The sequence below is a fragment of the Brevundimonas sp. AVps31 genome (assembly GCF_058681355.1).
In genome coordinates this window covers 661626-717581 of sequence record NZ_CM178736.1, presented here as the reverse complement: position 1 = coordinate 717581, position 55956 = coordinate 661626, and the positions used below count along the sequence as shown (strand labels likewise).

The window sequence follows — 55956 nt, the reverse complement described above, 5'->3', positions numbered from 1 at the left end:
TGCTGCACATTCCAGAGGTGTTCACCAAGGCCGAGGTCGCCGCCCTGCGCGCGACGCTGGACGCCGGGCCGTGGACGGACGGCAACGTCACCTCGGGCCACCAGTCGGCGACCGCCAAGGTGAACCAGCAACTGCCGGAGGACTCCGGCGAGGCGCGGGAGGTCGGCGGACTGATCCATCAGGTGCTGAACGCCAATCCGATGTTCGTATCGGCCGCCCTGCCGCACACGATCTTTCCGCCCCTGTTCAACCGCTACCAGGGCGGGGAGCATTTCGGCGTCCACGTCGACAACGCCATCCGCCAGCGCGGCAACATCCGCATCCGCAGCGACCTGTCCTGCACCGTCTTCCTGTCCGAGCCGGAGGACTATGACGGCGGCGAACTGATCATCGAGGAGATGTACGGTCCGCAGTCGGTGAAGCTGCCGGCGGGGGATCTGGTGCTGTATCCGTCCAAGAGCCTGCACCGGGTGACGCCGGTGACGCGCGGGGCGCGGGTGTCGAGCTTCTTCTGGCTGCAGAGCCTGATCCGCGACGACGCGGACCGCGAGACCCTGTTCCGGATGGATGTCGCCATCCAGCGGGTCAGCCTCGACAAGGGGCCGAAGGACGCCGCCGTGCTGGAGCTGACGGCGGTCTATCACAACCTGATGCGGCGCTGGGCGGAGGTCTGAGGCGGGCTGGGCCCTCCGGCAGGGCGCTCAGTCGGTGGGGCCGGAGCGTGGGAAGTGGCTAGTGGCTAGTGATTAGTGGCTGGCTGGCAGCGTGCGACGGTGCGGACTGCGCCGCCTTTCCGCGACCAGCGAAGTGAGCGACCCTAGCCACTAGCCACTAGCCACTAGCCACTAGCCACTAGCCACTAGCCACTAGCCACTCAGTACACGTCCCGCCGGTACCGGCCGGTTTCGGTGAGGTCGCGCAGGGCTTCGGCGCCGAGGACGGCTTCGAGGGCGTCGTGCACGCCCTTCGACATGCCTTCCAGACTGCCGCAGACCATGATCGTGGCGCCGCGGGACAGCCAGTCTTTCAGCGTCTCCGCCTGTTCGGTCACGACCGCCTGGACGTAGCGGCCGTCGCCGGCGTCGCGGGAGAAGACGCGGTCCAGCCGGGTCAGCAGGCCGGACGCCAGCATGGCCTCCAGCTCGTCATTCAGAAGGGCGTCGTGGGCGCGGGTGCGCTCGCCGAACATCAGCCACGCCCCGCCGTGCGGCTGGCCCTCGCGGGCCTTCAGGTGGGCGCGCAGGCCGGCGAGGCCGGTGCCGTTGCCGATCAGGATCAGCGGTGCGGACGCCTCCGGCCCGTGGAAACTGCGGTTGGTGCGAATGCGCAGGCCGATCTCGGCGCCCGGGGTCAGGTCGCGGGTCAGCCAGCCGGACGCAAGGCCCGGCGTTCCGTCCGGGCGGGTCACGCGCCGGATGATGAACTCCGCCCGGCCGGACGCGGGCAGGGAGGCGACGGAGTATTCGCGGCTGCCCTGCGTCGGGTCGGGCAGGCCGATCTCGGCGATGTCGCCGGCGGCCCAGTGCGGGGCGTGGTCGACGGGCTCGAAGGCCAGCAGATGCGCCTCGCCGCCGGGACTGCCGGGGTTGAGCCGGCGCCGCTCGACCAGTCGCCAGCGCTCATAGGCGGGCGGGGTCCAGTCGGCCTCGACGGTCGAGCCGGTGATCAGGCCCAGCTGATGCTGCCAGTGACGGATCGCGCCGGTGTCGCCGTTGTCGACCTCGACATGGTCGAACAGGGGCCGGGCGCCCGAGCGCTGCAGCCAGCTGTCCAGCGCGCGGCCGAAGCCGCAGTAGTCGGCATAGGTGCGGTCGCCCAGGGCCAGCAGGCCGTAGGACAGGCCGGCCAGATCGGCGGGGGTCGTCATCGCCTGACGCACGAACCACGACATGCTGTCGGGCGGGTCGCCCTCGCCGGTGGTGGCGGCGATGACCAGCAAGCGGCCGGCGGCCTTGAGCTCGGCCGGTTCCAGATCGCCCAGCAGGACGACCCGCGCGGGCGTGCCGGCGTCGGACAGGCTTCTGGCCGTCATCCACGCCAGTTCCTCGGCCAGACCGGTCTGGCTGGCGAAGGCGACCAGGACGGCGTCCACGCCAGCGGGCGGGGCGAGGGCGGCGGCCTTGCGCGCGGCGGCGCGGTTCGCCCGCAGGCGCAGCAGAACCACGGCCAGAACGCTGAGCAGCCACAGACCGACCGCGACGGCGGCCCAGATCAGACGTCCGGGATCGGTGGTCACGCGCCCTCGTCCAGCATGGCCGAGAAGGCCGGGGTCACGATTTCGGTGACGCCGCCGTTCTCGCCGCGCACGACGAAGGCGGCCGCGATCTTCACGGCGGTGGCGAAGGCGGGGCCCTCCTGCGGGCCCATGACGGTCAGGGCGGTGGCCATGGCGTCGGCGTGCAGGGCCGTGTCGGCCAGCACGGTGACGGAGGCGACGCCGTTCTCCACGGGTCTGCCGGTGCGTCCGTCGAGGGTGTGGCTGTAGCGTTTGCCGAAGGTCTCGAAACCCTTGATCCAGTCGCCGGAGGTGGCGACGGCGAGATCGAACAGGGCGACCACGGTGCGGGGCGCGGGCGCGCCCGGCGCCTGCTGAAGCTCGACCCACCAGGGATGGCCGTCCGGCTTGACGCCGCGACCCCGCAGTTCGCCGCCGATCTCGACCAGATGGTGGGCGGCGCCCAGCTCGGCCAGGCGATCGGAGACGCGATCGACGGCGTGCCCCTTGGCGATGCCGGACAGGTCGAGCCTCAGCCCTCCGATCTGCTGCACCGCGCGGCGGTCGCGGTTGAGGCGAAGGCGACCCCAGCCGGACACGGCGCGGGCGGCCTCGATTTCATCCTCGAACGGAAGGGTGGGCGCGTCGCCGAAGCTGTTCAGCGGACGTGGTCCCGGCGGGCCGAAGCCCCACAGGTCGACGAGGGCGCCCAGCGTCGGATCGACGGCGCCGTCGGTGTCGTCGGCGATGTTCATCGCCTCGTTGAGCAACAGCCAGAAGGGCTCGGACACGGCCCAGAACCCTTCGGGCGCGGCGTTGAACCGGGCCAGTTCCGAGCGGCTGTCCCAGTGGCTGAATAGGGCGTTGATGCGCGCCAGTTCGTCCTCGATGGCGGTCTGGAACCTCGCCCGGTCGGCGTCGTCGGGCGGAACCAGCCGGACAGCCCAGTCAGTGCCCATGGTCTGACCGGCGAAGTCCCAGATCCGGGGGGTGGGCGGACGCGTCGGCGTCTGGCCGTGCGTCGGGATCAGGACGCGATTGTTCGCGCGCGGCACAGCATCGCCGCCCACGGAGACCGTGGGCGGCGCGCCGTGGCTGGAGGCAGGGCCGGTGTTCGAGGTCAGGGCAGGACTTCCAGGGCGCCGTTGTACTGGGCATTGACGGCCATCTGGTCGCCCTGGGCCGCGGTGCGGACCGAGGTGTTGATCCAGTACATGCCCGCTTCCGGCCAGGTGACGGTGAAGGCGCCGTCGGCGCCCGTGCGGACCGTCATTTCGTCGGGGTTGTCGCGGTAGCGCGTGCCGCCGCGGGCGATGGTGACGTCCTGATCGGCGACGGGCTGGCCGTCGCGAATGAATTTGAAGGTCGCGGCCTCACCGGCGGCCAAGGCGTTCGGGTGGGTCACCGGCACCAGTTCGATGCCGACGCCGGTCGGGGCCAGGGCGCCGGTCGAACCGGCCCCGAGGGTGACGAAGGTCTCGATCCGGCTGTTGGTGCGGGTGGCCGAGACCTCGGTCGCGTCGGCCGGAATGTTGGCGGCCATGTCGGCCTCGGTCCCGCGCCAGCGCTTCTGCTCGCCGCCCTGTTTGTAGCTGACCATGACGCCGCCCATGACGTTGGCGACGCGGTAGGTGCCCTGCTGGGTCATGTGCAGGTCGAAGGTCGAGCGGTAACGCGCGCGCGCGACGTTCTCGGGCGCGACGGTCGAGCCGTCCGGGGCGGTGATGACCAGACCGGCCATGTTCATGGCGGCGTGGTCGGGGATGAAGACGCCGTTGGACATGCCGGCGTCAAAGCCGACCCAGGCGTCGGCGCCGGAAAGCGAGGTCGAGGTCGGGGCCAGCCAGGCGCGGTGGGCCTGGGCGGACATCGGCAGGGCGAGGGCCGCGAGGGCGGCCAGCAGGGCGATGGACTTCTTCATGGCGGACTTCCTTTAGCGGGTGACGGCGACGGCGACGGCGCCCAGTTCACGGCTCCCGGTCGCCCGGGCGGTGTTGGCGCGGCCCCAGGCGAAGGGGACGCGAACGGACTCACGACCGCCCAGTTCGCGGGCGGCCTCGACGACCAGCACATAGTCGCCGGCGGGCAGGCCGCGCAGGCGGGCGGCGGGGACGCGGACGGCGTGCGTGCCCGGGGCCTTGGTCGCGCTGGAGACGCCGTCGGCCGGCAGGGTCAGCGACTGGCCGCCCCGACGCCACCAGGTGCGCATGTCCTTGAGCCAGTCCTTGCCCTCGCCTTCCGCATTCGCGGTCTGCTGGTACCAGACGGCCAGGGTCCGCACGGCGGTGTTGTCCGGACGCTCGATCCAGACGGCGACATAGGGGCGGTGATAGGCGGCGCCGGTCTGCTGGGGCAGGGTCACCGACACGGACAGGTCGGCGGCCAGGGCGGGGCCGGCGAAGGCGCCGAGCGCGACGGCGGAGGCGGCGAGAGTCAGGGGACGCATGGCGAACTCGTCAGTGAATGAACAGGAGGGCGATGATGACGGGGATCAGCAGGCCCAGACCCAGCAGGGGCCAGGTCGAGGGGCGCTGTCTGGCGTGCATCCAGGTCAGGGCGAAGCCGGTGACGGCGAAGATGATGCAGGCGGCGGCGAAGACGTCGATGAACCAGAACCAGACCTTGCCCGCGTTGCGCCCCTTGTGGAGGTCGTTGAGGTAGGCGATCGGGCCGCGGGTGGTGCGCTCGCGCGAGGCGTCGCCCGTCGCGCGGTCGATGGTCAGCCAGCCGTCGCCGCCGGGCTCGGGCAGGGCGACGTAGACTTCCTCGGGCGTGGTCTCGGTGGGACGTCCGGCGATCGAGACCTTGAAGGTCTCCGAAGCCCAGCGGGCGACCGCGTCGGGAACGGGGTCCGTGGTTTCCTGCGGGAAGGCGGACAGGCGTTCCAGCAGCGGGGCCGGCAAGACGCCCGCGCTCTCCACGGTGGAGACCTGCCCCGGGATGGAGGCGGCGTGGTTCAGGGTAATGCCGGTGATGGCGAACAGCAGCAGGCCGATCAGGCTGACGGCGGCCGAGATCCAGTGCCACTGATGCAGCTGCTTCAGCCAGAACGACCGGGTGGCGTTCAGGGCCTTCTTCGGCTTGGGGGCTGTCGCGGCGGCTTCGGTCACCCGCGGTTCATGCCGAAGTTGAGAACCATTTGCAAGTGGCGCCACGCCTCAGGTCTTCGGAAACCGCACCTGGAAAAAACGGGTGCGAAGAGTGCGGATCGCAGGCCGATCCGGTCCGGGAGGCCCGGCCCGTCGCAGTCTCCCATGGCGATGCGTCAGAATCGGTCGGGCATCCCCGGCGGCCCGGACCCTAGCGCGACAGTCTGACCCCGATGCCGAGGGTGCGGGGCGGGGCGAAGCCGGCGACGCCGGTTCCGGTTTCCGACACCTCGATCTCCGCATCGAACAGGTTGGAGGCGTTGATCCAGATCGCCGTCGTCTCATTGACGGCCCAGTCGGCGCGCAGATCCAGGGTTCCGCCGGAGCCCAGCACGCGGCTGTTCAGATCATCCTCGAACCGGTCGCTCTCCCAGCGCAGGTCGGCGCTCAGGGTCAGGCGGTCGGTGGCGCGCCAGTCGGCGCCGGCGACGGCGCTGACGCGCGGGGCCTGGGCCGGGCGCAGGCCGGTCAGCTGGGGCGCGGCGGTCCCGCCGTCCACCTCGGCGTCGGTCAGGGACAGGGCGGCGCGCAGGGTCAAGGCGTCGGTCAGGTCAAACCGGCTGTCCAGCTCCAGCCCGACCGCCTCGATGGTCCCGGCGTTCTGGCGCTGGCGCAGGACGCCGCCCGCCGGGACGAAGCCCGCGCGGGGGAAGGTGGCCGGGCCTTCGCCGATGGTGACGTTGACGATGGCGTCGTCCAGCCGGGTCCAGAAGGCGGTGGCGGTCACGGAGGCGCGGTCGCCGGTCCAGCTCCAGCCGCCTTCCGCGCCGGTGACGGTTTCGGGTTCAAGCGCGGCGTTGGCCTCGGTCAGATCATTGCCGACACGGAACGGGCGGTGCAGCTCGTTCAGGGTGGCGGGGCGGAAACCGGTGTATGCGGCGAGGCGCAGGGCCTGTCCGGCGCCGATGTCGCGCCGGACGCCGAGGCGGGCGCTGACGACATCGCCCGAGCGGTCGGGATCGGTCTCGTCGAGAGTGACGGCCAGGGTCTGGCGGTCCCGCTCGAAGCGGCTGCCGCCGGTGTTTTCCCAGTGATCGGCGCGCAGCCCGCCGGCGACCAGCCAAGGGCCGGTGGTCCAGGAGCCTTCGGCATAGGCGCCGACGACGGAGGTTTCGCCGCCCGCGATGCGGTCGCGGGTGAACTGGCCGCCCATGTAGCGGAACATCTCGCGGGTCTCGCCGTCGGCGAAGCGGGCGTCGGCGCCCAGCTCCCACTCGACCCGGCCGATGCCGCTGACGAGGACGCGGCGCAGGGCGGCGTTCAGGCCCCAGCCGACGGCGGGGGTCTCGTACTGATTGTTGGCGGGGGTGGTGGTGGCGCGATCGGCGGCGATGGCGACCGAGGTGTTGGCCAGATCGCTTTCGCGCCGCCAGACCTGAAGCCGCCAGCCCGGGCGGTCGGTGGTGGGCTGCAGCGCGGCGGTGGCGGTCAGGGCGTTGCCGCTGGCGGTCGAGCGGGCGCCGGCGAGACCCGAACCGCGATCTTCCTCGAAGGCCGAGGCGCGCAGGGCGACGGTGGCGGCGCCGACGGGCAGGTCGGCGCGGATCGAGGCGCTGCGGACCTCCAGATCCAGCGGGGTGTCCGCGGCGCCCGCGGCCGCGCCGCGCACGGGGGTGTAGCCGTCGCTGGTCTCGTACAGGCCGGAAGCGACGATGCGGGCGGGGCCGAGGGTGGTCACACCCGATGTGGACAGGCGCGCGCCGCCGCGTTCGGCGACGGAGCCGTCCACGGTCCAGCCGCTGTCCCGCTCGCGCAACTGGATCACTCCGGTCAGGGCGCCCGCGCCATAGGGACCGGCCCCGGCGCCGCGCACGATGTCGAGCCCGGAGAGGCTTTCGGTCGGAACCTGGGACCAGATCACCCAGCCGCCGAAGGGATCGTTCAGCGGCGCGCCGTCCAGGGTGACCAGCGTCCGGCCCGCGCCGGAGGGGGCGATGGCGCGCAGGCTGATGCCCTGGGTGGTCGGGTTGGCCGCCAGGCTGGAGGTGCGGCGGAACAGGGAGACGGCGGGCACGGAGGCGAGCGCCTCGTCCAGCCGCTGTTCCCGTTTCAGATCGGTGTCATCGAGGCGGATGACGGCGAAGGCCGCCTCGCCGGCCGCCGGGGGCAGACGGGCGCCGGTGACGACGACCTCGGAGAGTTCGGACGGGGGCGGCGGAGGAATCTGGAACATGAAGCGCTACAATACCCGGACGGCATCCGGGTTGCGCGCCTTATGCGGCCTCGGCTCGATCTGTCGCAGGTGTGGCGGACAGGACGCGGCGGATGGCGTCGAGCAGGACGTCGGGCTGGATCGGCTTTTGCGCCACCCCGTCCATGCCCGCCGCCAGATAGTCGGCCTCGTCGCGCGGATCGGCGTTGGCGGTCAGGGCGAGGATGGGCAGGGCCGCGACGGAGCCGGGCAGGGCGCGGATGGCGCGGGTGGCCTGAACCCCGTCCATGACCGGCATTTTCACATCCATCAGCACCAGATCGAAGCGGACGGTCTGGACCCGTTCGACCGCCTCCTGACCGTTTTCGGCGGTTTCGGAGGTGCAGCCGAACAGTTCCAGCACCTTGCTCGCGACGAAGCGGTTGGTGGCGTTGTCGTCCACCACCAGCACATGCAGGGTTTCATGCGGCGTGGGCCCGGCGGGGGCGATCTCGGGGGCGACCTCCGCGACGGCCAGCGGCAGGCGCAGGTCGAAGATGAAGCGGGCGCCGCCCCGGGGCGAACGCTGGACGGCGATCCGGCCGTCCATCCGCTCGACGATCTGGCGACAGATGGCGAGGCCCAGGCCGGCGCCGGCGCCCTCGCGGCCCGCGCGACCGGTGTTGAACGGGTCGAAAATGGTCACGGCGGCATCCTCGGCCACGCCGGGGCCGCTGTCATCGACGGTGACGGTGATGCGGGCCTCGTCGCCCTCGGCTCGGGCGGCGATGCGGACGGCGACCTGACCGGCGGGGGTGAATTTCAGGGCGTTGCCGATCAGGTTGTTCAGAAGCTGTTTCAGCCGCATCTCGTCGGCGATGACGTGAGCGGCGTCGGGGGCGTCGCAGACGACGGTGAGGGTCAGCGCCTTCTCTTCGGCGCGCGGGCTCCACAGGGCGGTCAGGTCGCGCGCGACCGCCTCCAGCGACACCACGCCGGTTTCGAAGGTCATCATCCCGGCCTCGGCGCGGGACATGTCGAGGGCGTCGGTCAGCAGACGCAGCAGGCTCTGGCCCGAGTCGAGGATGGTGCGGACATAGGGGCGCAGGCCGTCCTGGGTCAGCTCCCGCTCCATCAGGGCGGCGACGCCCAGCACGCCGTTCAAGGGCGTGCGGATCTCGTGGCTCATGACGGCGAGGAATTCGGACTTGGCGCGGCTGGAGGTGCGGGCCTCCTGCTCGGCGCGGGCGAGATCGCGGGCCAGCACGCCCATGGCCTCGGCGCGTTGCCGATGAATGGCGCTGCCCGCCTGCAACAGGTGAACGCCGGCGCCGACGCCGACATAGCGACCCTGCGACGCGACGACGAAACCGTTCAGCAGGGCGCCCAGATTGCTGGCGTCGAGGCTCTCGAACAGGGTTTCGGCGCTGGCGTCGGCATCGAGGATGCGGGGCGACGGGTCCATAAAGCTGGAGGCCGGGCGGCGGGCGTAGAGGGCGCGGCCGAACTCGGCGGCCATGCGCAGGGTGAAGGCGTTGCGCTCCACCAGACCGACGGGTCGGCCGTCCGCGTCGACGACGGCGATGGCGAGGGTGTCGGGCTCGCGTTCAAAGCGATCAAGGACATGCGCGCCCGGGGTCTCCGGGCCGATCGGCTCGCCACCGCTCGCAAAGTCTCCGATCCTGGCCATTCACGCGCACTCCCTGACGGGAGCCGGAGTAGGGGCTTCCACTTAATGCGAGCTTTGCCGTACGTGAATGTTTCGAGATATTCTGTTGAATATCAGTCCGTAAGCGGAGCTAAAGTCGCTTGAGCAGCTCGGCGGCGAAGACCGACAGGGTGTCGTCGCGGGCGCCCATGACGATGACCCGGTCGCCGGGTTTCGCCAGTTCCACGATGCGGTCGCCGCAGGCGTCGCGGGTGGGCAGGGCCTCGGCCTTGCGGCCCTCGGCGCGGACGCCCGACGCGATGTCCTCGCTGCCGACGGACCTGTCGGTCGTGCCGCCATAATAGACGGGCTCGGGCATCAGCAGGACGTCGTCGGGGCGCATCAGGCCGGCGAAGCCGTCGATGAACTCATGCCGCATCAGCTTCAGAGGACCGAAGCCATGGGGCTGGAACAGGATCAGCAGGCGGCCGTCGAAGGCGTGAAGCGTCTTCAGGGTGGCGGCGATCTTGTCCGGGTTGTGGGCGAAGTCGTCGATGACGGTGACGCCGTTTGCGGTCCCCACCACCTCCATGCGGCGGCGGATGCCGGAGAAGGTCTCCAGCGCGGCAGTCGCCTCGGCCAGCGGAACGCCCAGCGCGCGGACCGCGCCGAGGGCGGCGAGGGCGTTGGCGACATTGTGGGCGCCGGGGACGTTGAGGGTGACGGCGTGTTTCGCTCCGCCCAGTTCGGTCAGGGTGAAGCGCATCCCGGTCGGCTGAGGCTCCAGGTCGTGGGCGTTCAGGGTCGCGGCCTCTTCGCCGAGCGCGAAGGTGACGACCTTTTCCGGCGGCAGGGTCTGGGCCAGGGCGGCGGTCTCGGGGTTGTCGAGGTTGAGCACGGCGGTGGTTGCGCGGGCGGTGAAGCCGCCGAACAGGTCGCGCAGCTCCTCCATCGACTTGTGATCGAGCGAGATGTTGGAGACCACGGCGACGGTCGGGTCGTAGCGGGCGATGGAGCCGTCCGACTCGTCCACCTCGGACACGAACAGATCGGCGCCGCCGACGAGGGCGCTGGCGAAGGGGTGGTCGGCGTCAGCGAAATTCTTCATCACCGCGCCGTTCATGACGGTGGGTTCGCGACCCGCCTGATGCAGGATCCAGGCGATCATGCCGGTGATGGTCGACTTGCCGCTGGTGCCCGCCACGCCGATGGAGGTCGGGGCGGCGTTGAACAGCTGGCTGAGCAGTTCGGGGCGGGTTTGGATGGTCGCGCCGACGGCTTTCGCGGCGCCGATGTCGGGGACGGTGTCCTCGACCGCGCCGGTGGCGACGACGATCTGGTCGGCGCGGGTGACGCCCGAACCGTCCTGGGGGTGCAGGGCGACGCCGTGGGCTTCCAGCCAGGCGAATTTGTCGGGCGTGCGGCCCTGATCCCGGGACCGGTCCGAGCCCTCGATCCGGGCGCCGCGCGCCTGCACGATCATCGCCAGCGGCAGCATGCCCGAGCCGCCGATCCCGCAGAAGAAATAGTCGTTCGCCATGACGTGTGACTAAGCGGGTTCCGGGCGGCGGGGAAGAGGGGGCGCGTAACCGTCTTCCAGAACGTGGCCGGGAGCCCTAGGCTGGGCCCATTGCAAGGACACGAGACGGATGCCGACACCCCGACAGCGGACCATTGTTGATCGGCTGATCGACGGCGCGCTGGGCAGAGAACCCCGGGGTTATGAACGCGCACTGCTTGAAGCCGCGCAGCCGCCGCTTTGGGTGCGATTATCCTTCATCACGATTTCGGTCGGTTCGCTGGCTGGCCTTCTACTGTCGGCCTTTGACAAGCTCCGCTGGCTGGGCTTGCCTTGGGACGATGCCGGGTTTCCGATGTGGCTCGTGTTCTTCGGGCTCATCGCCGTGACACAGTTCACTTATCGGGAAGTCCACCGGCAGTATGGCAAGCGCGCCTTGGGCGAGGATACGACCTCTCAATGAAGATCGGCATCGTCAACGCCAGTTCGCGCTTCTCGAAGGACCGCGGCGAGGCCATTCAGGCGTGGTTCGCGGCGAACGTGCCGGACGGGTCGATCCAGATCGTCTTCCATCCGGCGGTGTTCCAGAAGCACGGCCATTTCGGCGGGGATGACGCGACGCGGGCCAACGCCTTCGTGGAATTCGCCAATGATCCGCGGCTGGACGCGGTCTGGTTCGCGCGGGGCGGCTACGGCTCGTGCCGGATCGCGGAGGCGGTGCTGCCGCGGCTGACCGATGTGGCGCGCAAGAAGCGGTATCTGGGCTATTCCGACGCGGGCAGCCTGCTGGCCGGGTTGTACAAGGCGGGCTTTCCGCAGGTGGCGCACGGGCCGATGGCCTCGGATTCGGTGCGCCACGACGACACCGCCTGGCGGGCGCTGAACTGGCTGAAGTCGGGGGCGTCGTCGTCGTGGGAGCCGTCGCTGCACACCGACGCGCGCCCGGCCGTGGCCTTCAACCTGAGCATCCTCGACGCCCTGGTCGGCACCTATCTGGAGCCCGACCTGACGGACCACGTGCTGATGCTGGAGGACGTGTCGGAGCCGCTGTACCGGATCGACCGCATGATGTTCCACCTGACCGCCCAGCCGTCGATCCGCAAGGTGGCGGGCATCCGGCTGGGGCGGGTGTCGGAGATCGTCCAGAACGACCCGGACTTCGGCCTGACCGCCGAGGAGATCGTCCGCTACTGGTGCCAGCGGTCCGGAATCGCGTGGCTCGGAGCGGCCGATATCGGCCATGATAGCGCGAACAAGGTGGTGCCGTTCGGACACCGTTAGGTCACAATCCGCTCGCTTGCGCGGCGAAGTGGATGGACAGCCGCCCCATCCGCGGGTCATTAACTCGCCGGTAACCCTGAGGTCACGGATCCGGGGTGGGCGGGGGCTCGGGACACCGGCCTCGCGGGCGGACCGGTCGACGTCGGGGGGCGTCGGCCGGTCTGTCGTCCGTCTCGCTGAAACATCCGACGCGACCTCACGCCGCTGGCGCAGCGCTCTCGCACGCGCCATCTTGGCAAGGATGAACCGTCGTCATCTCCTGATCCGCACCGCCGGTCTGCTCGCCCTCGCCGGCGGCGCCTGGTGGGCGCGGGACCACCTGCTGTGGCCGAAGCCGGAGCTGGCGTTCGGACCGGAGGGTGCGACGCCCTGGATGCCCTATGCCCGACGCGCGGCGACGCCCACGGTGAGGGTCACGGTCGAGGGGCGCGAGGTGCTGGCCCTGATCGACAGCGGCGCCCAGTATTCCGTCATTGATCGCGCCTTCTTCGCCACCCTGCCGCCCGAGCGGCGGGCGCTGTTCGACATGCCGCTGGTCGCCTACGGCGTGGGCGGCGGAGCGCAGGTCGGGCGCGGGATATCGGTGGACGTGGCCTTGCCGGGGCTGACGGTCACAGGCCTGCGAGCGGCGATTCTCGATCTCGGCCCGCTGGCGTCCGAGCAGGGCCTGCGCACCCCTTTGATCCTCGGGCAGGACCTGCTGGGGGAGGCGGTGCTGGCGCTGGATCCCCGGCGCGGGTACGCGCGGCTGGTGCGGCGGGAGTCCTTTGTGCGTCCGCCCGACCTGATAGAGGCGCAGGTGCATCGCCAGGGAACAGCGCTGGCCGCCGACCTGACCGTGGAAGGCGCCACGGTGCGCGCCATTGTCGACACCGGCGCCTCGGGCCTGCTGGGCCTGAGCCGTGACGCGGCGACGACGGCGGGCCTCCTGGACGGACGGCCTGAACGGGCGGGCGTCAGTCTGGTGCTGGGCGGCGCGATGCGCTCGACCCTGATCCGGGCGCGGACCGTGACCTTCGCCGACCATCTGTATGAGGGCGTCGAGGTCGGGGTCTTCGATCAGCCGCCCCTGCCCAACTTCCCGGGCGGCCTTGTGGGGATGGAGGCGTTCGCGGATCGACGCGTGGCGCTGGACCTCGGCAAGGGGACGCTGCACGTCTCGCGACCGCTGGACCTGACGGTCGGCTAGGCAGGCCGGGTCTGGCCCGTGCCGCGCACCACATATTTGTAGCTGGTCAGCTGCTCGGCCCCGACGGGGCCGCGCGCGTGCAGGCGTGAGGTGGCGATGCCGATTTCGCCGCCGAAGCCGAACTCGCCGCCGTCCGCGAACTGGGTCGAGGCGTTCCACATCACGATGGCGCTGTCGACGGCGTTGAGGAAGGCGGCGGCGGCGTCCGCGTCCTCCGTCACGATGGCCTCGGTGTGGCCCGAGCCGTAGCGGCGGATGTGATCCACGGCCTGATCCAGATCGTCCACCACGCGGACGGCGAGGACGGGGGCCAGGTATTCGGTGGTCCAGTCCCGCTCGTCGGCGACAGTGATGGACGGGACCAGCGCGCGGCTGTCGGCGTCGCCGCGCAGGCTGCAGCCGGCGGCCTGAAGCGCTCCGGCGAGACGGGGCAGGAGGGCGGGGGCGCAGGCGCGGTCGATCAGCAGGGTCTCGGTGGCGCCGCAGACTGAGACGCGGCGCATCTTGGCGTTCAGCACGATCTGTTCGGCCATCTCCGGATCGGCGGCCGCATGGACATAGGTGTGGTTCAGGCCCTCGAGGTGGCCCAGCACGGGGACGCGCGCCTCGGCCTGGACCCGGGCGACGAGGCTCTTGCCGCCGCGCGGGATCAGCAGGTCGATCGTCCCCTCCAATCCGGTCAGCAGGGCGCCGACGGCGGCGCGGTCGGGAGTGTCGATCAGCTGGATGGCGTCAGCGGGCAGGCCGGCGGACACAAGCCCCTCGACCATGGCCGCATGGATGGCCAGCGATGACGACAGGCAGTCCGAGCCGCAGCGCAGCAGGGCGACATTGCCCGAGCGCAGGCACAGGGCGGCGGCGTCCGCCGTCACATTGGGGCGGCTCTCATAGATGATGGCCAATACGCCGATGGGGGTGGCGACGCGGGCGATGTCGAGGCCGTTGGGCCGGGTCCAGCGGGCGGTCTCGCGGCCCAGGGGATCAGGCAGGGCGGCGATCTCGGCCACGGCGTCGGCGACGGCCGCGAGGCGGGCGGGCGTGAGGGCCAACCGGTCGATCAGGGCCTCGGACAGGCCGTTGTCGCGGGCCCGGGCGATGTCCCCGGCGTTGGCGGCCAGGATGGTGTCGGCCCGGGCGCGCAGGGCGGCGGCGGCGGCTTCAAGCGCACGGGTCCGGACCTCGGGCGAGGCGAGGCGCAGGGCGTCGGCGGCGGCGCGGGCCCGGCGACCGCGCTGAAGCATCTGTTCGGCGAGTCCGGTCATGCGCCGCCCTCCAGCACCAGATCGTCGCGGTGGATGGCGACCTGAGGGCCCCTGTAGCCGACGAGACCCTCGATCTCGCCGGTCTGGCGACCCGTGATCAGGGTCATCTCCTCGGCGGGGAAGGCGGCGAGGCCCACCCCCGCCTGGACGCCGTCGGGGGTGATGATCCGCACGCTGTCGCCCCGGTCGAAGCGGCCCTCGACCCTCTGGATGCCGGAGGGCAGCAGGCTCTTGCCCGCGCGCAGGGCGGCGAGGGCGCCGTCGTCGATGACCAGTCGCCCGGCCGGATCGACACTGCCCGCGATCCACGACTTCCACGCCGCCATCGGGCCGTCGGGGGCGGGGATCAGGGTGGCGCGGGCGCCGTCCAGCACAGCGGCCAGAGGGCGGTCGGTCAGGCCCGAGGCGATGACGGTGGCGCAGCCCGCCGAGCGGGCGATGCGGGCGGCCTCCAGCTTGGTGCGCATCCCGCCGGTGCCGACGGAGGCCGAGGCGTTGGCCGCGCCCGCCATGGCCATGACCTCGGGCGTCAGGGCCTCGACCAGCGGCAGGTGGGTGGCGTCGGGGTTGGAGCGGGGATCGGCGTCGTACAGGCCGTCGATGTCGCTGAGCAGGACCAGCAGGTCGGCGCGCGCCAACTGGGCCGTGCGGGCGGCGAGGCGGTCGTTGTCGCCGTAGCGGATTTCCTCGGTGGCGACGGTGTCGTTCTCGTTGACCACGGGAATGGCCTTGAGCCGCAGCAGGGCGTCCAGTGTTGAGCGGGCGTTCAGCCAGCGACGGCGGCGCTCGGTGTCGTCGCGGGTCAGCAGGATCTGGGCGGGGGTCAGGCCGTGGGGCGACAGCGCCGTCTCCCACGCCTGCATCAGCAGGGACTGGCCGGCGGCGGCGGCGGCCTGTTTCTCGTCCAGCCGGGCGGATCGGGAAATCCCGAGACGGCCCCGGCCCAGCGCCACCGCGCCGGAGGAGACGACGATGACCTCGACGCCCCGGGCCCGCAGGTCGGCGATCTCCTGCCCCAGGGCGGCCAGACGCGCGTCATTCGGCCGCCCGCCGTCAATCAGCAGGGCGGAGCCGACCTTGAGGACAAGGCGGCGGGAGGCGGCGAGGGCGGAGGCGGCGGAGGAGGACACCGCCGGACCTTGCCGCGCCGGGTGCGCCGCAACAAGCGGGATCAGGCGCCCTGGAAGGTATCGCAGACGCGCGGGTCGCCGCTTTCGTAGCCGCGACGCAGCCAGCTGACCCGGTCGGCGGAGGAGCCGTGGGTGAAGCTGTCGGGCGAGACGCGACCGCCGGAGCGGCGCTGCAGGGTGTCGTCGCCGATGGCCGAGGCGGTCTTGAGCCCCTCTTCCAGATCGCCGGCGGTCAGGGCGACCTGACCGTTGGAGACGGCGGAGGCGTTGGCGGCCCAGACGCCCGCATAGCAGTCGGCCTGAAGCTCCAGCGCGACGGAATAGCGGTTGGCCTCGGCCTGTCCCCCGGCGCGCTGCTGCGCCTGACGGACCTGATCGGACGTGCCGGTCAGGGTCTGGATGTGGTGGCCGTATTCGTGGGCGATGACATAGGCGCGCGCGAAGTCGGCGCCGGAGGCCCCGAGCTGGGTCTCCATGTCCTGCCAGAAGCCGAGGTCCAGATACACCTTGCGATCGGTCGGGCAGTAGAAGGGGCCCATGGCGCTCTGGCCCATCCCGCAGCCGGTCGATGTGCCCTGTTCGTACAGGACAACGGTCGGCGGCTCATAGCCCTGGATCTTGGAGCGCCAGACGTCGTCGACATTGGCGCCGATGACATCGACGAACAGGCCCGCCTGATCCGCCGGCGTGCCGGCCTTGCCTTCCTGGGCGGCGCCGACGCCGCCGAGCTGGCTGGTGATCTGCTGGGTGGTCGAGGGATCGATCCCGAAGACGAAATAGCCGATCGCCGCGAGGACCAGCGCGCCGATGCCGCCGCCCGCCAGACCCGCGCCGCCCATGCCGCGCCGATCCTCGATATTGCCGCCACGGCGGCCGCCTTCCCAACGCATGATCCGTCCTCCCTCGCCTTCACATCCGAGCGAAGCCGTAACGCGGTCCGGGCGCAAGGGATGCGGTGGGGACGACGGGATTAATTCGGGCGTCGATCCAGCCAGGCGTCGATCTCGCCGACGCGGCTGGTGGTGGTCTCGCGCCGTTCGGTGGCGGAGACGCGGGCGGCACGCTCCTGCTCGGGCGAGCGCAGCGCGGGCGGGCTGTAGGGGATGTAGGGGTCCATGGTGCGCCGCGCGTTCAGGTCGTTGAGGGTCTGGCGGCTCTCAAGCTGAAGCTGGCGGGCCGTGGCGTTTCGCTGGTCATTCTGGAAACGCAGGCGGTCCATCTCATAGCGATGCTGGTCGGCCTGCCAGCGGTTCTGGTCCAAGGCCGAGGGGCCGGGCGGCAGGGGGCGAACCGACTGGGCGTGGACCGCGCCGGACAGCAGCAGCGGGGCGACGGCGGCGGCGAGGAACAGGGCGCGGGTCATGACGGAAACATGGGCGTGAACCGGCCTGTCGCCAAGCGTGACCGGAACCGAACCCTCGACTTTCCGGTTCTGTGGAGGGAGCGTCGCCTTGAGGAGCCTGCCGTGACCACATCTGTCAAAGACCCCGGATTCAGCCGTGACCCCGAGCTGGAACTGGCGCGTGGCACGGGCCGCCCGGCGGCCTCCGAGATGTCGGGAGAGGATCATTCCGACGATCCCGCCCCCGACCGCCACATCCATTTCTCGCCCGAGCCGGAAACGGATCAGACCATCGCCCAGACCGACGAGCGCTTGATCTCCTGATCCTCGAGCTCGCGGGTGGTGGGCACCCGGTATTCGGCCAGGAAGTCGAGACCGGTCTTCGGGAAATAGGTGCGGCCCGGATCGCCGATCAGGACGCGGGTCCCGTTGGCGCGCGCCTGACCCAGCCAGTCCAGCACCCGCTCGGTCATCGGCTTTTCGTAGCAGACGTCGCCCGCGCAAATGACATCCACCGCGGGCGGCGGGCCGTCCAGCAGATTGCGGTCGGTGAAGGTCATGGCCACGCCGTTGGCTTCGGCGTTCAAGGCCACCGCGGCGCCGCAGAAGGGGTCGATGTCCGCGCCCAGCACGGAGGCGGCGCCCGCCTTCATCGCCGCGATCCCCACCAGCCCCGACCCCGTGGCGAAGTCGAGCACCGTCTTGTCCGCGACCTCCGCCGGGTTGTCGAGCAGCCAGCGGGCGACCGCCTGTCCCCCGGCCCAGGCGAAGGCCCAGAAGGGCGGCGGCAGGCCCAGTTCGCCCAGCTCTTCCTCGGTCAGCCGCCAGATCGGCGTGATCTCATCGGCCAGCCACAGCGAAATCTCCGGCGCGTGCGGGACGGCCTGAAAGCGGGTGTTGGCGAGGATGAAGGCGGCGGGATCGGTGATGGCCATGGGCGGCTGTAGCACCCTTTGACCGCGTCAGTGTGCGGGGCGGTCCCTGTGGAAGCGGACAGGCGTCGCCGAGGCGCGGCGTGCATTACGGAAATCTAATCCGCACCGCTGCATCCATCGACGGGCGCGACAGTCTCATCCATCCTCAACGGGCGCACACCGCGCCTGTGGGGGACTCCATCGTGTCAAAACCTGTTCTGGCCGCTCGCCTGATCATCGCCGCGGCTGTCGCCGCCCTTATCTCCGCTTCCCCCGCGGGCGCGCAGGATGTGGGGCGAATGGATCAGGTGATCCGGGACGCCGTGGCGCGCGAGGAGTTCACCGGCTCCGTCCTGGTGGCGCGCGGCGATGAGGTGCTGCTGGACCAGGGCTATGGTTTGGCCAATCGCGAGTGGAACATCCCCAATGCCGGGGACACCAAATTCCGCCTCGGCTCGTTGACCAAACAATTCACCGCCGTGGCGATCATGCTGCTGCGGGAAGACGGCAAGGTGGATCTGGATGCGCCGGTGAAGACCTGGTTGCCGGATGCGCCCGCGACCTGGGACGGCGTCACCGTGCGCCACCTGCTGGCCCATACCTCCGGCGTGCCGGAGTTCACGCGGGACGCCGATTTCGCGGCGCTGAACACCCGGCCCGCGACGCTGGAACAGCTGATCGCCCGCTTCCGGGACCGGCCGCTGGACTTCCAGCCGGGCGCGCGCTGGTCCTATTCCAACTCGGGCTACATCCTGCTGACCGCCATCATCGAGAAGGCCAGCGGTCAGTCCTACGCAGACTTCGTCGCCACACGCCTGCTGCAGCCGCTGGGCATGACCGACAGCGGCTATGACACCCATGCCGCCATCCTGCCGCGGCGGGCCTCAGGCTATGCGCCCGGCGAGGGCGGGGTCGTCAATGCCGACTATGCCGACATGACCATCCCACGCGGCGCCGGCGGCCTGTATTCGACGACCCGCGACCTTTTGAAGTGGGAGCAGGGCCTGTTCGGCGGGCGGGTGCTGCGCGCCGAGAGCCTGACCCTGCTGACCACGCCCGTCCGCAACGACTATGCCTTCGGCGTGGACGTCCGGGAGCAGGACGGGCATCGGATCGTCAGCCACAACGGCGCAATCCAGGGCTTCAACACCTTGCTGTCGCGGGATGTGGATGCCGGGCTGACCGTGGTGGTGCTGGGCAATCTGAACGGACCGGGACCGGACAAGCTGGGCGTCGATCTGATGACCCTGGCGCGGGGCGGGACGGTCACCCTGGCGAGCGAGCGGCGGGCGGTGACGCTGCCGGCGGAGGCGCTGCAGGCCTATGCGGGCGTCTATGCGATCGCCCCGACCTTCGCCCTGACCGTGTCTGTCGTCGACGGCAAGCTGACGGTGCAGGCCACCGGGCAGGGCGCGCTGGAGATGCTGGCCGAAGGGCCGGACGCCTTCTTCCTGCAGGCGGTCGATGCGCGGATCACCTTCAACCGCGACGCGGCGGGGGCGATCACCGGACTGGTGTTGCATCAGAACGGGCGGGAGATGCCCGGCGCGCGGCAGTAGGACCGATCAGGCGGCGGGTCGCGAGGGCGCGGCCTGCCGCAGGACGGTGAGGTAGCCGTCCGCCACCTCAATGCCCGCCCCCTGCGGCGTCTTCCGCACCGCCTGATGCAGGGCCGGCAGCTTCCAGCAGGGGACGTGCATGAACAGGTGGTGTTCGGCATGGAAATTGACCCAGTAGGGGGCGATGAAGGCGCGCTCCCACCCGCGGGCGCGGGTGGTGCGGGCGGCGCGGAACGGATCCTGTTCCGAGCCCTCGACACAGGCGTGTTCGGCGATGTTGCGCAAACGGGTGACCATGGGGAACCAGGTCGCCATGGGCAGCAGCCACAGGGCGAAATACGCCCACCAGACTCCGGCTATCGTCGCCGCTGTCAGCAGGCCCAGATTGACCAGCAGGAACGGCAGGATGGAGCGGCCGGTGACGATCGCCTCATAGTCGTGGTTGTCTGTCGTCGGGCTACCGCGCGTCGCGCTGCTTGAGCCCTGCGTCGCCCGACCGGCCATCGCCCCGCGCACCGGCGCCAGCGGCAGCAGGACACGCTGCTTGAGGAAGGTCTGGCCGGTCAGGTCGCGGAGGATCTTGCGCCGCAGGGAGGCGGGCGAGACCGGGAAGGGGACGGACAGGACCAGGTCCGGATCCTCGGGCTGCCGGGCGAAGCGGTGGTGAGACAGATGGTAGGGGCGGTAGGAGGCCAATGAGGCGCCGACCGGCACGGCGCACAGCCAGTGACCCAGACCGTCATTCAGACGCCTGTGGGTCGACAGGCCGCCGTGCGCCGCCTCGTGCATCAGGATGGCGAGGCCCAACTGGCGCGTACCGACGATCGCCACGCAGGCCGGGATCAGGATCGGCCACACGACGCCCGCGACGACCGCCAGGGCGATAACGCCCCAGCAGTGGGCCACCAGCAGGGGACCGATCCAGCCCCTGCGCGACTGGAAGGGCGCCCACTCCTCGGGCGTGAACAGGTCGATTGGGCGGGCGCGAGGCGCGGCGGGCATGGGGCGAGGATACGCCGCGGCGGTAGGTCCGCAAGGAGCCAAGAACAAGTCGTGCGATCCTGACAAAAAGTCAGGTTGACATGACATTTTTCTGATGTCAGGTTGGCATTACATTTTGTCGGGAGGAGCTGACATGTTGTCTGCATGGAAACAGGGTACGCCCGCCGGGCGTCGCTATATCATCCGCACCTGGGCCTTCATGGTCCCCTATATGCTGGTCTGTATCTCCATGATGCTGACCGACGCCTTTGACGAGATCATCGGCAAGCCCGCCGGCTGGGGTCTGGCCGCGGCGATCTCCGCCCCGGTGATCGGCCAGCTGTGGGCCACATTGAGCCTGATGCGCGAGAGCGACGAGTTCGTTCGCGCCGTGGCGGCCAAGCAGTTCATCCTCGCGGCCGGTCTGGCCATGGCGCTGGCGACCTTCTGGGGCTTCGCCGAAACCTTCGCCAATGCGCCGCATCTGCCGGGCTGGCTGATCTACGCCTCCTTCTGGGGCCTGTATGGTCTGGTGTCGCCGTTCATCCGGACCTCGAACTGATGAAGAACCGTCTCAAGCTGCTGCGCGTCGAGCGCGGCTGGACGCAGGAACAGCTCGGTCAGGCGCTGGGCGTGTCCCGGCAGGCCGTGAACGCGCTGGAGACCGAGAAGCACGATCCCTCTCTGGACCTGGCCTACCGCATCGCGGTGCTGTTCACCCGGCCGGTCGAGGACATTTTCGAGAACCCTCACGCCTGACCCCGTCAGGCCCAAACCAAGGACATCCTCATGCTGCACCACCGTCCCCTCGCCGGGCGCTCGACCCTGCGCGCCCTGCTGTTTGCCTCCGCCGCCGCCATGGCCATCGGGGCAGGCGTCCTGTCCGCGACCGAGGTCCTGTCCGCGCCGGTCTTCGCCACGGCGCCCGCGCCCTTCGTCTCTGACCGGCTGTCGGCCGAGGTCGTGGGGCAGGGGCCGGATGTGATCCTGATCCCCGGCTTCGGCTGTTCGCGGGAGGTCTGGCGCGTTGAGGCGGAGCGGCTGAAGGCGACGCACCGGGTGCATCTGGTGCAGCTGGCGGGCTTCGCAGGCGAGCCGTGGACGCATGGCGACGGTCCGTTCGTCCAGCCGGTGATCGACGAGCTGGCCCGCTATATCCGCGAGCAGGGCCTGACGGCGCCGGCGGTGGTCGGGCATTCTATGGGCGGGATGAGCGCCCTGATGCTGGCCCAGCAGCAGCCGTCGCTGGTCGGCAAGGTGATGACGGTCGACAGCCTGCCCTTCTTCAGCGCCCTGTTCGGGCCGCAGGTCACGGTCGACAGCGCCCGTCCGTTCGCGGCGCAGGCCGCCGCGGGGATGCTGGCTGCGGACGACGCGGCCTTCCGGGCGGGACAGGTGCAGGGCGCGGTCGGCTATTCGCGCGATCCGCTGACCCGCGAGCGGATGGTCGAATGGAGCATGGCGGGCGACCGGCGCGCCATGGCGGCGGCGATCCGTGACGTCATGCTGACCGACCTGCGGCCGGGCCTGGCGACGATGACCGTTCCCGTCTGGGCGCCCTATGCCGCCGACGCCGACGGGGGCCCGCCCCCGGCGATGGCCGATAGCGTGTGGGCCCGCGAGTATGCGAGCCTCGCCGGGGTGCGTCTGATCCGTGTCGACGGCAGCCGTCACTTCATCATGAGCGATCAGCCGGCGAAGTTCGCCGAACTGATGGATCAGTTCCTGACGTTCTGAGCCTCGGCGTCCCGGGTCGCGGCCACCGAAGACACGTTGCCCGGCAGGCGGCAGGCGTCGATCAGAAGACTGTTCCGGCCGCTGAGGGCGTCTTCGGGCGACAGGTCGAGGCAGTCCGAGGCGACGATCGGGTTGCTGTCTGCGATGACCAGGCCGCCACCGTTCGAGCAGTCGACCTCGACCAGAGGCGCGCCGTCCCGGGTCTGTCCGATGACGACGGACTCGGCGACTTCGCAACGATAGCCGGCCCGGTGCAACGCCTGTTCGGCGTAGGTCTTGGCCATGGTCGGGGTCATGTTGGCGTGGAAGGTCGTCCGGCGACCGCGGTTCATTTCCCGGCTTGAGGCGGCGATCCGGCTGGGCGTCGTGGCGGTGATACCGAGCTGGCCGGGGCTGTAGATGCGCGAGTCACCGGTCACCCCGAGCGGAACTCCCACTTCAAGCGGGTCCTGGGCGAAGGCGGGCGATGCGGCGGCAAGTGCGCCGATCGCGGCGAGAGGCAGAATAAAACGCATAGCCATCGAGCTCCTCAAGGTTTCGGTGTGATGTCGCAGTCCTGTGTTAGTCGACCGCCGAAATCATGGACGTAATCGACGCTAAGTAAAGAGAGAATGGCAATTTCTGGGCGCCGATCCCTAGCTCCCGCTCGTTACGCGAAAGGGGGACGAACCCTCGCGGTCAGTTGCGGCCCGGCGGCTGGCGGCGTTCGGCTTCGCGTTCGGCGGTGACCGAGGCGACGTTGGCCGGCAGGGTGCAGCCTTCGATGCGCAGGCTGCGCAGGCCCGTCACCGCGGTGGCGGGCGTCAGGTCCAGACAGTCCGAGGCGACGATCGGGTTGCTGTCGGCAATGACCAGACCCCCGCCGTTGGCGCAATCGACCTCGACCAGCGGCGCGCTGTCCCGGGTTTGTCCGATAACGACAGCCTCGGCCACCTCGCAGGCGAAACCGGCGCGGCCCATGGCCTCTTCGGCATAGGCCTTGGCCATCGACGGCGTCATGTTGGCGCGCCACACCGGGCGGATGCCACGGTTCATCTCGCGGCTGGAGCCTTCAATCCGGCTGGGGGTCGTGGCGATGATGCCGAGCTGGCCGGGGCTGGTCACGCGATCCGATTGCGCGGCGGCGGGCAGGGCGGCCAGCAGGGCGCCCGCGAGGGCGAGAGGCAGGGCGTTACGCATACAGGTCGAAGTCCTCAGGGTTTGGGCGTGACGTCCCCTGCGCGGATCAACTGACCGGCGAACTCGTCGGCGTAGGTGAGGGCGAGCAGGGAGCGGAAGGTCGAGGCGGGGATGGCGATCTCGTAGGCCCCCTCCACATACGGGCCGACCTGGTAGGGGCCGATCAGAAAGGTCAAGCCTGCGGCCTTGCCCTGGACATCGCCCGGGGCCAGCACGAAGCCGGTGTCGACGGCGCGAGGGCAGGACCAGTCCTTGCCCCCCAGGGTGACGGAGGCGCTGTTGGGTACGCGGGCGCGCTTGGCGGTGTTGATGGCCGAGCACAGCGCCTGATCCAGCACCGTCAGGTCGGCGCCGGGGCGGAACAGGTCGGTGAGGCCGATCTGGCGTTTCAGCGCCTTGTCCCACAGCAGGCCGCTGGTCAGGGTATTGGGATGGGCGCCGCCCGAATAGTCGAAGGCGACGCGCTTGAGACTGAACAGCTTGCCTGTCTCGCCCGCCAAGGTCAGTTCGACCTTGTTCTCATACGGCGGCAGGTCGGTGTCGTTGCCCGCCTCGGTCCGCTCGCCCTGCGCGCCCTCGATGAACTGACGCAGCTTGCGGACCTCCTCGGCATAGAGGCGGGCATGCAGGTCGCCCTGCGACTTCAGGCCATCGGGCAGTTTCAGGCTGACATCGGCGTATTGCGTCTTGGATTCAAAGCTCATCGGCGCGGCGGCGTCGGCGGGGATCTCGACGGCGCCGGCGACCGGGGGCGGCGCGGCCGGGGCCTTCGTCTCCTTGTCGCGATTGCAGGCGGCGAGGGAGGCGGCGACGGCGACGGTGACCAGAAGCATGCGGACGGGGGAGGACATGCGGATCTCCTTGCTAGAGCGGAAGCGAAACGGAACCGAGGATGATGGCCAGAAGCAGGACCAGTCCCGCCTCACGGTTCGACTTGAACAGGGCCAGGGCGTGGGCGCCGTCATCGGGGCGGATGGAGCGGGTCTGGATCAGCAGGTGGGCCGCGTAGCCGACGAGGCCGAGCCAGAACAGCGGACCGAGCCCGGCCAGCAGGCCCGCCAGCGCGGCGCAGGCGACGGCCAGACCGTAGAAGACGCCGACGCCGCTACGGACCTTGGCGCCGAGCCGCCGGGCCGAGGACTTCACCCCGACCATGGCGTCGTCCTCAATATCCTGGAGGGCGTAGATCGTGTCGTAGCCGAGGGTCCAGAAGACGCCGCCCGCGTAGAGGGCGAGGGCGGCGAAGGAAAGATGCCCGGCGCGGACGCTGACGCCGAGGCTGTAGTCAGGCAGGACGAGAAAGGCGGCCCAAGCGGTCGACGCCGCCGCGAAGCCCATCAGGGCGCCCCAGTTGAACGTCAGGCCGAGCCAGGCCTGGGGCCACCAGGTGATCCGCTTCATGAAGGGATAGGCGGCGACCAGCAGCAGGGAGGCGACGCCCAGCAGTATGGCGGTCCAGTTCAGCGTCAGCAGGATCAGCAGGCTGACCAGCGAACAGGCGGCGGTGAAGGCCAGCGCCTTCTTCACGCTGATCCGGCCCGAGGCGACCGGGCGGGCGGCGGTGCGGGCCACCTGCACGTCGATGTCGCGATCAACGATGTCGTTGAAGGCGCACCCCGCGGCCCGCATCAGGCAGGCCCCGATCGCGAAGCCGAGGATCAGCCACAGGTCATAGACGCTGGAGGTCCGGCGCTCGGACGCCAGCGCCAGGGCGATGCCCTGCCAGCCGGGGATGAGCAGCAGCCAGATGCCGATGGGCCGGTCGAACCGGCCGAGCTTCAGCCACGGCTTCAGCCCCTCGGGCGCATGGCGGTCGACCCAGTTGGAACCGGCGTCAGGAAGCGGGGCGGAGCTCATGGCCGAGGTTGTAGCGGGGAAGGCGGGGAGGGGGGAAGGGTGCGGCGGGGAACTGGCCCGGAAGTGGCCGGGAAAGTGGCTAGTGGCTAGTGGCTAGTGGCTGGCCGCCATCCTGCGACTGCGCGGTCCGCGCCGCCCTTCCGCAACGACCCGATCCGCCAACACTAACCACTAACCACTAACCACTAACCACCGCGCGCAGCGCTACGGGTGAATCGTCTCCCCGTGCTGGGTGTAGTCGAGGCCCTCGATCTCCTCCTCCTTCGGCACGCGCAGGCCGACGGTGTATTTGCAGATCATCAGGATGATGAAGGTGCCGATCCCCGACCAGGCGATGACGGCGGCCAGGCCGATGATCTGGTTCAGGAGGCTGGCGTTCTCGCCGGCCGGATTGATGACGGCGGTGGCGAAGACGCCGGTCAGGATGGCGCCGACGATGCCGCCCACGCCGTGCACGCCGAAGGCGTCGAGGCTGTCGTCATATTTCAGCGCGCGCTTGAGCCAGACCGCGCCCGCATAGCAGGCCGGACCCGACAGGATGCCGATGAAGAAGGCGCCCTTGGGATCGACCAGACCGGCGGCGGGGGTGATGCCGACCAGACCGGCGACGATGCCGGACAGCATGCCCAGCAGGGTCGGGCGCTTGTGGAAGGCCCACTCCACGGCCGTCCAGCCGATGGCGGCGGCGGCGGCGGCGAGGATGGTGTTCAGGGCGGCGACGGCGGCGATGCCGTCCGCGGCCCAGGCCGAGCCGGCGTTGAAGCCCAGCCAGCCGACGAACAGCAGGCCGGTGCCGATGGCGGTCAGGGTCAGGTTGTGCGGGGCCATGTTGTCGCGACCGAAGCCCTGACGCGGCCCCAGCACCAGACAGGCGACCAGGCCGGCGACACCGGCGTTGACGTGGACGACGGCGCCGCCCGCGAAGTCGAGCACGCCCAGCGATCCCATCCAGCCGCCGCCCCAGACCTGATGGCAGATCGGCACATAGACCAGCAGGTGCCAGAGGAAGAAGAACAGGATCGAGGCCGAGAATTTGATCCGCTCGGCGAAGGCGCCGGCGATCAGGGCCGGGGTGATGATGGCGAAGGTCAGCTGGTAGGCGATCCACAGGAACTCGGGCAGGCCCGGCGTCAGGCTGTGGGCCGTGGTCGGGGTGACGCCATCGAGGAAGGCGGCCTGCAGTCCGCCGATGAAGCCGTTGGTCGCCTCGCCGCTGGTCCCGAAGGACAGGCTGTAGCCGACCACGAACCAGAGCACGGTGACGATGGCCAGGGCGGCGGTCGAATGGGCGATGGTGGCGATGACGTTCTTGCGCCGGACCATGCCGCCGTAGAAGAGCGCCAGACCCGGCAGGGTCATCAGCAGGACCAGGGCCGTGGAGGTCAGGATCCACGATGAGGCGGCCTCGTTCAGGGCCAGGGTCGTCTGGTGCGCCAGCAGGGGCGCGGCGGGCGCGGCGAGGGCCGGACCAGCGACCAGACAACCGAGGGCGGCGAGGGCGAGCGATTTGCGGATCATGGCGCGGCGTCCGGGGAGCTGGATGTCAGATGTTCCGGCTCGAACCCGCGTTCGACGCCGCGGATAGGGATAGGAAGCTATTGCAGCGCGACAGGCAAATCATTTCGTGTGCGGTGCAATAGTTCGTGTGGTCCTGCGCGGACGGTCTGCATTGCGGCCCTTATGGCACGGTCCTGCCTGAAGGCCTCGCACATGCGAGATGGCGGAGGAAAGATTACAAAACTGCAATTTCAAATCGCTTGCGAGCCGGTTGCAGACGGCTACCACTGTCGCGCCCGGTCCGGCGGACCTGTCGTCGGGCCGTTTCATTGCCTGAGGGGGTTTCCTGCATGCGTTCGTTCCGTCCCATCCTGCTGGGGGGCGCCGCTGCGGCTGTCCTTCTGGCCGCCGGCGCCGTCCAGGCCCAGGTTCCCGTCGCCATGGCGGCTTCGCCCGCCGCGCAGGAGCGTCTGGCGCCGCTGCCCGACGTGGACATCCCCTTCACCCGCTTCGTCCTGCCTAACGGCCTGACCCTGATCGTCCACGAGGACCACAAGGCGCCGATCGTGGCGGTGAACATCTGGTACCACGTCGGGTCCAAGAACGAGCCGACCGGCCGTTCGGGCTTCGCCCACCTGTTTGAGCACCTGATGTTCAACGGGTCCGAGAATTTCAACGACGACTTCTTCAAGGCGACCGAGCGTCTGGGCGCGACCGACCAGAACGGCACCACCAGCCAGGACCGCACCAACTATTTCCAGAACGTCCCGACCTCGGCGCTGGACGGCATCCTGTGGCTGGAAAGCGACCGGATGGGCCACCTGCTGGGCGCTATCGACCAGGCGCGTCTCGATGAGCAGCGCGGCGTGGTGCAGAACGAGAAGCGTCAGGGCGAGAACCAGCCCTATGGCCGCGTCTGGGACGCGATCACCAACGCCACCTATCCGGCGGACCACCCCTACGGCCACACCGTCATCGGCTCGATGGACGATCTGGACGCGGCCAGCCTTGATGACGTGCGCGGCTGGTTCAACAGCTGGTACGGCCCGGCCAACGCCACCATCGTGCTCGCCGGCGACATCACCCCGGAAGAGGCGCGCGCCAAGGTCGAGCAATACTTCGGCGACATCCCGCCCGGACCGCCCGTCACCCAGCCGCAGCAGATGATCGCCCGCATGACCGGCGCCCAGCGCGAGGTGATGCAGGACCGCGTCGGCCAGCCGCGCCTGTACAAGGTGTGGAACGTGCCGCCGGGCGGCGAGGCCGACAGTGACTATCTGGGCCTGCTGGGCGACATCCTGTCGTCGGGCCGCACCTCGCGCCTCTACAAGCGTCTGGTCTTTGACGATCAGGTCGCAACGGCCGTGTCGGCCGGGATTTCGGAAGGCGAGATCGGCAGCCAGTTCCTGATCACCGTCACCGCCAAGCCGGGTCAGGACATCGCCCGCATCGAAGCCATCGTCGACGAAGAGCTGGCCCGCCTGCTGCGCGACGGCCCGACCGCCGTCGAGATGGAGCGCGCCCGCACCTCGAACGGCGCCGCCTATGTGCGTGGTCTGGAGCGGATCGGCGGCTTCGGCGGCAAGTCGGACCGTCTGGCCGAGAGCCAGGTCTTCCACGGCGATCCGGGCGCCTGGCGCGTCAGCTACCAGCGCATCCTGGCGGCGACCCCGACCAACCTGACCACCGCGGGCCGCGAGTGGCTGCGCGACGGCAGCTATACGCTGGAGGTCCAGCCCTTCCCCGATTACGCCGCCGCCGCGACGGGCGTGGATCGCAGCGCCGTCCCGACCCCGCAGGCCGCGCCGCTGGCCGCCTTCCCGGCGATCGAGCACGCGACCCTGTCGAACGGGCTGAAGGTCATGTTCGTGCCGCGCACCGCGGTGCCGACCGTCAGCATGAACCTGATCTTCGACGCCGGTTCGGCGGTCGATCCGGAAGGCCAGCAGGGCGCCGCCGTCCTGACCTCGACGGTTCTGACCAACGGCACCGAGGATCTGGACGCGCTGGAGATCAGCGACCGCCTGCAGATTCTGGGCGCGACGCTGAACGCTGGCTCCAGCGTCAATGCGACCACGGTCAGCATGACGGCGATCGAGTCCCGGATCGAGCCGTCGCTGGCCCTGTTCGCCGACGTGGTCCAGAACCCGGCCTTCCGTGCGGAAGACTTCCAGCGCGGCCGGGCGCAGCAGATTTCCAGCATCCAGCAGTCGAACCGCAACCCGGGCGCCATCGCCAACCGCGTGCTGTCGGCCCAGCTGTACGGGCCGGAAAACCCCAACGGTCGCCCGACCGTGGGGACGGAAGCCACCGTCAGCGCCTTGACGCCGGACCAGCTGCACGCCTGGCACGACGCCTGGTTCCGCCCGGACAACGCCACCCTGGTGGTGGTTGGCGACACCACCCTGGCCGAGCTGCAGCCGCAGCTGGAACGGGCCTTCGCCGGCTGGCGCGCGCCTTCGACGGCGTTGCCGGCGCGTCCGCAAGCCCCGGCCCTGCCGCAGGCCCCGGCGACGCCGCGCATTCTGATCGTGGATCGCGCCGGTCCGCAGTCGATCATCACCGGGGGGCGCATCGCCCCGGCCTTCGACGCCCAGACCCAGGCGGCCATCGAGACCATGAACACGGCGCTGGGCGGCGCTTTCACCAGCCGGATCAACATGAACCTGCGCGAGGACAAACACTGGTCCTACGGCGCCTCGGGCGGGGTGCGGAATGCGCGCGGCGACCGGGTCTATGTGGTCAACGCCGGGGTCCAGGCCGACAAGACGGCCGAAAGCCTGGTCGAGCTGCGTCGTGAACTGACCGAGGTCGTGGGCGCCCGCCCGCTGACCGAGGGCGAACTGGCCGGGGCGCGCGCCAATCTGGTGCAGGGTCTGGCCGGGGAGTGGGAAACCAACGCCGCCGTCATGGGCACCCTGGCCCAGATGGTCGTCTATGGGCTGCCGGAATCCTATTATGACGGGTACGCCGCCGGCGTGAACGCCACGACGCCGGACGCCGCGGCAGCCGTCGCCCGGTCGATCATCGCGACCGGTCCCACGACCTGGGTCGTGGTCGGCGACCGCGCCCAGATCGAGCCGAAGATCCGCGCGCTCGGCTTCGGCGACGTTCAGGTGGTCGATGTGAACGGCAACCCGGTCCCGTAAGGGGCGGGTTGGCCGGACATGAAGAAGGCGGGACCCGCGAAGGTCCCGCCTTTTTCTTTGGCCGGACTGTCCGCCGGATCAGCCGCGGCGCTTGCCCACGACGCTGTCGAGGCTGAGGGCGCCCGGGCCGGAGAAGATCAGGAACAGGAAGACGAAGCAGAACAGGATGGCTGCGTCGCCGCCGTTGTTGACCGGGTAGGTCCCCTGCGGGGCGTGGGCCAGGAAGTAGGCGACGGCCATGGTCCCCGAGGCGATGAAGGCGGCCGGGCGGGTGAACAGGCCCAGCGCGATCAGGGCGCCGGCGACCAGTTCGATAATCCCCGCGAAGGCGCCGGGGTTGTCCAGAGCCAGACCCGAACCGGCGCGCTCGCCGCCCGGGAAGGACAGGAATTTCTGCGTGCCGTGCGCGAGGAACAGCAGGCCGGACATGATCCGCAGGGTGGCCAGCGCCAGCGGGGTATTGTTGGACAGGAAGCGGGACGCCATCGGGAGAGCCTTGTCAGTTAAATGGTAACAGTTATGGTTCCTGATTTATGCCCAGCTTCGCCTTGGCGCAAGGTCCACCGGATCTTCAGACCTGATAGAAGTCCCGATACCAGTCCACGAACCGCTTCACCCCGACCTCGATGGGGGTGGACGGGGCATAGCCGAGGGCGGCGCGGGTCTCGGTGACATCGGCCTCGGTGCGAACCACGTCGCCGTCCTGGATCGGCATCATGTTCAGCTGGGCCTCGACGCCCAGAGCCTCCTGCAGCACCTCGATATAGCGCATCAGCTGTTCGCGACGACCGGCGCCGAGGTTGAGGATGCGCCAGGGGGCGACGCCGCTGGTGGCCGGGTTCGGCGCCTGGGGGTTCCAGTCGGGATCGATGGCGGCGGGCTGATCCAGGGCGGCGACGACGCCGGTGACGATGTCGTCCACATAGGTGAAGTCCCGCTCCATCTCGCCATGGCCATAGACGTCGATGGGACGGCCCTCGAGGATGGCGCGGGTGAATTTGAACAGCGCCATGTCCGGCCGGCCCCACGGTCCATAGACGGTGAAGAACCGCAGGCCCGTCGAGGGGAAGCCGAACAGGTGGGAGTAGCTGTGCGCCATCGCCTCATTGGCGATCTTGGTGGCGGCATAGACGGTCAGCGGATGGGCCACGCCCTGCTTGACCGAAAAGGGCAGGGCGCCATTGGCGCCGAAGGCCGAACTGGTCGAGGCGAAGACGAGGTTTTCGGCCTTCACCGCCCGCGCGCCCTCCAGCACGGTCAGGAAGCCGACGACGTTGGAGTCGATGTAGCTTTCCGGGTGTTCGAGGCTGTAGCGGACCCCCGCCTGCGCCCCCAGATGGACGATGCGGCGCGGCTTCAGGCTGGAGAACAGGGCGGCCATGCCGTCGCGGTCGGCGAGGTCCAGCGTGTGGTGGAGGTATTTCGGATAGGCCTGCAGCCGCTCCAGCCGCGCGTGTTTCAGGGCCGGGTCGTAGTAGCTGTTCAGATTGTCGACCCCGATCACGGTCTCGCCGCGCTCCAGCAGGCGTCGGGCGGTGTGGAAGCCGATGAAGCCGGCCGAGCCGGTGACGAGGATGGGGCCGGAGGTCATGGACCTGAGTTACTCCGGCTTCGGTGAGCGCGCCAGCACCCGACCCGCCAGCGGCGCGAGGGGACCGTCGGCGCCGTTGACGGCCTCGATCACGCTCCAGCCCTCGGGCGGCGACCAGTCGATGGAGACGTGACCCAGGTTGAAGACGCACAGCAGGCGGTCGTCGCCGTCGCCCCGTTCGAACAGCAGCAGGCCGTCGGGCGCGTCCAGCACCCGCATCGCGCCGGACAGAAGGGCGGGCCGCGTTTTGCGGAAGGCGATCAGCCGCCGGGTCAGGGCCAGCTGCGAAGCGGGATCGCTGTCCTGCGCCTCTACCGCCAGCGGCAGATGGCGCGGGTCGATGGGCAGCCAGGGCTCGACGGTGGAGAAGCCCGCATGGGGGGCTGTGGCGGACCAGGGCATGGGCGTGCGCGCGCCGTCGCGGCCCAGGGTCTTGGGCCAGTTGGCGATGGCCTCGGGATCCACCAGCCGGTCGAACGGCACCTCGCCCTGCGGCAGGCCCAGTTCCTCGCCCTGATAGAGGAAGACATTGCCGCGCAGGCAGATCAGCAACAGGGTGGTCAGCCGCGCCGTGGCGGCGAGATCGCGCCCTTGCGCCCAGCGGGAGACGGCGCGCGGGGCGTCGTGGTTGGAGAACGGCCAGGACGGCCAGCCCTGTCCCTGATGACCGTCCCAGACGGCGGCCGTCTGTTTCACCAGATCGGGCGTCAGGGCGGGGGCGTACAGATAGGTGAAGCCATAGGCGCTGTTCAGCGTGTCATCGCCGGCGGTGTAGGCCTGCATCTCCAGATCGGCGCGGTCGCCCGGCACCTCGGCCACGGTGAAGCGGCCGCCCCGGCTGTCGGTCAGGGCGCGCAGGCGCTTCAGGAAGTCGACGATCCCCGGCTGGGACTGGTTGTGGACCTTGTCCTGAAAGTCGAAGGGGCGGGTGCGCGGGCCGCCCGGCGGCAGGGGCGGATTGTCGGTCAGGGCCGGGTCGTGCATGGCGAAATTGATGGCGTCGAGGCGGAAGCCGTCCACGCCGCGATCCAGCCAGAAGCGCACCACGTCCAGCAGGGCGTCCTGCACCGCCGGGCTGTGCAGGTTCAGCTGCGGCTGCTCGGGCAGGAAGTTGTGCATGTAGTACTGACCGCGCCGCGCGTCCCAAGTCCAGGCGGGTCCGCCGAAGACGGACTGCCAGTTCGACGGCGGCGTCCCGTCCGGTTTGGCGTCGGCCCAGACGAACCAGTCGGCCTTCGCATTGTGCCGCGACTGACGGCTTTCGGCGAACCAGGCGTGATGGTCGGAGGTATGGGCGAAGACCAGATCGATGAGAACCTTGAGGCCGAGCGCGTGGGCGCGGGCGGCCAGGGCGTCGAAGTCGGCCAGCGTCCCGAACACCGGATCGACGTCGCAGTAATCGGCGATGTCATAGCCGAAGTCGCGCATGGGCGAGGTGTAGAAGGGGCTGAGCCAGACCGCCTCCACCCCCAGCGAGGCGATGTGGTCCAGATGGGCCGTCACGCCCGGCAGGTCGCCGACGCCGTCCCCGGTCGTGTCGGCATAGCTGCGGGGATAGACCTGATAGATCACCGCGCCCTGCCACCAGTCAGCGTCGAGGGGAGCGTCGGGAGCGGCGGGGTCGGTCACGCGGAAGCCTTGGTCAGCGGCCGGGTCAACCGGGCCGCCTGCATCATCCTTGCTCTGGGGCCCGCCGCAAGGGCTGAAACCCGCCCACTTTTGGTTACGGATTCCCTCAAATCGCTGGACGCGGGCGATTGTGGATGAAACCAAGGCGTCAAACAGGCCTGCGTGTTGGGACGGGGGCCACGGGGAGTGAGATGACAGACCAGAACCAAACCAGCGCGAAGGGTCTCGGGACCGCCTTCGCCTATGTGACCACCCTGTTCTTCGCCTGGGGCTTCGCGACCTCGCTGATCGATCCGCTGATCGCGGCGGTGAAGGGCGTGTTCGAGCTGAATTTCACCGAGGCCCTGCTGACGCAATTCGCCTGGTTCACCGCCTATGGCATCGTCTCCCTGCCCGCCGCCGCCATCCTGGCCCGTCTGGGCTATGCCAAGTCGATCGTCGGCGCCCTAGGCGTCATGGTGCTGGGCGCCCTGATCGTGCCTCTGTCGACGGTGTTCGACTTCTATCCCGGCGTGCTGGTGGCGCTGTTCGTCATCGCCGCGGGCGTGACCCTGCTGCAGGTGGCCGCCAACCCGCTGGCCGCCTCGCTGGGCTCGTCGAAGGGCTCGCACTTCCGTCTGGTCCTGTCGCAGGCCTTCAACTCGCTGGGCACCGTGGTCGGTCCGCTGCTGGGGGCGACCGTCATGCTGTCGGGCGGCATCTTCGCCGTCGGCGGCGTCAGCGCCCTGGCCTCGCCGACCGCCCTGCTGCTGATCCTGCTGGGCGTCGGCATCGGCGTCGTCGCCGGCGTGCTGGTCGGCGCCCTGCGTCGCGACATCAAGGGCTGGCTGGCCGTCGGCGCGGCCATCGGTCTGGTGATCGGCTGGGTCGTCTTCCTGCACAACTATATCGGCAGCATGGGCGCCTATGCCGCCGCCGTGGCCCCCGAGGTCGCTCCGGTCGCCGCCGCGACCACCGTGATCGATCCCGCCGCCCGCGCCGCGACCCTGCGCAACATCGACACCGTCTTCATCGGTCTGGCGATCTTCTTCGCCGTGCTGGGCGCCTTCATCTGGAGCGTTCGCAAGCGCCTGACCGCCGCCAGCGCCGCCGCCTCGGCCGAGACGCCCGGTTCGCCGCTGAAGGCCCTGAGCTCGGGCTGGGCGATCTTCGGCGCCCTGGCCATCTTCATCTATGTCGGTTCGGAAGTAACCATCGGCAGCCTGATGACCAACCTGCTGCATTCGGAAGGCGCCCTGGGCCTGCCGATCCACGACGCGGGCCGTCTGGTCGCCCTGTACTGGGCCGGCGCCCTGATGGGCCGGTTCGCGGGCAGCGCCCTGCTGACGCGCGTTCCGGCGGGCTGGTTGCTGGCGGTCTGCACCGCCTGCGCCGCCATCCTGTGCGCCATCGTGACCCAGACGGGCGGCGTCAACGCCTCGTTCGCGGCCCTGGCCATCGGCCTGTTCAACTCGGTCATGTTCCCGGCCATCTTCACCCTGACGCTGGAGCGCTCGTCCGCCCCGGCCTCGGCGACGTCGGGCCTGCTGTGCATGGCCATCATCGGCGGCGCGGTGCTGCCGCTGCTGGGCGGCTGGATGGCCGATACGGCCAGCCTGAACCTCGCCTTCGTGATCCCGCTGGTCGGCTATGTGATCCTGACCGTGTTCGCCATCGCGGCGGCGCGGGCCAAGGTCCACAACGCTGACGCGGTTGCGGCGCCCAGCGGTCACTGATCGCCCGTCGCATCGCGTGGTAAAAAGGGGCCGTCGGGGGAGACTCCGGCGGCCCTTTTGCGTTGTGCCATCATGGCTCTTCGTCTTTCCCGCGTGCTGATCCTCGCTCTTCTGGCCGCGCTGGCGGGCGGTCCGGCGTGGGCGGCGGTGACGGTGACCTTCTACGCCCATCCCGGCGCGCGTATCCGGGGCGCGGATCTGCTGTTTCCCCATGCCTATGTCCAGGCGACCGGCTCGCTGGACGATACCGGAGATCCGGTGGAGTGGACGGCGGGCTTCACGGCGAAGAACCCGGGGCCCCAGCTGCTGTTCGTCAGCGGCAAGGGGGCGGTGCTGACGCCAGAGGCGCGCTACGCCCACGAGGGGAGGCCTTATCTCAGCCTGACGATCAGCGACGCGGCCTACCGGGCGCTGCGGACACGGGCGGACTGGTGGAACGGGCCGGAGGGCTCGCTCTACGAACTGCGCCGGCGCAACTGCATCACCTTCGTCGCCGATATGGCGCGGACAATCGGCCTGCGGACGGCGGCGGAGCCGTCGATGAAGCCGGGCGCGTTTCTTGAGGCGACGGCGGTGCTGAACCCGCAGGCGGCCTGGGGCCGGCCGCCGATGATCGTCACACAGCCGCTCTGAGGCCGATCAGGTCTGGTCGCGCGCGACGGGTTGCCCGGCTTTTTCCAGGATGGCGGCGCAGAAGGCGAACAGAACCGCCAGCGCGGCCGTACGCAGGGGGTAGTCGACGCCGGAGTGAACCAGCATGGCCAGAAGGGCGATGCTGGCGGCGCGTTGCAGGTCGCGCTCACGCGACGGTCCCGCCTTCCACGCCGCCCAGAGCCGGCGGCCGTACCAGAGCAGGAAGACGACGATCAGGGCGGCGCCCAGCCATCCCGCCTCGAGCCAGGTTTCCAGATACTCGTTGTGGGCGTGGTTGAAGAAGGTGGGGTCCAGCTGCTCCAGCGGCTCGACCGAGCGGAACACCGCGTCGAAGCTGCCGATGCCCGAGCCGAGGGGAAGCCAGGTCTCGGAGGCGGCGGCGACGATGGGCCAGCCCTCGAAACGGCCTTCCGGCGCGGACTGGACGTCGAAGCGGGCGAGAATCGGCGGTAGGGCGAGGATGGCGACGGCGCCGATGGCGGCGGCGACACCCCCTGTCAGGGCCAGCAGTCCGGGACCGGGGCGACCGCGTCCGGCGGCGATCCACGCGGCCAGCAGGCTGGCGATCGCAATGGGGCCGAACAGGATGACGCCGGCACGCGAGCGGATGGCGGCCAGTCCCACGACCACCAGACCCATGAACAGGGCGCCGAACCACAGCGGCAGGCGATTCTCGCTGCGCCGACGCAGGATCGCCGCGCCGAACACCGCCGCGAAGGGCAGGGTGGCCAGCAGCAGGGTGGCGAGGTGGTTGCGGTTGGCGAAGAAGCCGGTGACCGAGCCGGCGGCGGTGGTCGCCCACAGATAGAATCGGGTGTCCCCGCTGCCCAGCTGGATCGCGCCGAGAAGGACGGAGACCACGGCGGCGGCGAGATAGATCCACATCATGCGCGCGGTCTGAAGCTGGCTGGCGTTCAGAACGGCGAGGAACATGGCGGCGGGGGGCAGGATCGCGAGCGCGGATTGCCAGGTGAGGTCAGGCGTGACGGTCAGCGGCGCCCAGCCGGGCTGAAGTCCCGCGAGTTGCAGGGCCAGCACCATTTCGGCGCGGCCGGGCAGGGCCGTCCAGATCGCGGGCGGCAGCGGGATCAGCTGGATCAGGGGGATCGCGGCGACAGCGCCGAGAAGGCCGAGGGCGAAGCGATGCTCGCGCCAGAGGCCTGTGCGGATCAGCCGATTGAGGCTGATGACCAGCAGGGGAAGGGCGGCCAGTTCAACGACGGCGAGGCGCAATATGTGCACCCGGCTGGCGCCGCCCAGAACAAGCGAAAGGGCCAGCAGGATAGCCGCGGCGATTGCCACAGCGTCCCACTGGCCCTTCAAAGCTTTGTTCGGCACGCGTTACGTCTGCGAAGGCGCAGCGCGAACCGGGGCGGCTTAGTCGCTTTCCGAGTCGTCGTCCGAAGCGACGACAACCACGGCAACGATCACGGCAGTGCCGATGAGCAGAACCGGGAGCGGAATGCCGGCGAATTCGGCTTCAGCGTCGGCGCGGGCGCCAACGCGGTCACCCACGCGAGCGGTAGCCGAAGTGTTTGCAGCAGCGGCTTGGCCAGCCACGAGCAGCAGGCCGGCCGTTACAGCGGCGATGGTCTTACGCATGCTAATCCCCTTGATCAGGTCTTGGTACGGGCTGGCCCGCGACGTATCGAGAATGGGTATAAGCCCCGAAGGTTTCCAAATCAATACGATTCAGACCGGTCGCGATGCAAATCGGCCACCTTGGCGCCCTCAGTTCGCCCCCGAACCGACCCGGGTGACCGCCACGCGGTCCAGCCACACAGCGGTCCGCTGGCGGGTGTCGCCCGCCCGGGTTTCAAGGCGCAGCCACTGCCCGGAACAGGCGGCCGGCACATCGAACGTCGCGCTGAAGGGCGTCCAGACCTGGGCGCCGGGCGCGGCGGCGGGGGTCGAAAGAATCGGCAGATCGCCGGGCGCGCAGGTCAGGGTCAGGGCCAGTCGCTTGGCCGGTTCTCCGGCCTCGACCCGCGATTCGGCGCTGAGCCGGTAGCGACCGGGCGCCAGGAAGAGGAGCTGTTCGGCGATTCTGGAGGAGGCGTAGCCGTCGTAGTCGACGCGCAAGGCGGGATCGGCCGGGCGGACGTCATCGGGCACGATCTCCGCCACCACGCCGGCATCCTGGGCGAGGCGCCACTGGAACGGCTGGGGCGCCGAGGCGTCGCCGAAGCCGCCGTTGGCGACCAGGGCGGCGTTGGACGGCCGGTTCAGCCGCTGTCGAACGACCCGCACGGCCTCCAGCTGCCCCTTTTCGAGAAGCTGGATGTAGAGCTGCGCCAGTTCGTCATTGGTCAGCGGGGCTTTGCCCGCCTGCAGGAGGATCGCCAGATTGATCGCGACCTGCAGCCCGCGGGCGTCGCCGTGCAGGCTTTCCAGATAGGCCTGACGCCACGGCGGGCGGGCCGAGAGCAGGACGGCGACCTGCGGCAGGGCGCGCGGGCCGTCGGTGGCGGCGGCGGTGGTGAAAAGCTGGAACACCTGGGGCCGGATGTCCTCGCGGCGGCGCACGAGGGTGTCGGCGTGGGCGAAGGCGGAGGCGTAATCGCCCTGTTTCAGCCGATGCTGGACCAGCCAGGCGTGGGCGGGATCGTCGCGCAGGCTCCAGTTGCCGGCCAGGGTCAGGATGTCGTCGGCGACGTCCTCGCGGCCCGCCTTCGCCTCGGTCAGGCCGACCACGCGCAGGGCGCGCACATCGAAGGGGGAGCGGGCGAAGGCGTCGCGCGCCAGAGCCGCGGCCTGCGTATAGCGGCGGGGGTTGTTGTCCTTCTGGCCCGCGGCCAACTCGCTTTCGGAGGCGCGGCGCAAGACCATCGGGGAGGTGGGGGCCACGACAATGGCGAACTCGGCCGGGGCGCGCTCGACGAGTGGCTGGATCAGCACCTGCGCGCCCAGCACGACGCCCGCGACGGTGACGCCCCAGGTGGCGAACTCCGCCCCCCGGCCGCCTTTCAGCGCCGGGGCGGCGGTCCGATCCGCCGTCTTCCTCACTTGGCCTTCTTGCCTTTGGCGGAGCCTTCGGGCTCGGCGCCGTAGTTGTAGTCATACGCGTAGTCATACCCACCGTAAGTGGTGGTCTTGGCGTTGAACTTGGTCAGCACCGCGCCGAGCAGACGGGCGCGGCCCATCTTCAGGCGACGCAGGGCGCCCCGGGCCTGACCCCGACGGGTGCCGCGCGATTCCAGCACGAACAGAACGCCGCCGACCGACGCCGCCAGCACGGGCGAATCGGCGAAGCCCAGAACCGGCGGACCGTCGACGATGACGTGGTCGAAATTGGTGCGGGCCTCATTCAGGAACTGACGGAGGCGGTCGCTGCCCCACAGCTCGGCCGGGTTGGGCGGCAGCGGGCCGCAGGGGATGAAGAACAGATTGTCCTGACGCGTACGCTGGACGACCGTGGCGAGGTCGATCGAACCCGACAGCAGGTTGCTCATGCCGCGCTCGTTCTCGACGCCGACGACACGGTGCATCGAGGGATTGCGCAGGTCGCCGTCGACCAGCAGCACCCGCTTGCCGACGCGGGCCAGGTTGAGGGCCACGGCATAGGCGGTCGTGGACTTGCCCTCCGCCGGTCGGGCCGACGAGACCAGCAGGCTGCTGGGCGCCCCATCGGGGGTGGAGAACTGCAGCGCCGTTCGAAGCGAGTAATAGGCTTCGGAGAATCCGGATCGGATATCGGCGAGAGCGGCGGCCGTCGTCTGTCCCTTGTCAAGCAGGGGCACGACGCCGAGGACGGGCACGCCCAGCTTCTTCTCGACGTCGTCCGGGGTGGCGACGGTTTCGTCCAGGGCTTCCAGCACCAGGGCGGCGACGACGCCGAGGCCGAGGCCGAAGATCGCGGCCAGCGCCAGGTTGACGAGCATGTTGGGCTTGGACGGCGCCGGCGGCGGCATCGCATTGTCGACGATGGAGACGTTGTTGGTGGTCACGTTCCCGGTGACGCCGACTTCCTTGTATCGCTGCAGCAGGCCCTCATAGAGGGTGCGGGTGGTGTCCAGCTCGCGTTGCAGGATGTTGTACTGGATCGAGCGGTCGCGCAGGTCCAGCACGTCGCCTTTCAGGCCGTTGACCTGACCTTGAAGCGAACGCTCCTGATTGGCGGCGACCACATACTGGCTCTGGATCGAGGCGCGGATGTTGCTGGCCAGCGAGTTGATCTGTCCGTCGATCTCGGTGATCTGGCCGCGCAGGCGGACCATTTCCGGATAGTCGGCCTGATAGATGCTCGACTTCTGCTGATACTCGGACTCCAGCTGGGCGCGTTGCTCGCCGAGGCGCTGGATGGAGGGGTTCTGCAGCACTTCCGGCAGGGTCATGATCGGGGCCGAGCGGGCCGAACGCCAGCGCTCTTCGGCGGCGACGCGGGCGGCGCGGGCTTCCGCGAGCGACGAGTTCAGGGCCACGAGATTGTTCGAGGCCAGCGACTGGGAGCCGCCGCCGGAATCAGCGCCGCCTTCCGACGGTTCGCCGACGTTGATGATCTGCTGGTTGGCGGCGTAGGCCACCAGTTGGCGCTCCGCCTCCTCAAGGCGGCCCTTGGTCTGGGCGATGCGCTCTTCGAGGAATTCGCGGGCGTAGGCCGACGACTGGAATTTCCGGTCCAGGTTGGACTGGATGAAGTTCTCGGCGAAGCCGTTGGCGACGCGCGCGGCGACGACGGGGTCCGGGTTATCGAAACCGACGGAGACCAGACGCGAGCCGCGGACGGGCGTGACGCTCAGGCTGCCCTGCACATAGTCAAGGGCGGCGTTGCGGCGGCGCTCGGCCTGGGCGGCGGCCGAACCCGTGCGGGCGGGCGGCTCGACACCGAGATTTTCAAGCGCCTGATCCGAGCTGGCGAGGCCGAGGCTTTCAACCACGCGCTCGGCCAGCGAGCGGCTGCGCAGCAGGCCGTACTGGGTCTGGAAGAACTCTTCCCCCTGCGACATGCTCTCGCGCGGATTGACGTCCTCGCTGGAGGTGAAGACGCGGGCGGCTTCGCGGTCGATCTGCAGGGTGGCCTGGGCCGTGTAGATCGGCGTCATCAGCAGGGTGACGGCCGCGCCGATGGCCAGGGCCGCCAGGAAGCAGCCGATGATCAGGATGCGGTGCTTGATCGCCAGACGCCAGTAGGAGCCCAGATCAAACGCAGGCGCTTCATCGTGGTCGTCGGCCCACGCACCGGGCTGATTGTCATCGAAACCCGCCTCGCCGAAACCGCCGGACGCGCGGCCCGGCCGCGGATTGCGTTCGTCAGCGAAGTGATTGTCGCCCAGCATCATGCCATCCGTCAGATCATGGCGGCCGAGCCGCCGGTCGAAACACATCGGGCTGATATCGCAAAGCCCTACACCACGCACACGAATTCGCGATTGCGCGGCCCTCCGCCGCCATGTCGCGGGCGAGGCCCCTCGCGGTCAAGCACTGTCTTGTGTGTGACGGCCGATCAGGCGAGGGGCCTGAAGCCCTCTTCCTCGCCGGGCGTAAGCGAGGACCGCGCCGAAGGCGGCGAGACGGGCGACAGGCTCACTTCGCTATAGAGCCCGGCCCCTCGTCCGGCGTATGGAGCCGGTTCTGCAGTGCGGGGCAGGGCCCGTCGACGGTCGCGTGCGTCGCTGATGCGTGTCGCCATTGGAACAACCCTCCAGCCCTAAGGTACGTCCGCCCGATGACCCCGACGAATCACGGAAAGCGGCGCGGATCCGGAATTCCGAACACCCGTCTGCGGGCCATGTTCCGTACCGGGACGATAGTTTTCGCCTTCATCGTCGCGTGGTTCGCCTTCACCCCCTCGACCGGCGTGGAGAGCGGCCTGCCGTGGGACAAGGCCAATCACGCCGTGGCCTTCCTGACGTGGACACTGCTGGCCGGATGCGGCTGGCCGAGGGCCGGCGTCCTGCGCATCGCCGCGGTGATGCTGGCGCTGGGGACGGCGGTGGAGCTGATCCAGGGCCTGCCCGCCGTGGGGCGGGACGCGGACGTGTGGGACGTGGTCGCGGACATGACCGGCTTCGTCGCGGGCTGGGGCCTGTTGGCGGTGTCCGGCGTCCGGACACGGCTGGGCCTCAGGGAATGAGATCGCGGTTTCCGGCGCGGCGCGCCGCGATGTCGTCGAGGGCCGCAGCCAGCGCCGCGCGACGCTCGGCGCTCGGCGCATAGACCCGCCCGCGCGGGTCGATCTGGGGCCAGGCGGCGAACAGGTCCTGCGCGCTGTAACGATCCAGCACGACCACCGCGGCGGCCGGATCATAGCCGGCCCGGGCCAGCAGATAGAGGCCCAGCCGGTCGGCGTCGGCCTCCATCGTCGCGTGCGGGCCGCGCCTCAGGGTCAGTGCATCGGTCCGCGCGCCGCGCTGCCCCGGCGTCGCGGGACCGCTGACGTGCTCCAGCACCGCATGGGCCAGTTCGTGCGCCACGACGAAGGCCAGTTCGTCATCGTTGCGCGCCAGCCCCGCCATGCCGGTCGTGATCTGGATCAGACCGCGGCCGACATTGCCGCGCAGGCTGCGCTGGATGACGATCTGCGTGGTGTAGGCGCAGGCCGGTACAGGGGTCAGGGTCAGGGTCCGGGTCGTGTCGCCGCGACCGACCGACAGCCGCGTCGGCCCCGACGCGACCACCCTGTCCAGGCGGTCGAGGTTGGCCTGCAGACCGTCGTAGCTTTCCTGCCGTTGCGATACGCCTTCGGCCATCGGCTGATCGTTCGCGGACAGGATGACGTCGCCGGGCGCCAGACCGGCCCGCTGCGCCGGGCTGTCGTCGGGGGCCGTCAGAACGCCGGGCAGGTCGCCCCGCAATCCGAAGCGCTGTTCGGCCAGGGGGCGCAGTTCAGGCCCGTACTGGGCGGCGGACTGCAGCGCCCAGCCGGCGCGGGGAAGGGTCGCCGGGCACAGGTCGGCGTTGGCCCGCATCAACCGCCACGACACCCGGGCCAGACGGGCGTCCTGCGCATTCAGCGCCGAGAGCCGGGCTTCTGGCGGGGCGACGTCGCGACCGCTCGATGCTGACGAACCCCCGCATCCCGCCGCGCCGAGGCCGAGGGCCAGCAGGGCGGCGAGACTGAGGGTCCTGAAAGCCAAGCGCCTTAGAACGGACGGAAGACCGACAGCGCCGGCAGGGCGCCCACGACTTCACGCATGACCGAGTTGAGGCGCGAGGTGTCGACCACGATGATGTCGTCGCCCAGCACGGTGGGATCGCTGGCGCGCCCCTGACGGATGGCCTGAAGGTCGAACAGGGCGACGGAGCGCTGACCGTCGACGGTGCGGAACACGGCGACCTTGGTCAGGTCGGCGACGCGGCTGGGGCCTTCGGCCATGGCCACGGCCTGCAGCAGGGAGGTGGTTCCGCGCATCTCGTAGACGCCCGGCTTGGTCACGGCGCCGTCGACGGTGATCTTCTGGCTGGCGGCCTCGGTCACGGTGACGGTGACCTGCGGGTTGCGCAGGTACTGGGCGCTCAGCCGGGTGGCGATATCGGCGGACAGTTCGCCCGAGGTGCGGTCGGCGGCGCGCACGGCGCCGATCAGCGGCATCTGAAGATTGCCCGAGGTGTCGACCGTCAGCGAATCGAAGGACAGGTCCGTCACCTGGAAGACGCGGACGGCCAGTTTGTCGCCGACGCCGATGCGATACTCCGCCTGGGGGGCGGCGGTGGAGTGGGCGGTCTGCAGATCGACGGGCTGTGCCGCCGTCATCTGGGTCACGTCCATCTTGGGACCGCCGCAGGCGGCAAGCAGGGTGGCCGTGGCGAACAGGACCAGCGGGAGGGCGCGCATCATGCGACAGTCACCTTGAAATCAGGCGGCCTTGAAAAGCCGTTTGAAGAAACCCGGCCGGGAGGCCGGACGGGGGGCGCCGACCGCGGGCGGAACCGAAGCAGGCGTAGCGTTGTCCAGTACTGCGAGGGGTCGGGTCAACACCATGTCTTTCGCGGCCTGCTCGCCGAGGCGTTGCGAAACGGCCTCAACGGCCTCGGACAGGACCGGAGCGCGGCTGCGAAGATTGTGGGCGTCGGTCGCCAGAATGTGGACGATGCCGTCGTCCAGCATCCGTTCGGCCCAATACTGCGTGCGTTTGCCGAAGCGGCCGGTGACGGAGCCGGCGGTGATCTGCATCCACGCCCCGGCCTGGGCCATCTGGACCATCAGATCGTACTGGTCCTCGACCCAGCGCAGGCGTTCCGGGTGGGTGATCAGGGGATGGAAGCCCGCCGACATGCAGTCGAACACCGCGTCCGCCATGCGCGGCGGCGGGGTGTTGTGCGGCGGCTCGAACAGGAAATAGCGGGTGTCGGCGAGAGTCAGCTTCGATCCGTCGCGCAGGCCCGACGCCAGGCCCGGGACCAGATGCACATCCGCCCCCGTGACGAGGCGCAGCGGGATGTCGGCCTTGTCCAGTTCCGCCTGCAGGGCGACCACGGCGGCGCGGACGCCGTCGGACGTGTTCTCGTAATAGCCCGGCATCATGTGCGGAGTGCAGGCGGTCACGGTGATTCCGTCGGCCACGGCGATCCGGGCCATGGCCAGCGAGGTCTCCAGATCCGGGGCGCCGTCGTCGATTCCCGGCAGGATATGACAGTGAAGATCGATCACATCGGTCTCGTGGGGCTGCTGCGTCCCTGACAGGAGACGCTTGCGGCTGAACAGGGGATGAAGGGCCGCCCCCGCGGTCGGGCCTCTAACGCGACGCCGGGCGGTTAGTTCAGTCCGCGCGGCGCGTCGCTGATGATACCCGCTGCGGCGGCGGCGCACACCTGATCGAAGGCGCCGATGATGTGGTACAGCGAACTGGCCGGGGCCGGTTCGTCGGTGAAGGCGCCCGCGGGCTCCAGCTTGTCGCGCCAGGCGCCGTTGGGCCGCAGATACAGGGCCAGACCCGCCGCCGCCTTGCGGGCCTCGGCCAGCCGTTGCTCGCGTTCCGAACCCTGGGCCAGTTCCGCCATCGCCAGCGCGGCGCGCAGCCATTCGGTCTGGGGCCACAGACGGGCGCGGGCGCTGCGGATCGACAGGCTGTCATCCAGTTCGTCCACGGCCACGCCCCGGCGCGGATCGATCCCGCGCAGGCCGTGCAGATAAAGCCGCTTCGCCGCCGCCATCGCCCGATCATCGTGCCGGTTCAGGGCGTGGCGGGACAGCAGCCAGGCCCATTCGAACTGATGCCCGGGCTCGACCAGACGGCCGTCCTCGCCCGCGGCCGGGCGCCAGTCGGCGTCGAAGAATTCCCGCAGGAAGCCGCCTCCGGCGTCGATGAACCGGGTCAGGGCCAGGTCAGCCAGGCTGTCGGCGATGTCGTTCCAGCGTGGATCGACGCCGCGCGCGGCCCAGGCCTGCGCCGCCTCGAACAGGTGCATGTTGGCGTTGGCCTGGTACGGATGGTCGCCGCTTTCCCGCCAGCCGCCGTTGGGCAGGCGTTCGGCGTACAGGCGATCCAGCATGACGGCGGCCTGCGTCTCGCAGCGCGCGGTCTCGATCCCGGCGGCGTGGACGGCGGACAGGGCCAGCAGGGTGAAGGCCTGTTCGTACAGGACGACGCCGTCATCCTGCACCGAGCCGTCGGCGTTCAGCGCATTGCGCACCGCGCCGTCGGGCCGCAGGTAGCCGTCGAGGAAGCGGTCCAGGCCGCGTTCCACCCGTTCCCGCCACGGCCCGGCCCAGCCGGCCGCCCCGGCGCGGGCGAAGACATAGATCTGGCGGGTCTGGACGCGGGCGCGGCGACGACTTTCGACCGGGCGGCCTTCCAGCGTCAGGGTCTCGACGAACGATCCGTCCCCATGGGCGCCCAGCGTCGCCCACAGCGGCAGGGCGGCGGTCCGCATCCAGTCGCCGAAACGCCGGTAGGGCGCGGTCTCGGCGGTGTCGGGCACGTCAGCATGGCGCGGGGCCTCGGTCTTGACCCGGTCGACCACCGCCTTGACGTCCTGGGCCCGCGACAGGTCGCAGACGAGGACCGCGTCGTTCTCGGCGATGACCGCGATGTTGGACACGCCCAGGGTCGCCACCACCATGCCGTCGGCGGCGCGGACAAGGACGTTGTCGCTGTCGACGCCGATATGCAGGCCGGTGTGGCCCGCGCCGGTCGCCAGCACAGAATCCCACGCGCCGACATCAGACCATTCGAAATCGACGGGCAGGACGGAGGTTCGGTCGCTCTTCTCCATCACCGCATAGTCGATGGAGATGCGCGGGGCGGTGCGGAAGGCGTCGGTCAGGCGAACCAGCGGCCCGGTCAGATCGGCCGGGAGGGCGTTGCGGGCGGCCTCGGCGATCTCGGGCGCATGGCGGGTGAGTTCGTCCATCAGGGCGGCGCCCGACACGATGAAATTGCCGCTGTTCCACAGGAAGCCGTCGGCCAGATAGCGGGCGGCGGTCGCGGCGTCGGGCTTTTCGACGAAGCGTTTGACGGGCGAAAGGCCCGGTGTCTCGGGGCTGATGTAGCCATAGGCCGGGGAGGGCCAGGTCGGGGTGACGCCCAGGGTCACGATGCGTCCGCGCGCGGCTTCCTCGGCGGCGACGCGGACGGCGGCGCGGAAGGCTTCCGCGTCCGGGATATGGTGGTCAGACGCGATGATGGCGGCGACGCCTTCCGGGTCACGACGCTGGACGAAGGCGGCGGCGGCGGCCATGGCGGGACCGGAATCGCGGGCCTCGGGCTCCAGAAGGATGGTGGCCTCGACGCCGATGGCGGACAGTTCGGCGGCGATGGCGTCCGCGTGACCCAGACCCGCGACCACCACCACATCGCCCTCGGCGGCCAGCGGCGTCACGCGCAGCACCGTCTCCTGGAACAGGGAGCGAGCGCCGGTCAAAGGCAGGAATTGCTTGGGGCGTCCGGGGCGCGAGGCGGGCCACAGGCGCGAACCGGCTCCACCGCACATGATCACCGGATAGATCTTCATCATTCCCCCGCGCGCCGCGACTGGCCTGCTTCTAGAGACAGAATGCCCCGACGTCTCGGCCCAGTTTGGCCCCTGACATCGGTCGTGCAACCGCCGTCGGCCCGTCCAGCTTGAAGAAATCGCGGTTTTTGTAGAGAAGACCTGCTCTGGAATACTTCCGTTCGGTCACGGGGCGAAGTGTTGTGGCCCATACGTGACAGGACCGGAATAAGGCGTTAGAACGCCGGAACTTTTCCGGTGTGCGCCCATTGGAGCGCCTCGGGGTGGGCGTTCTGGCGGGTCATCCGCGCGGGCGTTCGCGATTTTGAGCGACCGAAGTGGAGGGCGACGGGACTTCGTCAGCGTACTGTGACAGCGGGCACTATTACTCTGGTGCAAGCGTCCGGTCGACGAACCTGTCAGACAGGACTGTTTTGGGTAACGCGAACGCACTGCTGATCCGGGGTCTGAAGGTTACGGCGCGCGCCACGGTGCGCGTTGTCGCGATGTTGGGCGGTTATCTGGTGGCGTCGGGCAACGGCCTGACCCCCGATGCGATCATGGACGCGGTGCAGTCGGCCTGGCATTTCGCCCTGGCCTTCGCGGTGCTGGGCTTCGGGCTGGACCTGTTCTTCCGCACCGACCGGGCGCTGTGGCGCTACGTCTCGATCGTCGACGTCGGGCCGATCGTCCGGACCGCCCTGCTGTCGGCGGCCATCTTCCTCGCCTTCAGCTTCTTCCTGGAACGGGGCGCGTCCCTGCCGCGCTCGACCCTGCTGATCGTGCCGGTCCTGGACATCGGCCTGACGCTGGCGCTGGTGCTGCTGCGCCGCATCCTGCACGACAAGGAGGCCCTGCGCGCCATCGCTCCGTTCGTGGGCGCCAGCGACGAACGCAAGCCGCTGATCGTCGTCGGTGCCATGGATCGGGCCGAGACCTTCCTGCGCGAACTGGCCCGAAGCGGCGAGGCCTACCGCCCGGCGGGGATCGTCACCGACACCCGCGGCGCCGCGATGCGCGAACTGCGCGGCGTGCCGGTGCTGTCCAACTCCACGGCGGCGTTCGAGATCCTCGAGGATTTGCTGGCCCACGATATCGAGGCCGCCATTGTCTTCCTTGATGACTCCCTCACCCCGGTGGACTTCGGCGTCGAACGTCTGGGTCAGCTGCGGACGAAGGGGGTGCATCTGCTGCGGGCGCCCAGCCTCGTCGAGATGGGCGGCAAGGCCGACGAGCCGGTCATGCGCAAATTCGAGCTGGAAGAGCTGTTGGCCCGCCCGCCCGTGCGCCTCGCCGACGGCCCCCTGCGGGCGCTGGTCGCGGGCAAGCGGGTGCTGGTCACCGGCGCCGGCGGCTCGATCGGCTCGGAGATCTGCCGTCAGGTGGCCAGCCTGGGCTGCGGCCATCTGGTGCTGATCGACCATTCGGAGTTCGGCCTGTTCAAGATCGACCAGGAAATCGGTCACCGCTGGTCGACCCTGTCGCGCCGTGAGTACCTTTACGATGTGCGCAACAAGGCCCTGTTGAACGAGGCCTTCGCCGCCGAACGTCCGGACGTCGTCTTCCACGCCGCCGCCCTGAAACACGTGCCGCTGATGGAGAAGCACCCGTGCGAGAGCGTGCTGACCAATGTGGTCGGCACCTGGAATGTCGCCGAGGCCGCCAACGCCGCCGACGTCAAGCACATGGTCTTCATCTCGACCGACAAGGCGGTCGATCCGCCGAACGTCATGGGGGCGACCAAGCGTCTGGCCGAGGCCGTCGTGCGCGCCCAGCAGACCGGGAAAGGCAATACGCGGTTCAGCGTCGTGCGCTTCGGCAATGTGCTGGGCTCCGCCGGGTCTGTCGTTCCGACCTTCCGGGCGCAGATCGAGCGCGGCGGGCCGGTGACGCTGACCCATCCCGATATCGAACGCTATTTCATGACCATCCCGGAGGCGGTCCAGCTGGTGCTGCACGCCACGGCGCATTCGGCCGGGCAGCCGGACGGGCCGATGGGCGTCTTCGTGCTGGATATGGGCAAGCCGGTGAAGATCATCGATCTGGCCCGCCAGCTGATCGGTCTCTACGGCAAGGTTCCGGGCAAGGACATCGAGATCGAGGTCACGGGCCTGCGCCCCGGCGAGAAACTGTTCGAGGAACTGGTCGATTCCAGCGAGGTCGCCGCGATGTGCGGTCAGAGCCTGATGTGCGTCACTGATCGCATCGAAGGCGCGCGGATGACCGAGCGGGTCGTGCAGAAGCTCGAGCAGGTGGCCCGCCACGGCGACAACGCCGCCGCCCGCGCCCTGATCTTCGAGGTTCTGGCCCGCGTCCGCACCGTCGGCGACGAGCGCGCGCTGGGGGAAGTGGTGCCGATCAAGCGGGCCTGACGTCGGTCCTAGTGCGAGATGTCCCGCGCCCGCAGGACCTTGCCGATCGTCATCCAGATTGTCCTGAGGTCGAGGCCGAAGGTCCGGTTCTGCAGATAGAAGACATCCAGCCGGACCTTGTCGGGGATCGGCAGCTCGTCGCGCCCGTTGACCTGGGCCCAACCGGTCAGGCCGGGTCGCAGGGTGTGGACGCCGTGTTCCGTGCGCAGGGCGATCAGGTCGTCCTGATTGAACAGGGCCGGGCGCGGGCCGACGATCGACATGTCTCCGACCAGGATGCTCCACAACTGGGGCAGTTCGTCGAGGCTGGACTTGCGGAGCAGGCCGCCGATAGGCGTCAGCCACGCGGTCGTGTCGGTCAGCAGGTGGGTCGCCACCGCCGGGGTTTCGGTGCGCATGGAGCGGAATTTGGGCATGCGGAAGAGGGCGTTGTCCCGCCCGACCCGGTCCGACCAGTAGAGCGCAGGGCCTTTCGAGGTCAGCTTCACCGCCACCGCCGTGAGCAGCATGACCGGCGACAGGACGATCAGGGCGCCGCCCGCCATCAGGACATCAAACGCGCGTTTCACGGGATCAACGGACCTTCAGGATGCTTCGCATGGCGTAGATGATCCGGTCGATCTCGGCCCGCGTCATGTTGGAGCCGGACGGCATGCACAGGCCGTGTTCAAAGATATGATCCGCGACGCTCCCGTTGCCGTGGGCGAAGTGGCGGCAGTGGGCGAAGACGGGCTGCTGGTGCATCGGCTTCCAGACCGGGCGCGCCTCGATCATCTCGTCGGCGAGGCGCTGGATGACCTCGGTGGCGCTGACGCCCGCGATCCGCGGGTCGATGGTCAGGGCCGAGAGCCAGCGGTTGGACCAGCTCCACTCCGGCTCGGGCTGCCAGTCCAGACCGGGGACGCCGGACAGGCCTTCCCGATAGGCGTCATGCACCGCCCGGCGTGAGGCAACCCGGTCGCCCAGCACCTGCAGCTGGCCCCGTCCAACCCCCGCCAGGATGTTCGACATGCGGTAGTTGAAGCCGATCTGGCTGTGCTGATAGTGGGGCGCCGGGTCCCGCGCCTGCGTCGCCAGAAAGCGCGCCTGTCGGATCAGATCCTCGTCGTCGGACACCAGCATGCCCCCGCCCGAGGTGGTGATGATCTTGTTGCCGTTGAACGAGAAGACCCCCATCAGGCCGAACGAGCCGGACGCCTTGCCCTTGTAGGTCGCGCCCAGGCTTTCGGCGGCGTCCTCGATCATCGGCACGCCATAGCGGTTACAGAGCGCCAGGATCGGATCCATGTCGGCGCTCTGGCCGTACAGGTTCACCACGATGACCGCCCTGGGCATCCAGCCTTCGGCCCTGGCGGCGTCAAAGGCGCGCTCCAGCGCCACCGGCGACATGTTCCAGCTGTCGGGTTCGCTGTCGATAAAGACAGGCTCGCCGCCCTCGTAGACGATGGGGTTGGCCGAGGCCGCGAACGTCAGGGTCGAGCAGAAGACCTTGTCGCCCGGCTTCACCCCCAGCATCCGGACGGCCAGATGGATGGCGGCCGTGCCCGACGACAGGGCGGCGGCGTGCTTGACCCCGGCCAGCGCCGCGATCTCGCGTTCGAAGGCGTCCACATTGGGCCCCAGCGGCGCGATCCAGTTGGTGCGGAAGGCCTCTTCCACGAAATGCAGTTCGGCCTCGCCCATGTGCGGGGTCGACAGCAGGATCGGCGCGCCGATGTCGCGGCGGTTCAGCACCCGGACGACCCGGCCCTCGCCGTCGATCAGCGGCAGGTGGTTGATCTCGTGGGCATCCATCAGACCCAGCGCCGCCTTGCGCGTGACCTCTTCCGGCGCGGTGACGGAGACGAGGTCGGGCAGGGCGTCCAGCGTATCGCCCATCTCCGACCCGGCCAGCAGCAGGCGGCGCAGGTCGCCGTCGGTGACGGTGCGCTGGAAGCGTCCGTCCGCGTCGACCAGCAGCAGCATCTGCATGCCGGAAGCGTTGATGGTGGCCATGGCGTCGCGGATCGTGGCGGTCCGGGGGGCGCTGAAGGAGTCGACTTCGGTGGTCATTCAGGAGGCTTTCGGGACGGCGGGGACGCCGGTCCAGGTCTGATGGGCGGCCACGTCGCGGGTCACGACCGCGCCGGCGCCGATGGTCACGTCGTCGCCGATCGCCACGAAGGGCAGGACCACGGCGCCCGCGCCGATCAGGCAGCGCGCGCCGACGGTGACGCCGCCGCCGAGGCTGGCGTTGGGGGCGATATGGCTGAAATCGCCGACGACGCAGTCATGATCCACCACCGCGCCGTGATTGACGATCACCCCGCGTCCCACCACGGCCGTGGGCCCAATGACAGCCGAGGCGGCGATGAAGGCGCCCTCCGCCACCGAGGCGAAACGGGACACGGACGCCGCCGGATGAACCACGGTCAGGGCCGCTCCGCCGACGGCGACAGCCTCCGCGGACAGGCGTTCGCGCACCGCATTGGCGCCGATGGCGACATGGAAGGACAGGCCTGCCAACGATTGCGCCACGGACGGGGTGGTGACCGGCAGGCCCAGCAGGTCCGGAGCGGGGGCGTCGGCGCGGGCGGCGACCCCGGACAGGACCGCCCCGCCTTCCAGCAGGGCGTCCAGCACCACCTTCGCATGCCCGCCGGCGCCGATCAGATGGATCATCTCAGTACCCGTTGACCTTCATCATCAGGGCCCCGTCCAGCGGGACGGAGGCCAGCAGACGGGCGATGCGCGGCCCGGCCTGACCGTCGCCGTAGACGTTGGCGGGCGCAAGCCGTCCGGTGGACATCAGGTCCGCGATCCCGGCGGCCAGCGCTTCGCTGTTCGCGGCGATGTCGCGGACGTTGGCGTTGCGCTCCCTCAGGTTCTGACGCGGGCCGACGTTCAGCACCGGGGTGCCGAAGCTGGCGGCCTCGATGATTCCGGCGCTGGAATTGCCGATCATCAGATCAGCGTGGGCCATTGCGGCGATGAAGGCGGGGCGGGCCAGATGGGTGCGCACGGTGATGTCGGGCGTGCCTTTCGCCTCGGTCAGGACCGCGCGGACGCCGTCGCTGCCCGCGTCGGCGTTTGGCATCAGGGCCAGCACCTGCAGGCCTGCGTCGGTCAGCCCCCTCAGGATGCGGCGGGTGTCGTCGGCGGCGGTCGCGGCCTCCTGCAGCACCGGGTGATAGACCATCAGGGCGAAGGGCCGCTCCGGGTCCAGGCCGTGAAGGCGCGTGACCTCGGTCAGGTCGGGCAGTTCGGCGTCGGCCAGACCATCGAGGCCCGGTGCGCCGGTGACATGGACATTGGCCGGGGTCTCGCCCATCCGGACCAGCCGCTCGGCCGCTTCCCGCGTGGCGGTGAAATGCAGGTGGCTGAGTTTGGAGATGGCGTGACGCACGGGCTCGTCAACCGTGCCGGATCGCTCGCCGCCGTGGATGTGCGCGACGGGAATGTTCAGGTGGATCGCCGCCAGCGCGCCGGCCAGCATCTCGCCCCGGTCGCCCAGCAGCAGGACCACATCGGGCCGCTCGCTCTCCAGCGCATCGGTGAAGGCCGTGACCATGGTTCCCAGGTTGCGGGCCATGGTGGAGCCGGTCGCGGGCTCCAGCGGTACGGGGACGCGGGCGGCGATACGCAGCCCCGCGGCCTCGATCTCGTCGGCGGTATGCCCATAGGCCTGCGACAGGTGCATGCCGGTGACGATCACCGACAGGTCAAGCTCCAGATGGTCGCGCAGGATCAACAGCGTCGATCGCATCAGGCCGAAGTCGGCGCGGGTGCCGCTGATGTAGCAGATGCGCCGCATGGTCAGACCATGGCCTCGCCCGACAGCAGGTCCCAGGTCAGGGGCTGGCCCGCCTCGACGTCATCCTGCAGGGCGCGGCCCGGCAGGGTGTGGAAGAAGCGCGGCGCGATGCCCGTGGCGGGACGCAGCAGGATGAGGTCAGCCTCGGTCAGCACATGGCCGGCGGTCAGGGCGGTGCGGGCCATGACTGACCGGCGCGCCACCGCGCGGACGGGGATTTCGGCCGCCGTCGGGGCCTTGACGGGAGAGCCCAGCGCGGCCTCGACGTCGCGGATCTGGCCCACCAGATCGGTCAGTTGCCCGACCGTCAGGGAGGCGCGGTGGTCGGGGCCGGGCAGGGTGATGTCGAGCGTGAAATGCTTCTCGATCACCGTCGCGCCCAGCGCCACGGCGGCGGTCGAGACGGCGAGGCCGAGGGTGTGGTCGGAATAGCCGATGGGCAGGCCGGTGACCTCGGCGATGGTCCCCATGGCGCGCAGGTTCACATCGGACGGGGCGGCCGGATAGTTGGAGGTGCAGTGCAGGATGGTCAGCACCTCATCCAGCGGCGCGGTCAGGTCATGCTTCGCGCGGGTCTCGGCGATGACAGCGACGGCGTCGGTGATCTCCTCCATCGTGGCCATGCCGGTCGAGACGATCAGCGGCCGGTCCAGCGCCGCCAGATGGCGCAGGAAGGGGTGGTTCACGATCTCGCCGGAGGGGACCTTGATCCGCTTCATCCCCGAGCCGACGAGGAAATCGGCCGCCTCCTCGTCGAAGGGCGTCGACATGAACTCGATGCCGACCTCGGCGCAGCGGGTGATCAGGCGGTGATGCAGGTCCTCCGACATCTCCAAGGCCTTCAGCATCGCGTGCTGGTCGCCCTCGCCGGTCTCGCGCTTCTGGTAGTCGGCCTTCTCCGCGCCGGGCGCGGCCAGCTTGTCGGCCGAGAAGGTCTGGAACTTGACCGCGTCGGCGCCCGCCGCCCTGGCGGCGTCGACCATGGCCAGCGCGCGATCGGCGTCGCCATTATGATTCACGCCGGCTTCGGCGATGATGAAGACGCTCAAAAGGCTCCTCCCGGATACCGGCCCGGTCTAGCTCAAGCCGGACGGCGCAGGTAGCCGCAGATTGCGAAAAGCCTGTGGTCGAAGGACCGGGGTCAGGGCGCCCAGCCCAGTGTCTCGCGGGTATGGGCGATCTCGACCTCCAGGTCGCCGAACAACTGGGACGCCATCGCGCCCTTGCCCAGCAGTCTCAGCGGCAGGCTGAGGAAGGCCGGCGGCACGGGCAGCAGTGTGATTGACCGGCCCTGGGCGGCCGCCATGCGCTCCAGCAACGCGCGGGTCGAGAGCGGCGCGCCGTCGCTGACGAGGAAGGTCTGGCCCGCTGCGGCCGGATGATCGATCACCATGTCGATCAGACGGCACAAGGTGTCGCGGGACACCAGATCGCGCCGGTTCCTCGTCACCAGACCGAAGGGCAGGGGCAGCCCCTTGGCGATCACCCTGTTCAGCGTCGCCAGATTGCCCTTCGGGTCCGGCCCGGTGATCAGGGGCGGGCGGATGACCACGACCTCCAGCCCCGTCCCGGCGGCGATGGCGTGAAGCGCCAGTTCGGCCTCATGCTTGGACAGGGCGTAGGGCGAATGGGGGCGCGGGGGATCATCGTGGCGGAACGGGACGCCGTCGGTCGCGGCCCCGTTCACACCGATGCTGGAAATGAAGACGAACCGTCGCACGCCCGCCGCCACGGCCTGCCGGGCCAGGGCTGCAGTGGCCTCGGTGTTCACCGCCCGGAACAGGGCCAGCGGGTCGTCGGACGTCTCGCGCATCACGTGCGCGCGGGCGGCGCAGTGGACGACGGTGTCGATCCCGGTCAGGGCCACGCTCCAGTCGGTGTCGACGGACAGATCGCCGACGGCGACTGCGCCGGGGCCGGCGTCTGTGCGCACGGCGGCGCGAACGGCGCGGGCTCTTGCGATCAGATGATCGACGACGGCCCGGCCCAGAAAGCCGGTCGCGCCGGTGACGAGAATGGTCATCCGTCCCCCTCCTCATGGAGAAACACTCGGGTTTTCCTCCTACAGGGTTGGCCTGAGGTTCGAAACGAGGCATTCGATCAGGAACTGTCTCGCTGAACTCTCCCTGGATGCCTAGACCATGTCCGACACCGCAATTTACGCGAAGCTGACCGAGATTTTTCGCGACGTCTTCGATGACGAAGACCTGACCCCGACCGCTGAAACGACCGCCGATGAAGTCGAGGAATGGGACAGCCTGAGCCACATCCGGCTGATGCTGTCGGTGGAGAAGGCGTTCGGCGTGCGCTTCTCGACCGTCGAACTCGGTGGGTTGAAGAAGGTCGGGGATCTGGTCGCCCTGATCCAGACCAAACAGGCCGCCTGATCCGGCCTCGAACGGACACAGAATGAGTGATCGCGGCAACCTGTTCTGGCTTCCGCCGAAGCCGGCGGATTTCGCCGACCGGCTGAAGGCCGCGCAGGCGGGCGAGGGCGCACTGGCGCCCGAGCTGAAGCTGCTGGCCAACCATGCGCTGGACATCAACGGGCTGAACCGTCTGGCCAAGGCCCTGCGCAAGGCGCGGCAGGACGGGCGGTCGCTCAGGCCGCTGGGCGCCTTCCGGCTGGGCCTGCTGAGCAACTCGACCACCTCGCTGGTGGCCCCCGCGCTGGAGGCCACGGCCCTGCGCTACGGGCTGGCGATGGAGGTCGTCGAGGCGCCCTTCGGCCAGATCGTGCAGGAGGCGCTGGACCCGGACTCGCTGCTGGCGACCGCCGACCTCGACGCCATCCTGATCGCCGTGGACGTGCACGGCCTGCCGTTGGCGGGCACGCCGGGCGACAGTGAGCGCGCCGAGGCGACGCTGAACGGCGTGCTGGCCCAGTTCGATCTGATCCGTCAGGGTTTGCGCGCCAACACGAAGGCGGCGCTGATCTGGCAGACCGCGCCGCGCCTGCCCGAGACCCTGTTCGGCAGCTATGATTTCCGGCTTCCCGGCACCCATCGCTGGCTGGTGGATCAACTGAACCGGCGACTGGCCGACAGCCTGCCCGATGACGAACTTCTGGTCGATATCGCCGGTCTGGCCGAGACGCTCGGCCTCGACGCCTGGCATGACCCGGTCATGCGCAACATCGGCAAGCTGCCCTTCGCGCAGGAGTTCGCGCCCGTCTATGCCGAGCACGTGGCGCGGGTGATCGCGGCGGTGCGCGGCAAGAGCCGCAAGACGCTGGTGCTGGACCTCGACAACACCGTCTGGGGCGGGATCATCGGCGACGACGGTCTGGAGGGCATCGCCATCGGCCAGGGCTCGGGCCTCGGCGAGGCGCACCTGTCGGTGCAGCGCGCGGCCCTGGACCTGCACGGGCGGGGCGTGGTGCTGGCCGTGTCGTCCAAGAACGAGGATGCGGCGGCGCGCCTGCCGTTCCGCGAGCATGCCGACATGCTGCTGAAGGAGGACCATATCGCGGTCTTCCAGGCTAACTGGATCGACAAGGCGACCAATCTGGCGACGATCGCCGACGCCCTGACGCTGGGCCGCGACGCGCTGGTCTTCCTTGATGACAATCCCGCCGAACGGCATCAGGTG

The 55956-nt window shown here is 69.7% G+C and carries 52 protein-coding genes (2 of these 52 running past the window's edge); 16 read left to right on the top strand and 36 right to left on the bottom strand.

Annotation, left to right across the window (positions count from 1 at the left end):
• Positions 1–674 carry the 3' portion of a Fe2+-dependent dioxygenase gene (locus ACW174_RS03380; protein WP_492016292.1) on the top strand. Its footprint begins 4 nt before the window's first position, so the window shows 674 of its 678 coding nt (coding positions 5–678); the start codon falls outside the window, past its left edge; its stop codon occupies positions 672–674.
• Positions 675–874: 200 nt separating this feature from the next.
• Here the strand turns inward: ACW174_RS03380 and ACW174_RS03375 are convergent, their stop codons facing one another.
• The 8 genes from ACW174_RS03375 to ACW174_RS03340 form a co-directional block, all read right to left on the bottom strand.
• The gene (locus ACW174_RS03375) at positions 875–2236 is read right to left on the bottom strand and encodes a sulfite reductase subunit alpha (protein WP_492016291.1); all 1362 of its coding nucleotides are present in this window, start codon (positions 2234–2236) and stop codon (positions 875–877) included.
• Positions 2233–3270 carry an FAD:protein FMN transferase gene (locus ACW174_RS03370; protein ID WP_492016290.1) on the bottom strand — a complete coding sequence of 346 codons (1038 nt, stop codon included), beginning with the start codon at positions 3268–3270 and terminating at the stop codon, positions 2233–2235. Before ACW174_RS03370 ends, ACW174_RS03375 begins: the two co-directional genes overlap by 4 nt.
• Positions 3271–3335: 65 nt before the next feature.
• The gene (locus ACW174_RS03365; RefSeq protein ID WP_492016289.1) at positions 3336–4136 is read right to left on the bottom strand and encodes a DUF4198 domain-containing protein; all 801 of its coding nucleotides are present in this window, start codon (positions 4134–4136) and stop codon (positions 3336–3338) included.
• 12 nt (positions 4137–4148) lie between these two features.
• Positions 4149–4661, bottom strand: coding sequence for a DUF2271 domain-containing protein (locus tag ACW174_RS03360; RefSeq protein WP_492016288.1), 513 nt, complete (start codon positions 4659–4661; stop codon positions 4149–4151).
• Between the two features lie 10 nt (positions 4662–4671).
• Positions 4672–5325 (bottom strand): PepSY-associated TM helix domain-containing protein, encoded by a 654-nt coding sequence (locus tag ACW174_RS03355; protein WP_492016287.1) that lies wholly within the window; start codon positions 5323–5325, stop codon positions 4672–4674.
• A 190-nt stretch (positions 5326–5515) separates the two neighbouring features.
• Positions 5516–7537 carry a TonB-dependent receptor gene (locus tag ACW174_RS03350; protein ID WP_492016286.1) on the bottom strand — a complete coding sequence of 674 codons (2022 nt, stop codon included), beginning with the start codon at positions 7535–7537 and terminating at the stop codon, positions 5516–5518.
• A 40-nt stretch (positions 7538–7577) separates the two neighbouring features.
• Positions 7578–9185 (bottom strand): ATP-binding protein, encoded by a 1608-nt coding sequence (locus tag ACW174_RS03345; protein ID WP_492016285.1) that lies wholly within the window; start codon positions 9183–9185, stop codon positions 7578–7580.
• A 109-nt stretch (positions 9186–9294) separates the two neighbouring features.
• Positions 9295–10683, bottom strand: coding sequence for a UDP-N-acetylmuramate--L-alanine ligase (locus ACW174_RS03340; protein ID WP_492016284.1), 1389 nt, complete (start codon positions 10681–10683; stop codon positions 9295–9297).
• Between the two features lie 109 nt (positions 10684–10792).
• Between ACW174_RS03340 and ACW174_RS03335 the strand changes: the two genes are divergently transcribed.
• From ACW174_RS03335 to ACW174_RS03325, 3 genes are all read left to right on the top strand, one after another.
• Positions 10793–11125 carry a hypothetical protein gene (locus ACW174_RS03335; protein ID WP_492016283.1) on the top strand — a complete coding sequence of 111 codons (333 nt, stop codon included), beginning with the start codon at positions 10793–10795 and terminating at the stop codon, positions 11123–11125.
• The gene (locus tag ACW174_RS03330; RefSeq protein ID WP_492016282.1) at positions 11122–11943 is read left to right on the top strand and encodes an LD-carboxypeptidase; all 822 of its coding nucleotides are present in this window, start codon (positions 11122–11124) and stop codon (positions 11941–11943) included. The genes ACW174_RS03335 and ACW174_RS03330 overlap by 4 nt, the downstream gene beginning before the upstream one ends.
• Before the next feature lie 241 nt (positions 11944–12184).
• Complete coding sequence (locus ACW174_RS03325; RefSeq protein WP_492016281.1) at positions 12185–13132, top strand: retropepsin-like aspartic protease; 948 nt, start codon at positions 12185–12187, stop codon at positions 13130–13132.
• Here the strand turns inward: ACW174_RS03325 and ACW174_RS03320 are convergent.
• From ACW174_RS03320 to ACW174_RS03305, 4 genes are all read right to left on the bottom strand, one after another.
• Positions 13129–14394 (bottom strand): glutamate-5-semialdehyde dehydrogenase, encoded by a 1266-nt coding sequence (locus tag ACW174_RS03320; protein WP_492016280.1) that lies wholly within the window; start codon positions 14392–14394, stop codon positions 13129–13131. The genes ACW174_RS03325 and ACW174_RS03320 overlap by 4 nt on opposite strands.
• On the bottom strand, positions 14391–15524 hold the full coding sequence (proB, locus tag ACW174_RS03315) for a glutamate 5-kinase (protein WP_492016279.1): 1134 nt from the start codon (positions 15522–15524) through the stop codon (positions 14391–14393). Before proB ends, ACW174_RS03320 begins: the two co-directional genes overlap by 4 nt.
• A 41-nt stretch (positions 15525–15565) precedes the next feature.
• Positions 15566–16414 (bottom strand): KPN_02809 family neutral zinc metallopeptidase, encoded by an 849-nt coding sequence (gene ypfJ / locus ACW174_RS03310; protein ID WP_492016278.1) that lies wholly within the window; start codon positions 16412–16414, stop codon positions 15566–15568.
• 80 nt (positions 16415–16494) lie between these two features.
• On the bottom strand, positions 16495–16887 hold the full coding sequence (locus ACW174_RS03305) for a hypothetical protein (protein ID WP_492016277.1): 393 nt from the start codon (positions 16885–16887) through the stop codon (positions 16495–16497).
• 102 nt (positions 16888–16989) lie between these two features.
• Here ACW174_RS03305 and ACW174_RS03300 point away from each other — a divergent pair, with 102 nt between their 5' ends.
• Positions 16990–17190, top strand: coding sequence for a hypothetical protein (locus ACW174_RS03300; RefSeq protein WP_492016276.1), 201 nt, complete (start codon positions 16990–16992; stop codon positions 17188–17190).
• On the opposite strand, the gene ACW174_RS03295 is transcribed toward ACW174_RS03300, so the two are convergent.
• Positions 17151–17801 (bottom strand): class I SAM-dependent methyltransferase, encoded by a 651-nt coding sequence (locus ACW174_RS03295; protein ID WP_492016275.1) that lies wholly within the window; start codon positions 17799–17801, stop codon positions 17151–17153. The genes ACW174_RS03300 and ACW174_RS03295 overlap by 40 nt on opposite strands.
• 182 nt (positions 17802–17983) lie before the next feature.
• Between ACW174_RS03295 and ACW174_RS03290 the strand changes: the two genes are divergently transcribed.
• On the top strand, positions 17984–19339 hold the full coding sequence (locus ACW174_RS03290) for a serine hydrolase (RefSeq protein ID WP_492016274.1): 1356 nt from the start codon (positions 17984–17986) through the stop codon (positions 19337–19339).
• A 6-nt stretch (positions 19340–19345) separates the two neighbouring features.
• On the opposite strand, the gene ACW174_RS03285 is transcribed toward ACW174_RS03290, so the two are convergent.
• The gene (locus tag ACW174_RS03285) at positions 19346–20341 is read right to left on the bottom strand and encodes a fatty acid desaturase family protein (RefSeq protein WP_492016273.1); all 996 of its coding nucleotides are present in this window, start codon (positions 20339–20341) and stop codon (positions 19346–19348) included.
• 133 nt (positions 20342–20474) lie between these two features.
• Between ACW174_RS03285 and ACW174_RS03280 the strand changes: the two genes are divergently transcribed.
• The 3 genes from ACW174_RS03280 to ACW174_RS03270 are packed head-to-tail and all read left to right on the top strand — an operon-like array spanning position 20475 to position 22057.
• Positions 20475–20882: a hypothetical protein gene (locus ACW174_RS03280; protein WP_492016272.1), complete on the top strand. Its 408-nt coding sequence runs from the start codon at positions 20475–20477 to the stop codon at positions 20880–20882.
• Positions 20882–21079 (top strand): helix-turn-helix transcriptional regulator, encoded by a 198-nt coding sequence (locus ACW174_RS03275; protein ID WP_492016271.1) that lies wholly within the window; start codon positions 20882–20884, stop codon positions 21077–21079. The genes ACW174_RS03280 and ACW174_RS03275 overlap by 1 nt, the downstream gene beginning before the upstream one ends.
• A 30-nt stretch (positions 21080–21109) precedes the next feature.
• Positions 21110–22057: an alpha/beta fold hydrolase gene (locus ACW174_RS03270; protein ID WP_492016270.1), complete on the top strand. Its 948-nt coding sequence runs from the start codon at positions 21110–21112 to the stop codon at positions 22055–22057.
• On the opposite strand, the gene ACW174_RS03265 is transcribed toward ACW174_RS03270, so the two are convergent.
• The 5 genes from ACW174_RS03265 to ACW174_RS03245 all read right to left on the bottom strand — a co-directional run bounded on the left by ACW174_RS03265 (position 22039) and on the right by ACW174_RS03245 (position 26611).
• A complete protein-coding gene (locus ACW174_RS03265; protein ID WP_492016269.1) occupies positions 22039–22572 on the bottom strand; it encodes a hypothetical protein in 534 nt (177 codons plus the stop codon). The two genes, ACW174_RS03270 and ACW174_RS03265, sit on opposite strands and share 19 nt — an antisense overlap.
• A gap of 163 nt (positions 22573–22735) precedes the next feature.
• Positions 22736–23236: a hypothetical protein gene (locus ACW174_RS03260; RefSeq protein ID WP_492016268.1), complete on the bottom strand. Its 501-nt coding sequence runs from the start codon at positions 23234–23236 to the stop codon at positions 22736–22738.
• A 14-nt stretch (positions 23237–23250) separates the two neighbouring features.
• Positions 23251–24087, bottom strand: a complete 837-nt coding sequence (locus ACW174_RS03255; RefSeq protein ID WP_492016267.1) for a DUF3298 and DUF4163 domain-containing protein — start codon at positions 24085–24087, stop codon at positions 23251–23253.
• Positions 24088–24100: 13 nt separating this feature from the next.
• Positions 24101–25093, bottom strand: a complete 993-nt coding sequence (locus ACW174_RS03250) for a UbiA family prenyltransferase (RefSeq protein ID WP_492016266.1) — start codon at positions 25091–25093, stop codon at positions 24101–24103.
• A gap of 204 nt (positions 25094–25297) precedes the next feature.
• The gene (locus tag ACW174_RS03245; protein WP_492016265.1) at positions 25298–26611 is read right to left on the bottom strand and encodes an ammonium transporter; all 1314 of its coding nucleotides are present in this window, start codon (positions 26609–26611) and stop codon (positions 25298–25300) included.
• Between the two features lie 329 nt (positions 26612–26940).
• Here ACW174_RS03245 and ACW174_RS03240 point away from each other — a divergent pair, with 329 nt between their 5' ends.
• Positions 26941–29739 (top strand): M16 family metallopeptidase, encoded by a 2799-nt coding sequence (locus ACW174_RS03240; protein ID WP_492016264.1) that lies wholly within the window; start codon positions 26941–26943, stop codon positions 29737–29739.
• A gap of 78 nt (positions 29740–29817) precedes the next feature.
• Here ACW174_RS03240 and ACW174_RS03235 read toward each other — a convergent pair whose 3' ends face one another.
• The 3 genes from ACW174_RS03235 to ACW174_RS03225 all read right to left on the bottom strand — a co-directional run bounded on the left by ACW174_RS03235 (position 29818) and on the right by ACW174_RS03225 (position 32959).
• Positions 29818–30225 carry a DoxX family protein gene (locus ACW174_RS03235; protein WP_492016263.1) on the bottom strand — a complete coding sequence of 136 codons (408 nt, stop codon included), beginning with the start codon at positions 30223–30225 and terminating at the stop codon, positions 29818–29820.
• Between the two features lie 85 nt (positions 30226–30310).
• The gene (locus ACW174_RS03230) at positions 30311–31330 is read right to left on the bottom strand and encodes an NAD-dependent epimerase/dehydratase family protein (RefSeq protein WP_492016262.1); all 1020 of its coding nucleotides are present in this window, start codon (positions 31328–31330) and stop codon (positions 30311–30313) included.
• 9 nt (positions 31331–31339) lie between these two features.
• Positions 31340–32959 (bottom strand): alpha-glucosidase, encoded by a 1620-nt coding sequence (locus ACW174_RS03225; RefSeq protein ID WP_492016261.1) that lies wholly within the window; start codon positions 32957–32959, stop codon positions 31340–31342.
• A gap of 191 nt (positions 32960–33150) precedes the next feature.
• On the opposite strand from ACW174_RS03225, the gene ACW174_RS03220 reads away from it, so the two are divergent.
• On the top strand, positions 33151–34674 hold the full coding sequence (locus ACW174_RS03220) for an MFS transporter (protein ID WP_492016260.1): 1524 nt from the start codon (positions 33151–33153) through the stop codon (positions 34672–34674).
• 72 nt (positions 34675–34746) lie between these two features.
• Positions 34747–35307, top strand: a complete 561-nt coding sequence (locus ACW174_RS03215; protein WP_492016259.1) for a hypothetical protein — start codon at positions 34747–34749, stop codon at positions 35305–35307.
• A gap of 6 nt (positions 35308–35313) precedes the next feature.
• Here the strand turns inward: ACW174_RS03215 and ACW174_RS03210 are convergent, their stop codons facing one another.
• The 4 genes from ACW174_RS03210 to ACW174_RS03195 all read right to left on the bottom strand — a co-directional run bounded on the left by ACW174_RS03210 (position 35314) and on the right by ACW174_RS03195 (position 40652).
• Positions 35314–36666: an O-antigen ligase family protein gene (locus ACW174_RS03210; RefSeq protein WP_492016258.1), complete on the bottom strand. Its 1353-nt coding sequence runs from the start codon at positions 36664–36666 to the stop codon at positions 35314–35316.
• Between the two features lie 39 nt (positions 36667–36705).
• Positions 36706–36930 (bottom strand): hypothetical protein, encoded by a 225-nt coding sequence (locus ACW174_RS03205; protein ID WP_492016257.1) that lies wholly within the window; start codon positions 36928–36930, stop codon positions 36706–36708.
• Positions 36931–37059: 129 nt separating this feature from the next.
• Positions 37060–38334 carry a hypothetical protein gene (locus tag ACW174_RS03200; protein ID WP_492016256.1) on the bottom strand — a complete coding sequence of 425 codons (1275 nt, stop codon included), beginning with the start codon at positions 38332–38334 and terminating at the stop codon, positions 37060–37062.
• Complete coding sequence (locus ACW174_RS03195; RefSeq protein ID WP_492016255.1) at positions 38331–40652, bottom strand: GumC family protein; 2322 nt, start codon at positions 40650–40652, stop codon at positions 38331–38333. The genes ACW174_RS03200 and ACW174_RS03195 overlap by 4 nt, the downstream gene beginning before the upstream one ends.
• A gap of 404 nt (positions 40653–41056) precedes the next feature.
• Between ACW174_RS03195 and ACW174_RS03190 the strand changes: the two genes are divergently transcribed.
• Positions 41057–41401 (top strand): VanZ family protein, encoded by a 345-nt coding sequence (locus ACW174_RS03190; RefSeq protein ID WP_492016254.1) that lies wholly within the window; start codon positions 41057–41059, stop codon positions 41399–41401.
• Here ACW174_RS03190 and ACW174_RS03185 read toward each other — a convergent pair.
• The 4 genes from ACW174_RS03185 to ACW174_RS03170 form a co-directional block, all read right to left on the bottom strand.
• Positions 41391–42404, bottom strand: coding sequence for a M48 family metalloprotease (locus ACW174_RS03185; protein ID WP_492016253.1), 1014 nt, complete (start codon positions 42402–42404; stop codon positions 41391–41393). The genes ACW174_RS03190 and ACW174_RS03185 overlap by 11 nt on opposite strands.
• A gap of 5 nt (positions 42405–42409) precedes the next feature.
• Positions 42410–43105, bottom strand: coding sequence for a polysaccharide biosynthesis/export family protein (locus ACW174_RS03180; RefSeq protein WP_492016252.1), 696 nt, complete (start codon positions 43103–43105; stop codon positions 42410–42412).
• 18 nt (positions 43106–43123) lie between these two features.
• Positions 43124–43918, bottom strand: coding sequence for a tyrosine-protein phosphatase (locus ACW174_RS03175; protein WP_492016251.1), 795 nt, complete (start codon positions 43916–43918; stop codon positions 43124–43126).
• Between the two features lie 104 nt (positions 43919–44022).
• Complete coding sequence (locus ACW174_RS03170) at positions 44023–46224, bottom strand: AGE family epimerase/isomerase (RefSeq protein ID WP_492016250.1); 2202 nt, start codon at positions 46222–46224, stop codon at positions 44023–44025.
• 410 nt (positions 46225–46634) lie between these two features.
• Here ACW174_RS03170 and ACW174_RS03165 point away from each other — a divergent pair, with 410 nt between their 5' ends.
• Positions 46635–48572, top strand: a complete 1938-nt coding sequence (locus ACW174_RS03165) for a polysaccharide biosynthesis protein (protein WP_492016249.1) — start codon at positions 46635–46637, stop codon at positions 48570–48572.
• Between the two features lie 8 nt (positions 48573–48580).
• On the opposite strand, the gene ACW174_RS03160 is transcribed toward ACW174_RS03165, so the two are convergent.
• The 6 genes from ACW174_RS03160 to ACW174_RS03135 all read right to left on the bottom strand — a co-directional run bounded on the left by ACW174_RS03160 (position 48581) and on the right by ACW174_RS03135 (position 54388).
• Positions 48581–49141, bottom strand: a complete 561-nt coding sequence (locus tag ACW174_RS03160; RefSeq protein WP_492016248.1) for a sugar transferase — start codon at positions 49139–49141, stop codon at positions 48581–48583.
• A 4-nt stretch (positions 49142–49145) separates the two neighbouring features.
• Entirely contained in the window at positions 49146–50624 is a 1479-nt protein-coding gene (locus tag ACW174_RS03155; RefSeq protein WP_492016247.1) for an aminotransferase class I/II-fold pyridoxal phosphate-dependent enzyme, read from the bottom strand.
• Complete coding sequence (locus ACW174_RS03150; RefSeq protein ID WP_492016246.1) at positions 50625–51233, bottom strand: NeuD/PglB/VioB family sugar acetyltransferase; 609 nt, start codon at positions 51231–51233, stop codon at positions 50625–50627.
• 1 nt (position 51234) lies between these two features.
• Positions 51235–52365 (bottom strand): UDP-N-acetylglucosamine 2-epimerase, encoded by a 1131-nt coding sequence (neuC, locus tag ACW174_RS03145; RefSeq protein WP_492016245.1) that lies wholly within the window; start codon positions 52363–52365, stop codon positions 51235–51237.
• A gap of 2 nt (positions 52366–52367) precedes the next feature.
• A complete protein-coding gene (neuB, locus tag ACW174_RS03140) occupies positions 52368–53414 on the bottom strand; it encodes an N-acetylneuraminate synthase (RefSeq protein ID WP_492016244.1) in 1047 nt (348 codons plus the stop codon).
• Between the two features lie 92 nt (positions 53415–53506).
• A complete protein-coding gene (locus tag ACW174_RS03135; protein ID WP_492016243.1) occupies positions 53507–54388 on the bottom strand; it encodes an NAD-dependent epimerase/dehydratase family protein in 882 nt (293 codons plus the stop codon).
• 118 nt (positions 54389–54506) lie between these two features.
• Here ACW174_RS03135 and ACW174_RS03130 point away from each other — a divergent pair, with 118 nt between their 5' ends.
• Entirely contained in the window at positions 54507–54752 is a 246-nt protein-coding gene (locus ACW174_RS03130) for an acyl carrier protein (RefSeq protein ID WP_492016242.1), read from the top strand.
• Between the two features lie 22 nt (positions 54753–54774).
• A protein-coding gene (locus ACW174_RS03125; protein ID WP_492016241.1) for an HAD-IIIC family phosphatase crosses the window boundary here: on the top strand, positions 54775–55956 show its 5' portion. The gene runs 723 nt beyond the window's last position; 1182 of the gene's 1905 nt are visible here — the first part of the coding sequence; the start codon lies at positions 54775–54777; its stop codon lies off the right edge, out of view.

What these genes read in the sequence shown, in the direction of transcription:
- ACW174_RS03365 (WP_492016289.1), bottom strand. Translation starts at nt 4,136, where the DNA reads ATGAAGAAGTCCATCGCCCTGCTGGCCGCCCTCGCGGCCCTCGCCCTG.
- ACW174_RS03360 (WP_492016288.1), bottom strand. Translation starts at nt 4,661, where the DNA reads ATGCGTCCCCTGACTCTCGCCGCCTCCGCCGTCGCGCTCGGCGCCTTC.
- ACW174_RS03350 (WP_492016286.1), bottom strand. Translation starts at nt 7,537, where the DNA reads ATGTTCCAGATTCCTCCGCCGCCCCCGTCCGAACTCTCCGAGGTCGTC.
- ACW174_RS03345 (WP_492016285.1), bottom strand. Translation starts at nt 9,185, where the DNA reads ATGGCCAGGATCGGAGACTTTGCGAGCGGTGGCGAGCCGATCGGCCCG.
- ACW174_RS03340 (WP_492016284.1), bottom strand. Translation starts at nt 10,683, where the DNA reads ATGGCGAACGACTATTTCTTCTGCGGGATCGGCGGCTCGGGCATGCTG.
- ACW174_RS03335 (WP_492016283.1), top strand. Translation starts at nt 10,793, where the DNA reads ATGCCGACACCCCGACAGCGGACCATTGTTGATCGGCTGATCGACGGC.
- ACW174_RS03330 (WP_492016282.1), top strand. Translation starts at nt 11,122, where the DNA reads ATGAAGATCGGCATCGTCAACGCCAGTTCGCGCTTCTCGAAGGACCGC.
- ACW174_RS03325 (WP_492016281.1), top strand. Translation starts at nt 12,185, where the DNA reads ATGAACCGTCGTCATCTCCTGATCCGCACCGCCGGTCTGCTCGCCCTC.
- ACW174_RS03320 (WP_492016280.1), bottom strand. Translation starts at nt 14,394, where the DNA reads ATGACCGGACTCGCCGAACAGATGCTTCAGCGCGGTCGCCGGGCCCGC.
- ypfJ (WP_492016278.1), bottom strand. Translation starts at nt 16,414, where the DNA reads ATGCGTTGGGAAGGCGGCCGCCGTGGCGGCAATATCGAGGATCGGCGC.
- ACW174_RS03305 (WP_492016277.1), bottom strand. Translation starts at nt 16,887, where the DNA reads ATGACCCGCGCCCTGTTCCTCGCCGCCGCCGTCGCCCCGCTGCTGCTG.
- ACW174_RS03295 (WP_492016275.1), bottom strand. Translation starts at nt 17,801, where the DNA reads ATGGCCATCACCGATCCCGCCGCCTTCATCCTCGCCAACACCCGCTTT.
- ACW174_RS03285 (WP_492016273.1), bottom strand. Translation starts at nt 20,341, where the DNA reads ATGCCCGCCGCGCCTCGCGCCCGCCCAATCGACCTGTTCACGCCCGAG.
- ACW174_RS03280 (WP_492016272.1), top strand. Translation starts at nt 20,475, where the DNA reads ATGTTGTCTGCATGGAAACAGGGTACGCCCGCCGGGCGTCGCTATATC.
- ACW174_RS03275 (WP_492016271.1), top strand. Translation starts at nt 20,882, where the DNA reads ATGAAGAACCGTCTCAAGCTGCTGCGCGTCGAGCGCGGCTGGACGCAG.
- ACW174_RS03270 (WP_492016270.1), top strand. Translation starts at nt 21,110, where the DNA reads ATGCTGCACCACCGTCCCCTCGCCGGGCGCTCGACCCTGCGCGCCCTG.
- ACW174_RS03265 (WP_492016269.1), bottom strand. Translation starts at nt 22,572, where the DNA reads ATGCGTTTTATTCTGCCTCTCGCCGCGATCGGCGCACTTGCCGCCGCA.
- ACW174_RS03260 (WP_492016268.1), bottom strand. Translation starts at nt 23,236, where the DNA reads ATGCGTAACGCCCTGCCTCTCGCCCTCGCGGGCGCCCTGCTGGCCGCC.
- ACW174_RS03255 (WP_492016267.1), bottom strand. Translation starts at nt 24,087, where the DNA reads ATGTCCTCCCCCGTCCGCATGCTTCTGGTCACCGTCGCCGTCGCCGCC.
- ACW174_RS03250 (WP_492016266.1), bottom strand. Translation starts at nt 25,093, where the DNA reads ATGAGCTCCGCCCCGCTTCCTGACGCCGGTTCCAACTGGGTCGACCGC.
- ACW174_RS03245 (WP_492016265.1), bottom strand. Translation starts at nt 26,611, where the DNA reads ATGATCCGCAAATCGCTCGCCCTCGCCGCCCTCGGTTGTCTGGTCGCT.
- ACW174_RS03240 (WP_492016264.1), top strand. Translation starts at nt 26,941, where the DNA reads ATGCGTTCGTTCCGTCCCATCCTGCTGGGGGGCGCCGCTGCGGCTGTC.
- ACW174_RS03235 (WP_492016263.1), bottom strand. Translation starts at nt 30,225, where the DNA reads ATGGCGTCCCGCTTCCTGTCCAACAATACCCCGCTGGCGCTGGCCACC.
- ACW174_RS03230 (WP_492016262.1), bottom strand. Translation starts at nt 31,330, where the DNA reads ATGACCTCCGGCCCCATCCTCGTCACCGGCTCGGCCGGCTTCATCGGC.
- ACW174_RS03220 (WP_492016260.1), top strand. Translation starts at nt 33,151, where the DNA reads ATGACAGACCAGAACCAAACCAGCGCGAAGGGTCTCGGGACCGCCTTC.
- ACW174_RS03215 (WP_492016259.1), top strand. Translation starts at nt 34,747, where the DNA reads ATGGCTCTTCGTCTTTCCCGCGTGCTGATCCTCGCTCTTCTGGCCGCG.
- ACW174_RS03205 (WP_492016257.1), bottom strand. Translation starts at nt 36,930, where the DNA reads ATGCGTAAGACCATCGCCGCTGTAACGGCCGGCCTGCTGCTCGTGGCT.
- ACW174_RS03195 (WP_492016255.1), bottom strand. Translation starts at nt 40,652, where the DNA reads ATGTGTTTCGACCGGCGGCTCGGCCGCCATGATCTGACGGATGGCATG.
- ACW174_RS03190 (WP_492016254.1), top strand. Translation starts at nt 41,057, where the DNA reads ATGTTCCGTACCGGGACGATAGTTTTCGCCTTCATCGTCGCGTGGTTC.
- ACW174_RS03180 (WP_492016252.1), bottom strand. Translation starts at nt 43,105, where the DNA reads ATGATGCGCGCCCTCCCGCTGGTCCTGTTCGCCACGGCCACCCTGCTT.
- ACW174_RS03170 (WP_492016250.1), bottom strand. Translation starts at nt 46,224, where the DNA reads ATGATGAAGATCTATCCGGTGATCATGTGCGGTGGAGCCGGTTCGCGC.
- ACW174_RS03155 (WP_492016247.1), bottom strand. Translation starts at nt 50,624, where the DNA reads ATGACCACCGAAGTCGACTCCTTCAGCGCCCCCCGGACCGCCACGATC.
- ACW174_RS03150 (WP_492016246.1), bottom strand. Translation starts at nt 51,233, where the DNA reads ATGATCCATCTGATCGGCGCCGGCGGGCATGCGAAGGTGGTGCTGGAC.
- neuC (WP_492016245.1), bottom strand. Translation starts at nt 52,365, where the DNA reads ATGCGGCGCATCTGCTACATCAGCGGCACCCGCGCCGACTTCGGCCTG.
- ACW174_RS03135 (WP_492016243.1), bottom strand. Translation starts at nt 54,388, where the DNA reads ATGACCATTCTCGTCACCGGCGCGACCGGCTTTCTGGGCCGGGCCGTC.
- ACW174_RS03130 (WP_492016242.1), top strand. Translation starts at nt 54,507, where the DNA reads ATGTCCGACACCGCAATTTACGCGAAGCTGACCGAGATTTTTCGCGAC.